This window comes from Micromonospora sp. NPDC018662 (assembly GCF_044391475.1).
Lineage (GTDB): Bacteria > Actinomycetota > Actinomycetes > Mycobacteriales > Micromonosporaceae > Micromonospora.
Genome location: NZ_JBISAC010000008.1, coordinates 210,507 through 266,658 on the forward strand (window position 1 = coordinate 210,507; position 56,152 = coordinate 266,658).

The following is a 56,152-nucleotide window of genomic DNA, read 5'->3' on the forward strand; positions in this document are numbered from 1 at the left end:
CGTAATCCGGCGTGGGGGCCGGGGTGGCTGTTCGGCGTCGGCGTCGGCGTGATGCTGGTCCTCGCCGGCGTGGACGAGATCCGCCACCGACGCCGGTTCGGGACCGGCTACCGGGAGGCGGCCGGCGGGGCCGGCATCTTCCCGCACACGCCCGGCCCGGAGACCGGCGGCGGCGAGATGCCCGACTACGGCTCCGGGGACGGCGGCGGTGGCGGCGCGGACTGCGGTGGCGGCGGCGGGAACTGAGCGGCTGCGGCAGAATGCGCGGTATGCGCAGTGAGGTGATCAGCGTCCGGACCGGGTCCCGACCGACCGTCCGGGACATCACGGCCGAGGCCGAGCGGTTCGTCGCCGGGGCCGGCGACGGGCTGCTGCACGTCTTCGTGCCGCACGCCACCGCCGGGCTGGCGATCATCGAGACCGGCGCCGGGTCGGACGACGACCTGCTCCGGGCGCTCGACGACCTGCTGCCCACCGACGACCGGTGGCGGCACCGGCACGGCTCACCCGGGCACGGTCGCGACCACGTGCTCCCGGCGTTCGTGCCGCCGTACGCGACCCTGCCGGTGCTCGGCGGGCGGCTCCAGCTCGGCACCTGGCAGTCGATCTGCCTGGTCGACCCGAACGGCGACAACCCGGACCGCCAGGTCCGCTTCTCCTTCCTCCCCGCCTGACCCCCACCCCCACCCGGAGACGGCCCCGGATTCACGGAAAGAGTGGCTATCCGACGCGGAATAGCCACTCTTTCCGTGAATCAGCGCGCAGGGCGGCCGGCGGGGTGCGCGGCTCGTTGGAGGGTCCGGTCGGCTATCGCGGGCGTGGGCTGTTAGTGGAGGGAGTCAATTGTTGATCCGTCACGTAGGCTGGGTGGCATGGCGGAACGCTCGCTCCCCGGCACGCCGTCCGAGGTCGACGACCGGCTCGGCCTGGCAGGGGACACCGTGCGCCGGATCCTGCACGTCGCCGCCGCGCTGCGGCACCGGCAGGACGAGGAGATCGCCGCGCTGGGCCTGACCCCGGCGGCCGCCCGAGCGCTGCACGAGCTGGACCCGGACCACCCGTCGCCGGCCCGTGACCTGGCCGCCCGCCTCGGGTGCGACCGCTCCAACGTGACCGGGCTGGCCGACAAGCTGGAGCAGGCCGGGCTGGTCGAGCGCCGGAGCGACCCGACCGACCGGCGGCAGAAGGCGCTGGTCGTCACCGCGCGGGGCCGGCAGGTCCGGGAGCGGGTACGCCAGGTGATGTCGGACTCACGACTGCTCGACGGGCTGAGCACGGCGGAGCTGGCCATGCTGGGTGACCTGGTCTGGAAGGTTTCCGACGGCGGCTGCCCGGAGGAGTGCGGCGAGGTCTGAGCCGCGCCGGGTGGGAACGTGTCCGACTGGGCGAGGTGGGCATGAGTCGGTAATGCTGTCCGACGTGACCTCCCCGCACGATCTCGACGACCGGTTCCGAGCCGACCTGGCCGCGCTCGGCGCGCCGGACCAGCGGCGCGACCTGGGTGAACCGCTGCCCGACGGCGGGCTGCTCACCGGGGCGCAGGTGCTGGCCCTGTTCGACGCGCAGCTCACCAGTCGGCTGCTCGACCTGGCCGGGCGCTGGCTGCGCGGTTTCGGTGAGGGGTACTACACGATCGGCTCGGCCGGCCACGAGGGCAACGTCGCGGTGGCCGCCGCGCTGCGGCCGACCGACCCGGCGCTGCTGCACTACCGGTCCGGCGCGTTCTACTGCCTGCGCGCCGCCCAGGCCGCCGGCGAGTTCCCACCCGACGCACCACCACCCGCTCCCACCTCCCGGAACCAGCCGCCCGAAACGCGGGACACGGATGGATCTTGGAAGGACCGCGCCCCCATGGGGGCCGTTTCCCACCAGGATCTCGCTCCGGGTGCCCCCGAGGGCGGCGGGGACGAGCCGGCGGACGGGGGTGGCGTCGAGGCGGCGCCGCTGCCGAGCGGGGCCGGGGTGGTGGTGGACGCGGACGGCGACGCGACGGTCGGCGTACCCGGTCTGCCGTCGCCGTCGCTCGACGACGCGTTCGCCGCCGCGGCGCGCGACGTGCTGCGCGGCATGGTCGCCTCCGCCGAGGAGCCGATCGCCGGCGGCCGGCACAAGGTCTTCGGCCGGGCCGACCTCGCGGTCGTGCCGACCACCTCGACGGTCGCCTCGCACCTGCCCCGGGCGGTCGGCCTGGGGTTGGCCCTGGAACGGCTGCGCCGGGGCGGGCAGCGCGTCGACGGCGACCCGGAGGTGGCGTCCTGGCCGCCGGACGCGGTGGTGGTCTGCTCGTTCGGCGACGCCTCGGTCAACCACGCCACGGCCACCGCCGCGCTCAACACCGCCGGCTGGTACGACCACACCGGCCTGCGGATCCCGGTGCTGTTCGTCTGCGAGGACAACGGGCTGGGCATCAGCGTGCGCTCGCCCGACGGGTGGGTGGCCGCCACACTGCGGTCCCGGCCCGGCATCCGCTACTTCGCCGCCGACGGCACGGACGTGGTGGAGAGCCACCGGGTGGCGGCGGAGGCGACCGCCTGGGTGCGCCGGCACCGCCGGCCCGCCGTGCTGCACCTGAGCACGGTCCGGCTGATGGGGCACGCCGGCGCGGACGCGGAGACCGCGTACCGGAGCCCGGCGGAGATCGCCGCGGACGTGGCCCGGGATCCGCTGCTGGTCACCGCGCGGCGGCTGGCGGCGGGTGGCTACGTGAGCGGCGCGGAACTGCTCGCCCGGTACGACGAGCGGGGCTGGCAACTGCGGCGGATCGCCGAGGAGGTGCTGGACGAGCCGAAGTTGACCACCCCGGTCGACGTGGTGGCGGAGCTGGCGCCGCGCCGGCCGGTGCGGGTGTCCCGGGCGGTCGCCGACGCGGCGGCGCACGCGGCCGGTCCGGGCGCCGGGGCCCGGGCGGAGGCGTTCGGCGGGAAGCCGCCGGAGCTGACCGGGCCGCTGACGCTGGCGCAGAGCATCAACGCCGCGCTGGCCGACGGCATGCTCGACCACCCGCAGATGGCCGTCTTCGGCGAGGACGTGGCGGCCAAGGGCGGGGTGTACGGGGTGACGAAGGGGCTGCGGGACCGGTTCGGCGTGGCCCGGGTGTTCGACACGCTGCTCGACGAGACCTCGATCCTCGGGCTCGGGCTCGGCGCCGGGCTGGCCGGCATGCTGCCGGTGCCGGAGATCCAGTATCTGGCGTACCTGCACAACGCCGAGGACCAGCTCCGCGGTGAGGCGGCCACCATGCGGTTCTTCTCCCGGGGTGCGTTCCGCAATCCGATGGTGGTGCGGGTGGCCGGCCTGGCGTACCAGGAGGGCTTCGGCGGGCACTTCCACAACGACAACTCGGTGGCGGTGCTGCGGGACGTGCCGGGGCTGGTGATCGCCGTGCCGGCCCGGCCGGACGACGCGGCGTCGATGCTGCGTACCTGCCTGGCGGCGGCCCGGGTGGACGGCGCGGTCTCGGTCTTCCTGGAGCCGATCGCGCTCTACCACGCCCGCGACCTCTACGCCGAGGGTGACGGCGAGTGGCTGGCCGAGTACGCCGAACCGGGCGCCTGGGCGGACCGGCACGTGCCGATCGGCCGGGCCCGGGTCTACGGGGTCGGCTCCGCCGAGGACCTCACCATCATCACCTTCGGTAACGGGGTGCGGATGTCGCTGCGCGGGGCGGCCACGCTGGCCGACGAGGGCGTCGGCACCCGGGTGGTGGATCTCCGCTGGCTGGCGCCGCTGCCGGTGGCCGACATCATCCGGGAGGCGTCGGCGACCGGCCGGGTGCTGGTGGTGGACGAGACGCGGCGCTCGGGCGGGGTGGGCGAGGGGGTGTTGGCCGCGCTGGTCGACACCGGCTACGTCGGCGCGGCGCGGCGGGTGGCCGCGCTTGACTCGTTTGTACCATTAGGTCCGGCTGCTCATCAGGTTCTGGTGTCCGAGGAAGCCATTACCCAGGGTGCCCGTACGCTGCTGGCACGGTAAATTCCGTTCCACCCGGTGCGCCACTTGCGCAGCGAGCCGCAACTGTGTGGACTGGGCCCGACGGTGTCACCCGACGCCGCGAGCAGGGATGAGATGAGGAGGCACGCGACAGTGAGCGCGACCGCTGGTCAGGCCGCCGACGGGGTACGCAGCCTGGCGGACCGGTTCGGGATCGAACCGGGCATGGTCGTCATGGAGATGGGCTACGACGACGACGTCGATTCCGATCTCCGGGACGCCCTGACCGACCGCTGTGGAGAACTGGTCGACGAGGACACCGACGAGGTGGTCGACGCGGTTCTGGTCTGGCACCGGGACGGCGACGGTGACCTCTTCGAGCTCCTCGTCGACGCCCTCGGCCCGCTGGCGGACAACGGGGTGGTCTGGCTCCTGACGCCCAAGGCCGGCCGGGACGGCCACGTCGAGCCCAGCGAGGTCGCGGAGAGCGCCCAGACCGCCGGGCTCCAGCAGACCTCCACCATCAACGCGGGCCGCGACTGGAGCGGCGCCCGCCTCGTGCTGCGGCGCGGGTCGAAGAGCAAGAAGTAGGAGAGCACGCATGCCCATCGAGGTTGGCGCCGAGGCGCCGGACTTCCTGCTCAAGGACCAGAACAACCAGGAGGTCCGACTCTCCGACCTCCGCGGTCGCAAGACCGTGCTGCTGGTCTTCTACCCGCTCGCCTTCACCGGCGTCTGCCAGGGTGAGCTGTGCGAGGTGCGGGACAATCTCAACGAGTACGTGAACGACGACGTCCAGGTGCTGACCGTCAGCGTCGACTCGGTCTACGCCCACAAGATCTGGGCCGACCGGGAGGGCTACCAGTTCCCGCTGCTGGCCGACTTCTGGCCGCACGGCGCCGTCGCCCAGGCGTACGGCGTCTTCAACGACGTCGCCGGCATCGCCAACCGGGGCACGTTCGTCATCGACAAGGCCGGCGTGGTCCGCTTCGCCGAGATGAACATGCCCGGCGAGGCGCGCGACCAGCAGAGCTGGCGCAAGGCGCTGGCCGAGGCCGTCGCCGCCTGATCCACCCCGAGCACGTCGTTCGACCGGGCCGGAGGCCGGCAGGTAAGCTTGCCGCTCCGGCCCGCCGTACGGGCGTTCCGGGCGCGTAGCTCAGTGGGAGAGCACTCGCCTTACAAGCGAGGGGTCGCAGGTTCGAAACCTGCCGCGCCCACCACTTTCCGGACCAGCGCCGCCACGCCGCCGTGCACGAGCGGTAGGCCGCCCAGCTCGTCGATCCGGACCCAGGCCATGTCGTCGTGCTCGTCGGGCGCGTGGTTGGTCGGCGAGCCGACCCACCCGCCGACGTGCCAGACGCACAGGTGAACGGCGTCCTCGCCGTCGCCGAGGTGCAGGTCGCCCAGCCGTGCGGAGGATTCGGTGACGATGTGGACGCCGAGTTCCTCGTGCATCTCCCGCGCGAGGGCCTGGAGTTCCGACTCACCCGCCTCGACATGCCCGCCGGGGAGATCCCAGAGGTCGGGGTAGGCCCGGCGGGTCGGACTGCGGTGCACCAGTAGGACGGCGCCGTTCTCCACGAGCGCGCCGGTGACGACCATGTGCATGCCGAGATTCGAGCACAGGGGTGGGACAGCGGCGGTCGGCGGAAGCAGAGGCAGTGCCGGAGAGTGATATGACCCCTAGGCATAATTATGACTCAGGGGTATGTCGCCGAAAGGCGCACCTTCCTTGCCGGACATGACGCGGAGTGACCGAACGTCAGGGGAGTGGGTCGGTGATGCGCACGCCGTGGGCGCGCAGCACCGCCTCCACCCGCTCCCGGTCCGACGGGTCCGGCCGGCGCCACTGCCAGACGCGTCCGACCAGGACCGCGTTGTTCGGCCCCGGCACGTCCCACGGGCCGCCCTCGGGGAACACGGCGAGCGCGAGCCGGCCGAAGCCGGGGCGGGTCAGGTTGGCCTGACGGATCTGCGCCCAGCGGTAGCTGCGAGTGACGCGTCCCCGGTGCCGGATCAGCAGCCCGGTGTCGTCGGCGAGCAACGCGCCGTCGCGCTGGACCCACGCCGCGATGACGGTGGCTGCCGTCAGTCCGGTGTACACCACCAGCGAAGCGGTGCGCAGCCGGAGGCCGATCGCGATCGTCAGGGCGAGCAGCCCGAGCGGTACGAGCACCGCCGGCCACCACCGCGACGCGAACAACACAGTCGGTTCCGAGCCGGGTCCCCGTTCCTCCGCCATCCCTCGTTGCTGCCCGGATCGGTCGCGGTCGAACCGCGTGTCGTAGGCGGCGGGCATAATCGCGGAATGACCGAACGACTGGCGCCCGTCCTGCGGGTTCGCGACGCCGACGCTGCCGTGACCTGGTACGCCCGCCTGGGGTTCGCCCGGCAGTGGGAGCACCGATTCGCGCCCGACCTGCCGCGCTACGTCAGCATCGCCCGACCCGGTATGGAGATCCACCTGTCCGAGCACGCCGGCGACGCCCGGCCCGGGACGCTGGTCTACCTCTACGTCGACGACGTGGACGCGCTGGCGGCGGCCTGCGGCGGGGTCGAGGTCGGCAGCCAGGACTGGGGGCGGGACTTCGTGGTCACCGACCCGGACGGCAACCGGATCCGGGTCGGCACCGTGCCGGGGTGAGCCGCCCTACTGGCGGCGGCGGGCGTCGGCCTCGGCGTCGAGCAGGTCGTTCAGCGCCAGCGCCGAGTTGATCAGGGAGAGGTGGCTGAACGCCTGCGGGTAGTTGCCGATCTGTTCACCGGTCGCGGCGATCTCCTCGGCGTACAGGCCGAGGTGGTTGCTGAAGGTGAACATCTTCTCGAAGGTGAGCCGGGCGTCGTCCAGCCGGCCGGTGCGGGCCAGCGCCTCGACGTACCAGAACGTGCACATGTTGAACGTGCCCTCGTGGCCGGGGAGGCCGTCGGGGGAGTGCACCGGGTCGTACCGGTGGACCAGGCTGTCGGAGACCAGGTCCCGCTCGATCGACGCCAGGGTGGACTTCCACAGCGGGTCGCTCGGCGTGATGAAGCCGACCGCCGGCATGGCCAGCAGCGCGGCGTCCAGCACGTTCTCGTCGTACGCCTGCACGAAGCTGCCGCGTTCCCGGTGGTAACCGCGGGCCATGACCTGGTTGTAGATCCGGTTGCGTTGCTCGGTCCAGCAGGACATGTCCCCGGGGCGGCCGGTGCGGGTGGCCAGCCGGATGGCCCGGTCCAGCGCCACCCAGGACATCACCCGCCCGAACGTGTAGTTGCGGGGGTGGTGGCGGCTCTCCCAGATGCCGGCGTCGCGCTGGTCCCAGTTGTGGCAGAGCCAGTCGACGAGCCGGACGGTGCTCTTCCACACCTGGTGCGAGACCCGGATGCCCTGCTCGTCGGCGAGGTGCATGGCATAGAGCGCCTCGCCGTGGATGTCGAGCTGGAGCTGGTCGGCGGCGCCGTTGCCGATCCGCACCGGGCGGGAGCCGCGATAGCCCTCCAGATGGTCGAGGACCTCCTCGTGCAGGTCGGAGGAGCCGTCCACCCGATACATGATCTTCAGTGGGTCCTGGTGGTCGCCGGCCTCGCGGATCCGTTCGTCCAGCCAGTCCATGTAGCGGCTGACCTCCTCGGTGAACCCGAGGCCGAGCAGCGCGTGCACGGAGAACGACGTGTCGCGTACCCAGGTGTAGCGGTAGTCCCAGTTGCGGGTGCCGCCGACCAGCTCGGGCAGCGCGGCGGTGGGCGCGGCGATCATCGCGCCGGTCGGCGCGTACGTCATGAGCTTCAGCGTGATGGCGGAGCGTTCGACCATCTCCCGCCAGCGCCCGGTGTAGCGGGACCGCTCGACCCAGCGACGCCAGTAGTCGCGGGTCCACTCGAACATGCCCTGGACCTCTTCCGGGGAGATGATCCGGGGCTCGGCGCCCTCCGTCTCCAGGACCACTCCGCCGGTGTCGCCCTCGTTCAGCGTGCCGTGGGCGATCAGGTCGCCGTCCTCCAGTCGGACGTCGCCGCCCTGGGCGAGGAGCTGCCGCACCGGGTCGACCGGGTTGAAGGTGAGCGTCGCCGACCGGCTGCGGAAGACGTACCCGTTCTGGTGCCGTTCGAGTTCGTGTCGCTGGCGCGCGTAGTCGAACCGGGGGCGGCACTCCACCCGGAAGCGCATGCTGCCCCGGACCATGTTCACCATGCGGACCAGGCGGTGCGTGTCGGTGGCCCGCTCACCGGTGACCGGCATGAAGTCCATCACCTCGGCGACGCCGTCCGCGCTGATGAACCGCGTGATCAGGATCGGCGTGCCGGGCAGGTAGAGCTGCTTGGTGACGTACCGGACGTCGTGCGGGGCGATCCGGAAGTAGCCGCCCTTCTCCTTGTCCAGCAGCGCGGCGAAGATGCTCGGCGAGTCGAAGCGCGGCGCGCAGAACCAGTCGATCGTCCCGTCGCAGGTCACCAGCGCGGCGGTCTGCAGGTCGCCGATCAGCCCGTGATCCTCGATCGCCGGATAGCTCTCCACGTCGCCCCCCGGTGTCGACTGCCTCCTGCGCATTCCAACCTAGGGGAAGAATTGTCGGGTTAGGCAGGATTCGTCATCTGCAAGCGGGATTGCCGCCATGGCAAACTGGCGGGATGGACGACGACCTGGACCGGGCGCTCGACGCGGTCGGTCCCCGCCTGCGCGCGTTGCGCCACGAGCGGGAGACGACGCTCGCCGACCTCTCCGCCGCCACCGGCATCTCGGTGAGCACGCTCTCCCGGCTGGAGTCCGGCGGCCGGCGGCCCACCCTGGAGCTGCTGCTCCCGCTCGCCCGGGCGCACGGCGTCTCCCTGGACGAGATGGTCGGCGCGCCACCCACCGGCGACCCGCGCATCCACCTGCGGCCGGTCGCCGCGCACGGGATGACCATGCTGCCGCTCACCCGGCGGCCCGGCGGCATCCAGGCGTACAAGCTGATCATCCCGGCCGGCGGCCGGGCCGAGCCCGAACCGAAGACCCACGAGGGGTACGAGTGGGTCTACGTGCTCAACGGGCGGCTGCGACTGCTGCTCGGCGAGCACGACCTGGTGCTCGCCCCGGGCGAGGCGGCCGAGTTCGACACCCGGGTGCCGCACTGGTTCGGGCGGGCCGACGCCGAGGGCGTGGAGTTCCTCAGCCTCTTCGGCAGCCAGGGCGAGCGGGCCCACCTGCGCGCCCGCCCGCGCGGCCGGGAGTGATCCCGGGTGAGCTACGCCGATGTCCGCGGGCTGCGGATCTGGTACGAGGTGCACGGCACCGGCAAACCGCTGGTCCTGCTGCACGGCTCCTACGGGTCGACCGAGACGTTCGCCCCGATCCGGCCCGCCCTGGCGGCGCGTCGGCGGCTGGTCGCGGTCGACCTGCGGGGCCACGGCCGCACCGCCGGCGCGGACCGGCCGCTGCGGTACGAGTCGATGGCCGACGACGTGGCCGCGCTGCTGCGTCACCTCGACCTGCCCGAGGTCGACCTGCTCGGCTACTCGCTCGGTGGCGGCGTGGCCCTGCGTACCGCGATCCAGCATCCCGCGCTGGTCCGCCGCCTGGTCCTGGTCTCCACCCCGTTCCGGCGTCGGGGCTGGTACCCGGAAGCGCTGGCCGCGATGTCCGCCCACGACGAGCGCGCCGCCGAACGGATGCGCGGCACGCCGTCCCACGAGCGGTACGCGCGGGTCGCGCCCCGGCCGCAGGACTGGCCGGCGCTCTGGGCCCGCAGCGGTGACCTGCTGCGCCGCGACTACGACTGGTCGGCCGAGGTGGCCGCGCTGCCGATGCCGGTGCTGCTGGTCTTCGCGGACGCCGACGCGATCCCGATGGGTCACGTGGCCGAGTTCTTCGGCCTGCTCGGCGGCGGTCACCGGGACGCGGGCGGCGACGGACCGGACCGTCCCGCGTCCCGGCTGGCCGTGCTGCCCGGCCTGACCCACGACGAGGTGGTGGCGTCGCCCGCGCTGCCGGCGGCGGTGCTGCCGTTCCTCACGCACGTGGCGCGCGCCCCCGGCTGAGCCGGGAGGTCTCGGGGGCGGACGTCTGAGTACCGGTACTCAGACGGGACCGGGTATGCGGCGGGCTGACCGGCGGCGCCCGGGCTGGCAGGCTTGCCGCGTGATCACGTGGAGGACGTCGAGACCGGCCGCCGTCGCGTTCCAGCTCGGAGCGGTCTGGGCGGTGGGGGCGCTCGTCCTGCCGGCGACCGGACAGTCCCTGCTCCTGATGATGTTCGCCGGTGGAGTCGGCCTGGCCGCCGTCGTCGCCGTCGCGGGGCTGGCGGCGCTCCTGGCGTACCTGATCGTGGTGGTTGCGGTCACCCGCGAGGTGACGGTCCTCGGCGCGACCGGCGGGCGTCGACTGCTGTGGGCGCTGCTCATCCTGTGTGGAGGCACCGTCGGCGGCGCTCTGAGTTGGGCCGTCGCGGAGGCCGCCGGGGTCGCGGTGAGCCGTACCCCGGCGGTGACGGCCCTACTCGGCGGCGTTCCCTACGCGCTGGTGGCCGGGTTGCTCCTGACCCACCGATGGTTCCGCGCGACCGCGCTCGGGCTGAGCGTGGTGCTCGCCGGCGTCGGGGTGGCGGTGCTGCGCCACGAGTCGCCGGACGAGCTCGACGCGCGACTGGCGGCCGCCGACGTGCACCGGGAGACCGCCTTCTCGGTCGCCGTTCCCGGCTACCGGCCCACCGACGGCCGTGACTACGGCGGCGGCCGGGGTGGGGGAGGCTTCACCCCGGCGGACCCGGCCGCGGTTCCGCCCGACCGGTACGTCACGATCACCACGTACGACCGGGTGCTGCCGGGGGAACGGATGTGCGGGCAGCCGAACGCCCAGGACTCCCGCCTGACCTGGGGCTCCTGCACGGTCGAGGCGGGTGGTCTGGTCTACCGGCACAACGAGATCGAACACGGCTACCAGGTTCCGGTCGGCCGCCGGTACGTCACAGTCGTCGGCACCCCGGCGGTCGGCCACGACGTGCTGCGGGCCGCGGCGCGGACGGTGCACCTGGCCACGGTGAAGGAGCTGGGTGGGCACCAGGAGCAGACCGGCGACTACTACGTGGCGACGGTCCCCGGCTACGTCGGGCAGGTGGGCGGGATCCCCCCGAGCATGATCTACGCGCCGGCCGACCACCTCGGCAGCGGGGGGCAGAGCGTGTCCGTCACGCTCTACGTCACGTACGCGTCCGGCGACGACGTCTGCCTCGGCGCCATCGAGTGCCGGCCGGACGCCGGCCCCACGTTCGTCCGGGGTGAGGACACGCACGGGTACGTGGCCCGGCACGACGACATGAACGTGCGGGTCATGGGCGGGCTGCGGGTCGACCGGGCGCTGCTGCGACAGGCCGCCCTGGACGCCCGGCCGGCAACCGACGAGGAACTGCGCCGGGCGCTTCCCCCGCTGAAGCCGCGCAACCTCGTCGACCGCCTCCGTCAGTGGCTGCGGTTGTTCTGACCGGCGCCGCGGTCGGGGCTTCCGTCCGCCGTGGGGCCGGGGCCCAGCCGAACGCCGACCGGACGACTGCGGTCTATCCTCGGACGACAAGTCATGGGTCAGGTGCCCGCCACGGCGAGCGGACGCGCCGGGCGTCCGTCCTTCGTGGTCCGGCCGGAGTCCGAGGCCGTCCACGTCCTCGCCTTCGACATCGCGGTGGACCGGCTCGTGGCCGCCGGGGCGTCCTACTGTGGGACGCGCCCCCGGCTGACCGGGGCCGCCTCAGCCGAGGGCGCGGCGCCCGCCGTCGGGCGCGGGCGCAGCATCGCGTACGCGAGGACGGCGGCGACCGCGACGAGCCCGGCGCCGACCGCGAACGCCAGGTGGAAGCCGCTGGTCAGTGCCGTGGCCCGGTCGTCGCCGAGGGCCGTCCGGTCGGCGGTGCGGGCGGCGGCCAGGGTGGACAGCACCGCGACGCCGAGCGCCATGCCGAGCTGCTGGGTGGTGTTGAACAGCCCGGAGGCGAGGCCGGCGTCCTCGGCGCGGGCGGCGGACATGCCCAGCGTGGTCAGCGCCGGCAGCACCAGCCCGAACCCGGCGGCGAGCAGCATCACCGGCAGCACGTCCGTGACGTAGTCGCCGTCGGCCGGAACGCGGACCAGCAGCGCGAAGAGCGCGACCAGCATGGCGAGCCCGGCCAGCAGCACGGCCCGCTCGCCGAACCTGGCGTTGAGTCGGGCGGACATGCCGAGCGACACCGCGCCGATGGTCACCGCCGCCGGCAGCAGGGCCAGCCCGGTGTGGGTGGCGTCGTAGCCGAGCACCTGCTGGAGGTAGAGCGTGACCAGCACCTGGAACGCGAACGTCGCGGCGACGGTGAGCACCTGGACGAGGTTGGCCACGGCGACGCCGCGCGAGCGCAGGATCCGCAGCGGCATGAGCGGGCGGCGCGCGGTGGCCTGCCGGACGACGAAGCCGGCGAGCAGGGCGACGGCGAGGGCGCCGAGGCCGAGCGTGTGCGCGGACGTCGCGCCGTACCGTTCGATGGTGACCACGGCGTAGCTGCCGGCGACCAGGCCGGCGGTGACGAGCAGCGCGCCTGCCACATCGGCGCCGCCGGAGAGGCCGAGGCCCCGGTCGGCGGGCAGCGCCCGGACGGCGAGCACGAGCGTGGCCAGGCCGATCGGCAGGTTGATCAGGAAGATCCAGTGCCAGCCGAGCGCGTCGGTGAGCAGACCGCCGGCCACCTGGCCGATCGCCGCGCCGGCGGCCCCGGTGAAGCTGAACACCGCGATCGCGCGGGCCCGTTCGGCGGTTTCGGGGAAGAGCGTGACCAGGATGCCGAGGCTGACCGCGGTCGCCGCCGCGCTGCCGACCCCCTGGAGGAAACGGGCGGCGATCAGGACGGCCGGGGAGCCGGCCACGCCGGCCAGCACCGAGGCGGCGGTGAACAGCCCGGTGCCGGCGAGGAACAGGGTCCGGCGGCCGAGGAGGTCACCGAGTCGACCGGCGAGCAGCAGCAGACTGCCGAAGGCGATCAGGTAGGCGTTCACCACCCAGCTCAGGCCGGCCGGGCTGAAGTGGAGGTCGCGCTGGATGGCGGGCATCGCCACGGTGACGATGCTGCCGTCGAGGATGGTCATCAGAGCGCCGGTGGCGAGCACGAGGAGCGCGAGCGGGCGGGACATGAGGTCCTCCTGTCGAGAGGTGCGACAGTGGGACCGTAACGGATGGTTCCGTTAGAGACAATCTCTTTGGCGTCTACTGGCGGGCCCGGCGCGCCGGGCGGGGGCCCGGTACCGGATCGGCCAGGTGGCCGGCGGTCAGGCGCTCCAACGCGCGCAGGAAGACGCCCCGCTCGTCGTCGGGCAGGCTGGCCAGCGCCTCCGCGTGCACCCGGTCGACGATCTCCTGACTCCGCGCCGCCACCCGCGCCCCCTCCTCGGTCACCGCGATGATCCGCGCCCGCCGGTCCGTGCTCGAGGGGCGGCGCTCGGCCAGCCCGGCCCGCTCCAGCGCGTCCACCGTGACCACCATGGTGGTCTTGTCCATGTCGCCGATCTCGGCCAACTGGATCTGGGTGCGCTCCTCCGGCAGCGCGTGCACCAGCACGCAGTGCATCCGCGCGGTCAGCCCGATCTCGGCCAGCGCCGCGGCCATCCGGGTGCGCAGTACGTGACTGGTGTGGTCGAGCAGGAACGACAGGTCCGGGGTGGCGCGCGACGGGCCCAGGGCGGTCATGTCACAAGCGTACCGACGGTTCCGTGCCGGATCATCCGACACGGAACCGTCGCCCTTGCGGTCCGCGACAGCGCGGGCGGCCGCTGCGCCACTCGTAGCCCGTCTCCGACATACCACCCCGCACTGCGACGAACATCGGTCGGCCGCCATCGGGTTGAGGCGCGGCGGGTTCGGGCCGTGGCCGCGATCGATGTGGGGCACCTATCCTCGGATGACAAGCCAAGTGTCAGCTGACGGGGTGGTCGATGCTGCGGGATCTGGCTGCGGACCGGCACGCGCCGGGGGACAGTCGGCGGCGCAACCTCGGTGCGCTGCTGCGCCGGGTCCACCTGGGCGGCCCGGTCTCGCGCGTCGGGCTCGCCGAGTGGATGGGCGTCAACCGCAGCACGATCATGGCGCTCACGGCGGAACTCGCGGCGGCCGGCCTGGTCCGAGAGGTGCCCGCCACGACGAGCGGACGCGCCGGGCGTCCGTCCTTCGTGGTCCGGCCGGAGTCCGAGGCCGTCCACGTCCTCGCCTTCGACATCGCGGTGGACCGGCTCGTGGCCGCCCGTGTCGGCCTGGGCGGGGCGGTGGCGGCCCGGCTGGAGGCGACCCGGCCCCGGGCCGGGGCCGACCTCGACGCGGTGGTCTCCGTGCTCGCCGACTTCGGGCGGGCGCTGCACCACGATGCGCCGCCGTCGTCGGTGTGCGTGGGCGTCGGCGCGTCCTACTGCGGGATGATCCGGCCCGAGGACGGGATGGTGCGGTTCGGCCCGGACATGGGCTGGGTGGACCAGGCGTTCGGCGCCGAGCTGGCCCGCCGGTTGGGTCTCGGCCTGCCGGTCCTGGTCGGCAACGAGGCCCACCTGGGCGCGATGGCGGAACACCAGCGTGGGGCCGGCGTCGGCGTGCAGAACCTGATCTACCTGCACGGTGACGTCGGCGTGGGCGGCGGGATCATCGTGGGCGGGGACCTGCTCGACGGCGACGGCGGATACGGTTCCGAGGTCGGGCACATGCTGGTCAACCCGTACCAGGGGCGGCCCTGCGGCTGCGGGTCCCGGGGCTGCCTGGAGGCCGAGGTCGGTGAGCGGGCGCTGCTCGACGAGGCCGGCCGCCCGGCCGACCACTGGGGACGCGAGGCGGTCCGAGCCGTGGTCGCCGCCGCCGGTCGAGGCGACGTCGCCGCCCGGGAGGCCCTCGGGCGCATCGGTGACTGGCTGGGCATCGGGGTGGCGAACCTGGTCAACCTGTTCAACCCCGGCGTGGTGATCTTCGGCGGGACACTCCGCGAGGTGTTCCCGGCCGCCGCGCCGCAGATCCGCCGCCGGATAGCCGCCAACGTGCTCCCCGTCTCCCGGGACAAGGCCCGCCTGGCCGTCTCGGCCCTGGGCTACGACGCCACCCTGATCGGCGCCGCCGACCTGGCCTTCACCCCCCTCCTGACCAACCCCCTGGTCACCGCACCCCGCTGACCTCCGCCCCGCGCCGCCCGAGATCTTGGAAGGAAACGGCCGCCGGAGGGGCCGCCGGAGGGGCACTTTACTTCCAAGATCTCTCTGGCTCCCGGCATGCGGGAAGGCTTGACCGCCAAGTGGGAGCGGCATGGCGGGTGGGACGGCCGACGGCGGCGGCGCATGAACGGCCGCGCCCCGTGGGTCAGGTTCGCTACGACCAGGGTGTCCAGCGTGCCGACCAGCCTCGGGTCGAGGTGTGCCAGCAGCAGTTCCCGGCCCGGTTGCGCGTGCAGGTCCCGCCAGGCCGCGACGAGCGCCTCCCGGGCGGGACGGTCGTCGGCGGGGCCAACTGCCACCGCAGATCGAAGACCTGGTCGACGTCGTCGTCAGGTGTCGCCGGACGGATCGTCAGTTCAGCGGGCGCAGTGGCCGAGCCTAATCCTCCGCGTCGGCCGCCGGGCGGTCGAGCACACCCCGACGGTACGGCCCCCATCCGACGAACCGGTCGAACAGGTCACGAGGCGTCGGGCCGTCGTGCGGGTTGAGGCGGAACAGGTCGTGGGTGGCCTCGTGGTAGAGCCCGGAGAGGTAGACGGCCAGGTCGACCGGGTGATCGGCGTACTCGACCGTGAGCAGCAGGCGGGCCTGGGCGCAGGGCCACGGTGCCCCACAGGCGCGGCAGAGCCACAGTGGCCGGATCGGCAGGTGCGCCGGGTGGCCCGGCGGGTAGGGGCGCGGCCGGTCGGGATGCGGCCCGAGCCGGGGTACGGGGAGCGCGGCCACGTTCATCACGACCTTCCTCGGCGGCGGAGGGTGGGCCGCCCCGGCATCGGGGGGACATCGGGGCGGCCCGATGGCGGCCGGACGGGAGTCGGCTCGCCGGATGACAGTCTGTAGCGGACGGCACTACGCTCGGAAGGCTTCGCACCACTCCTGGTAGTGGCCGGGCGGGCTCGGGACCTGGTCCGGGAGGGCGTGGGAATCCGTCGAGGGAGTTGGGGAGATCGTGGGTGAGTCGTGGTGGGACTTCATCGCCGGTGAGCTGCGGCAGGCTCGCGCGCGGGCCGGGCTCAGCCAGGAGGATCTGGCGCGGCGGATCAACTACTCCGCGTCCCACGTGTCCGGGGTGGAGACCGGCCAGCGTCCGCCGAAGGCGGACTACCTCACCGCGATGGACCAGGCGCTGGAGACGGGCGGCCTGTTCCTCCGGATGCTGCGCCGCGCCTCGCTGACCGACGGGGCGCCGGCATGGATGCGTGCCTGGGTCGACGACGAGCGCGCGGCCAGCATGCTCCGCTGGTACGAGCCGGCCTACGTGCCGGGCATCCTCCAGACCGAGGCATACGCGCGGATGACGTTGGCGGAGAGCCTGATGAGCGCCGAGGAGGTCGACCAGCGTGTCACCTCCCGGCTGGGACGACAGACGATCATCACTCGGGAGCATCCCTGCCGTCTCGTGGCCGTCATCGACGTGATGGTGCTCCGTCGTCCGCTCGCCGGCCACGCGGCTCTGATGGGCCAACAGTTGGCGCACCTGGTGAAGATGGCCGTGCTGCCGCACGTGCAGATCCTGGTGGTGCCCGAGGAGGCCGGCCTTTACCCCTCCCTTCAGGGCGGCTTCATCCTGGCGAGCCTGACCGATGGATCGGTGGCCGCATACCTCGACAATCAGATCCGGGCGCAGATGATGCACCAGGTCGAGGACATCGCTGCCCTGGAAGCATGCTGGGAGGCGGTGCGCGGGGAGGCGCTGTCCCGCAGGCAGTCCCTCGACCTGATCAAGGAGGCGGCAAGCTCATGGATCTGACCGGTGCGCGGTGGCGCAAGTCTTCCCGTTCGGGCTCCAACGGTGGTGCCTGCGTCGAGGTGGCGGACGACCTGACCGGGGTCGTGGGCGTGCGGGACAGCAAGGACCCGTCCGGCCCGACCCTCGCCTTCGCGCCCGCCTCCTGGCGCGCTTTCGTCGCGTACGCGAAGCGGGTTTGACTCACCCGGCCAGCCGGCGGGCCAGCCAGGGCAGCAGCGCGTCGGCCTGGAGTCGCTGGAACGCCCGCACGGTGGGGATGCCGGGCGGCGGTGGCTGACGGGCGCTGTCGAGGAAGAAGCCGGTGAGGCCGGCCAGCACCCCGGTCAGGTCGGCCGGGTCGACGTGCGCGGTCAGCGGCCGGGCGGCCAGCAGTGCGTCCGGGTCGTGGCCGCCGTACACCTGCACGTTGACGACGGTCAGCAGCGTGTCCAGCCAGGCCGGCCCGCGACAGGCCCAGGGCCAGTCGACCACGGTGACCGTACCGTCCGGGCCGACCAGCAGGTTGTCGGCGCGGACGTCGAGGTGGCAGAGCGTGTCACCGGTCAGCGCGGCGAGGCCGCGGTCGGCGGCGGCGCGCAGCTCGCTCAGGTGGGCGCGCGCCCACGGGTCGAGGTCGGCGGGCGGATCGACGGCGATCCGCCGCCAGCCGCCGAAGTCGTGCCCGAGCGCCTCGGCGGCGGTGGTGGTCGCGACCGTGGGGGCCGGGGTGAGCGTCGCGGCCATCGTCTCCAGCGTGGACAGCACGGCGGTCAGCTCGCCGGCGTCCCACGGGGTGACCGGGTGCCGGCCCTCGACGTCGGCGTAGACCAGCGTGATCCAGTCGCCGTCGTCGTGGCTGCCGAGCAGCCGCGGGGTCGGCGCGGTCGCGGGCAGGGCGGCGGCGATCCGGGCCTCGGCGCGGTGCATGGCCGGGGTATGGCTGTTCAACGCGGGGCTGACCGCCTTGACGAAGGCCCGTCCGCCGCGCGCGGTGCGGACCCGGTCGGCGGTGCCGGGGGAGAAGCCGCCCGGCTGCGACTCGGCGGCCACCACCCGGTCGTCGAGGATGGCCTCGACCGCGGTACGGACGTGGGGCGGCAGCTCGTGCCAGTGGAGTCGGGTCACCGCCCCACGGTGGCCTGCCGCCGCTCATCGGGGCAACCGGGTTAGCGAGGGCTGCCGCCTGTTAAGCGGGGCCCCCGCCTCTACCGAATGCGTTAACAGGGGGCCCCGCCTTACCGCGCGTAGCGCAGCACGACCACGCCGCTGTCGAACGGGCGCGCGGAGGTGAGCGTGAACCGCCTCGGGTCGAAGCCGCGGTCGACCAGCGGAATGCCACTGCCGACCACCACCGGGTTGAGCTTGACCACCAGCTCGTCGATCTCGTCGAGGAGCTGCCCGGCGAGCTGGCCGCCGCCGCAGAGCCAGATGTCGCCGCCCGGCTGGGCCTTCAGGTCGCGGACGAACGCCGCCGGCTCGCCGGTCACCACCGAGACGTCCGAATGGTCGGCCGGGGCCAGGGAGCGGCTGAAGACGTACTGCTCGAGGTGGGCGTAGGGGCTGGTGACGCCGGCCTTCAGCGCCGGGTCGTAGGTGGCGCGGCCCATCAGCACGGTGTCGAAGCGGCCGGCGGGCGGGGATTCGACGCCCAGTTGGGCGTGGGCGAACGTGGGCAGCGTCTGCGGCCACTCGGACACCAGGTAGGGGGCCACGTCCGGTTCCAGCGGGAGGAAGTCGAACGACCCGTCCGGCGCGGCGATGAAGCCGTCGAGCGTGCTGGCGACGAAGTAGACGAGCTGGCGCAAACCGACTCCCGGGTCCGGCAAAACCACGACAGGTGTCGTGGTGGACCGAATGTACAACACCTGTCGTGGTCGTTGCTACTGTGAGCGGCGTGGCCAGGAACCCGGAACGCCGTACCCTGCTCGCCGACGCCGGCCTGCGGATCCTCGCCGCCGCCGGCGCGCGCGGGCTGACCCACCGGGCGGTCGACGCCGAGGCCGGCGTGCCCACCGGCACGACCTCCAACTACTTCCCGTCCCGAGCGGCGCTGCTCGCCGGCCTGGCCGAACGGATCTTCGACCGGATCGCCCCCGACCCGGCGGTGCTGGCCGACCTGGGCCGCCGGGAGCCGTCGCTCGCGCTGTTCACCGACTACCTGCGCGACATCGTCACCCGCACCACCCGCGAACCCGACCTCACCCGGGCGCTGTGGGAGCTGCGGCTGGAGGCCGGCCGCCGCCCCGAGCTGCGGGCCGCGCTCGGCGACGTGCTCCGCCGGGGGTACGCCGACGACGTCGCCTTCCACGTCGCCGCCGGCCTGCCCGGCGGGGCGTACGAGATCGCGCTGCTGCACTACGCGGTCGACGGGCTCCTGCTCGACCTGCTCACCACCTCGATCGACGCCGGGTTCGACCCCGATCAGGTGGTCTCCACCCTGGTCTCCCGTCTGGTCGGCGGTGCGGACCCCGCCCGCTGAGCCGGCCCCGACCGGGTTACCCCACCGGGCACAGCGGGAACGCCGGCCGGGACGCCCCTGGGAAGGAGCATCGGATGACCGAAGGCGCCGGACTGACCATCGGCGTGCTCGGCTCGTACGGCGGGCGCAACCTCGGCGACGAGGCGATCCTCACGGGTCTCCTGGCCGACCTGCGCCAGCACGAGCCGAACGCGCGGATCATCGTGTTCTCCCGGAACCCGACGCACACCGCGCTGGCCCACCCCGACGTCGAGGCGGTGCCGTGGGAGGGCGTCAGCCGGGTCGACTCGTCCCAGGTGCTCAACCAGCTCGACCTGCTCATCCTGGGCGGCGGCGGGATCCTCTACGACAAGGAGGCCCGGCGTTACCTGCGGGTGGTCCGGGTCGCCCAGGAGCGGGGCCTGCCGCTGCTCACGTACGCGGTCGGCGTCGGCCCGCTCACCGACGGGGTGGACACCGGCATGGTCCGCGAGACGCTGGCGCAGGCCGTCGAGGTGACCGTCCGGGACCAGGAGTCGCGGATGGTGCTGGAGGAGGCCGGCCTGGTCAACCCGATCACCGTCACCGGTGACCCGGCGTTCCTGCTCACCCCCGAGGAGTTCCCCGCGCAGTGGCTGCGCGAGGAGGGCGTGCCGGCCGGTTCGCGGCTCGTCGGGTTGAGCGTGCGCGAGCCGGGCCGGGCCGCGGAACGCCTCGACGTGGACGGCTACCACCGGCTGCTCGCCCAGATCGGCGACTTCCTGGTGCACCGGATCGACGCGCACGTGCTCTTCGTACCGATGGAACGCGACGACATCCGGCACTCGCACGGGGTGCTGTCGCACATGATCGCCGCGGACCGGGGCCGGATCCTGCACGGCGACTACCGCCCGGCGCAGATCCTCGGCCTGATGCGCCACTTCGACCTGGCGGTCGGCATGCGGCTGCACTTCCTGATCTTCGCGGCCATGATGAACACGCCGTTCCTGCCGCTGCCGTACGCCGGCAAGGTCTTCGACCTCGCCCAGCGGCTCGGCGTGCCGGCGCTGCGCGGCATGGAGCGGGAGGTGGAGGGCCCGCTGCTGGCCGAGGTGGACCGGCTGTGGGACGAGCGGGCGGCCCGCGCCGACGAGACCGCCCGCCGGGTGGCCGAGGTCTGCGAGCAGGCGCGGGGCACTTCGCAGGTGACCCGCAGCGTGCTGGAGAGCATCCGGGCCCGGGCGCTGACCCCGGTGGCCTGAGCCGGCGCGGTCAGACCGCCGGGCCGCGCCAGGTGTAGATCCATTCGTGGTCCGGCCGGTCGCCCGACTCCAGCTCGTAGATCTGCGCCTCCGCCAGCCCGCCCGCCCCGAGGTGGTGGTGGGTCAGCGGCGGGCGACCGTTGCTGTCCAGCTCGACCGTGACGGTCTCGCCGTCGGCCGCGCCGCCCACCAGGGGAATGTGCACCGTGGTAGCCATGCGCCCATCCTGCCCCGGCCGGAGCGCACGCGCAGCGGATAGCGGGGCAGCGGGCCGACCGGTCCGGCGACTAGGGTCCGGTAATGGCGACCCCGACTATCGACCCGACCCTCGGTCCGGTCCTCGCCCGCACGGGCGACGAACGGGCGATCCTCGACGCGTTCCTCGACTTCCACCGCGCCACCGTGCTGCGCAAGGCGCGCGGCCTCACCGACGCCGACGCCGGCCGACGGCTGGTGCCCTCGCAGACCACGCTGGCCGGGCTGCTCAAGCACCTCGCCATGGTCGAGGGGAACTGGTTCGCCCGGCTGTTCGCGCCGGAGCCGGGCGACGTCTACCTCACCTCCCAGGCCGACGCCGACGCCAGCTTCACGCTCGGCCCCGACGACACGGTCGAGGCGCTCACCGCGGCCTACGAGGCGGCCTGCGCCCGGTCCCGCGCCGTCGCCGCCCGGTTCGACCTCGACCACGTGGTGCCGCACCCGCAGCTCGGCGAGGTGTCGCTGCGCTGGGTGCTGGTGCACCTGATCGAGGAGACCGCCCGACACGCCGGGCACGCCGACATCCTGCGCGAGCTGACCGACGGCGAGACCGGCGCGATCTGAGCGTCGAGTGGCCGGCCCGCGGGCGTCACCCGCGGGGCAGCAGCCCGTCCGGATACTCCATCCCGTCGTGGGTGCACGCGGCGGCGGCGACCCGGGCGGCGTAGCGGGCCGCGTCGATCGGGTCGGCCCCGCGCAACCGGGCCGCGATCAGGCCGGCGGCGAAGGCGTCCCCGGCGCCGTTGGTGTCCACCACCGGGGCCGGTGGGGTGGCGGCGGGCACGTGCGCCGGCGGCGCGTCCGGGGTGTGGAGCGTCGCGCCGGCCGCCCCGCCGGTGACCAGCACCGTGCGCGGCGACAGCCCGGCCGCCGCCTTGCCGGCCCGCTCACCCAGCTTCACGTCGCTGACGAACACCAGGTCGGCGGCCTCGGCGAACGGCCGGTGGTAGTCGTTCTCGCCGTCCCAGTCGTGCAGGTCGGTGGAGAGCGCCGCGGCGCCACGCAACGTCGGCAACGCGTCCCGTGCCCAATCCACGATCGACAGGTGGGTGTGGGCCGCGTCGGCGACCAGCGCGGCCAGCTCCGCCTCGGCGAACGGCGCCGGGCCGGACCAGGGGCGCGGGTCGTAGAGCGACATCCGCCGACCGGCCGGGTCGACCAGGTTCACCGACCGGCGGGTGCCGGCGGGCGCGTCCACCAGCACGGTCCGCACCGAGGTGCGCGCCAGCGCCGCCCGCACCACGTCGCCGGCCGGGTCGGCGCCCAGCACGTCGACGAGCGTCACCCGCAGGCCGAGCGCGTGCGCGGCCAGCGCCACCCCGGCCCCGGTGTTGCCGATCCGCAGCTCGACCGGGGGCACGGTCAGCGAGTCGGCGGCGGGCAGCGGCAGCACGGGCACCCGGGCGCGTACGTCCACGCCCAGCCCGCCGATCACGAGGAGGTCGACCATGGCGCCGACGATATCCCCGTCGCGCCGCCTATCCTGGCCCCGGGCGTCGTCGAGGGGGAGAGCACGTGCTGGTCATCCACGGGCTGTGGCTGCCCGGCGCCGGGCTCGCCCTGTGGGCGGAGGACGGCACGCTGCCGGCCGCCGCGCCACGCCGGCCCGGCCGCGCGCCCCGGGAACGGCCGCACCCGTTCGCCGCCGACCACGCCGCGCTCGCCGCCGCGCTCGATCCGATGCCGGGTGAGCCGATCTCCGTGCTGCTCGGCCTGCCCACCCGCGCCGGCTCGCCGCTGGACTCGCCGGAGCTGGTCCGGGCCGCCGTCGGGGACCCGGTCCGCGGCCCGGTCACCCGCGCCGGTTGGCGGGTCCCCGCCCTGGCGTACGCCCCGGACGACGCGTACGCGCTGCTGCGCGCGCCCCGGCCGGACCCGGTCGGGGCGAGTCTGCGACACCTCGCCGAGCTGGCCGACTTCGCCGCCGACCTGGTGGCGCGCGGCCGACTCCTCCCCGGCGTGCTGGGGGGTAAGGAGGGGCCCCCGCTTAACGCCTCCGGTAGAGGAGGGGCCCCCTCTTATCACCCGGGCAAATCCCGGCGGCTGCGGGCGGTCGACGAGGCGGACGTGGCCACCGCGTTGGCGCTCTGGCGGCCGTTGCTCACCGGCACCGACGCGGCCTGGGCCCGCGACCTGGCGTCGGCGCTGCCCCCGGCGGCCCGCGCCGCCCGCGAGTGGCAGCCGGCACCGTCGGGTGCAGTTGTCGTCGCCCAGGCAACGACAACTGCACCCACACTGCCGGTCGCCGCCGCCGCGCGCCCGCCCGGGGCGGCCGGGCGGGCGGAGGGCGTGGGGCCGGGCGAACTGGTCGCGGACGCGTTGGACGCGCTGGTCGACGCCGCCGCCCGGGCGGCCCTGGCCGACACCCGGCTGCACCGGGGCATGCGCCCTGGCGGGCCGGTGCCGCGCTGGCTGGCCGCGCTCACCGGACCGGAGCGCGCCTTCACCGTCGAGCCGGCCGCGTTGGCGACACTGCGCCGCGAGCTGGACGCCTGGCAGCGCGACGCCGCCGGCGGCGCGGCACGGGCCACGTTCCGCCTGGTCGAGCCGGCCGCCGACCCGGTCGCCGAACTGGTCGAGGGCGGCGCGTGGCGGGTCGAGTTCGGCCTGCACCCGGCCGACGAGCCGGGGCTGGTGGTCGACGCCGGGCACATCTGGCAGCGGCCCGCGCCCGCGCTCACCGCGCGCGGCATCGAACCGCAGGAGACGCTGCTGGCGGAGCTGGGCCGGGCCAGCCGGCTCTGGCCGGAGGTGGACGCGGCACTGCGTACCGCCGCGCCGGAGGGGATGGAGCTGGACGCCGAGGGCGCGCACCGGTTCCTGCGCGAGGGCGCGCCGGTGCTGCACGCGGCCGGCTTCGGGGTGCTGCTGCCGTCCTGGTGGCGGCGTTCCTCGTCCCGCCTCGGCGCCCGGCTGCGGGCGCGCAGCCGCACCGCGCCGGGCATGGTCGCCACCACCGCCGGCAAGCTGGGCCTGGACGCGGTGGTCGACTACCGCTGGGAGCTGGCGCTCGGCGACCAGCCGCTGACCGCCGAGGAGTTGGCCTCGCTGGCCGACCTGAAGTCGCCGCTGGTCCGGCTGCGCGGTCGCTGGGTCGAGTTGGACCCGCAGCGGCTGGAGGCCGGGCTGCGGCTGCTCCGTTCCTCCGGCGAGCTGACCGTGGCCGACCTGCTGCGGATGGGGCTCGCCGGCGAGGAGGGCGGCGGGGAGTTGCCGGTGCTGGACGTGGTCGCCGACGGGGCGCTCGGTGAGCTGCTGGCCGGCGAGGCGGAGCGGCGGCTCACCCCGGCCGACCCGCCGCCGGGCTTCGTCGGGACGCTGCGGCCCTACCAGCGGCGCGGGCTGGCCTGGTTGGCCTTCCTCCAGTCGCTGGGGCTGGGCGGGATCCTCGCCGACGACATGGGGCTGGGCAAGACCGTGCAACTGCTCGCGCTGCTCGCCGGTGACCCGCCGGAGGCCGGGCCCACGCTGCTGGTCTGCCCGATGTCGCTGGTCGGCAACTGGCAGCGGGAGGCAGCGACGTTCGCGCCCGACCTTCGGGTGCACGTGCACCACGGCGCCGAGCGGGCCCGGGGCGGCGAGTTCACCACCGCCGTGCAGGAGGCGGACCTGGTGCTCACCACCTACTCGGTGGCCGCCCGGGACGCGTTCGACCTGGCCGGCGTCGACTGGCACCGGGTGGTGGTGGACGAGGCGCAGGCGATCAAGAACGCCGCGACCCGGCAGGCCGAGGCGGTCCGGTCGCTGCCCGCGCGGCACCGGGTCGCGGTCACCGGTACGCCGGTGGAGAACCGCCTCGCCGACCTCTGGTCGATCATGCAGTTCGCCAACCCCGGGCTGCTCGGCCCGGCCGCGACGTTCCGCAAGCGGTTCGCCGAGCCGATCGAGCGGCACGCCGACGCCGAGGTGGCCGAGCGGCTGCGCCGGATCACCGGCCCGTTCGTGCTGCGCCGGCTCAAGACCGACCCGTCGATCATCACCGACCTGCCGGAGAAGCTGGAGATGGAGGTGCTCTGCAACCTCACCGCCGAGCAGGCCGCGCTCTACCGGGCCGTGGTCGACGACATGATGGCGAAGATCGAGTCCAGTGACGGGATCGAACGTCGGGGACTGGTGCTGGCCACCATGACCCGGCTCAAGCAGGTCTGCAACCACCCCGCCCAGTTGCTGCACGACGGCTCCGCGCTGGCTGGCCGGTCCGGCAAGCTGGAACGTCTCGACGAGATCGTCGACGAGGTGCTCGCGGCGGGGGAGAAGGCGCTGCTGTTCACCCAGTACGCCGAGTTCGGCGGGATGCTGCGCGGGCACCTGTCCGCCCGTACCGGCCGGGAGGTGCTGTTCCTGCACGGCGGCGTCGGCAAGGCCGAGCGGGACGCCATGGTGACGCGGTTCCAGTCGCCGGACGGCCCGCCGCTGTTCGTGCTCTCGCTGAAGGCCGGCGGCACCGGGCTCACGCTGACCGCCGCCAACCACGTGGTGCACGTCGACCGCTGGTGGAACCCGGCGGTCGAGGACCAGGCCACCGACCGGGCGTTCCGCATCGGCCAGCGTCGCCGGGTGCAGGTACGCAAGTTCGTCTGCGCCGGCACCGTGGAGGAGAAGGTGGCCGCGATGATCGCCGACAAGCGGAACCTGGCCCGGTCGGTGGTGGGCAGCGGGGAGCAGTGGGTCACCGAGCTGTCCACCGAGACGCTGCGGGAGCTGTTCACACTGGAGTCCGGGGCGGTGGTCGAGTGAGCACGAGCTTCGACGACTACGGGCCGCCGCGTCGCGTCGAGGGCGGGCTGCGGGCGCGCAGCACCCGGGGCGCGATCGGGCGTTCCTGGTGGTCGCGGCGGTTCCTGGAGGTGCTGGAGTCGTTCGCGCTCGGCTCCCGGCTCACCAGGGGCCGGGCGTACGCGCGCCGGGGGCAGGTGCTCCGGCTGGACGTCGCACCCGGACTCGTCACCGCCGAGGTGCAGGGGTCGCGGCCGAAGCCGTACCCGGTGCGGATCGGGCTGTCCGCGTACCCGGAGGAGGTCTGGCGGCGGATCGAGGCGGAGCTGGCCGGGCAGGCGTTCTTCAGCGCCCGGCTGCTCGCCGGTGACCTGCCGGCGGAGCTGGAGGAGTTGTTCGCGGCGGCGGGCGCGCCGCTGTTCCCGGCCGAGGTGGGCGAGCTGGCGCAGCGCTGTGGCTGCCCCGACTTCGCGGTGCCGTGCAAGCACCTGGCGGCCACGTTCTACCTGCTCGCCGAGGCGTTCGACGCCGACCCGTTCCGGCTGCTGCACTGGCGCGGCCGGTCCCGGGCCGACCTGCTGGACCGGCTGCGGACGCTGCGCGGCGTCCGGCCCGGCGGGGTGGCCGCGCCGAGCGGCGCGGCGGCGGATCCGGCCACGGCGGCCGGTCCGGTGGCAGTCGGCGCGGCGGCTGCTCCGGCGGAAGCGGGCGCTACGGCTGCGGCGGCCGGGCCGGCGGACCTGCCGGTCGGGACGACGGCGTCGCCGGTGACCGGCGCCGGACGGGTGCTGGCCGGGTTGCCGCCGATCGAGCCGGCGGCGGAGCTGGACCGGTTCTGGCTCTCGCCGGTGGCGCTGCCCGACCGTCCACCCACCCTGGACACCGGTCCGGAGCTGCTGCTGCGGCAGCTCGGCCCACCCGGCGCCGAGATCGGCGGGCCCGGCCTGGTCGAGCGGCTGCGCCGCGCGTACCGGGAGTTCCACGGGCCGCCCGGTTAGGCGGGGGCCCCGCCTCTACCGAATGCGTTAAGCGGGGGCCCTTCCTTGCGCTCACAGCAGGCGGCGGCGGAAGCGCCACATCAGGGCGGCGTTGGCGACCAGCACCGTGGCGCAGATCGCCCCGGCCAACCGTCCGGCCAGCACGGTCATCGCCGGCAGCGAGGCCCACAGCACGATCGTCAACAGCATCAGGTACCGGCCCCGGCGTCCCTTGACGCGGTTGTCCAACCGGGCGAAGAATCGCGGATCGCTCTCCCGTAGCTGGCGGGTGATCTGTTCGAACCTGCGCTGATCCTCTTGGCTGAGCATGGCGATGCCTTCCCCTCACGGCTTCAGCGGTTCGGCGGCTTACCCGATTTCCCCGCCCATCACGCCCCCCTGCCGCTGCTCGTTTCCCTCCCCCCGCCGCCGTGCGCCCTCTTTCCCGGAAAGAGTGGCCATCCAGGCTCGGATGACCACTCTTTCCGGGAATCTGCGCGACGGGGGTGGGGGTGGAGGGTGAGGGGAGAGGGTGAGGGAGGGGTAGGGGAGGCTTAGCGGTGCCTTAAGTTTGCCTGTGGGGGTGAACGGGGGGTGTGGGCCCGATGGCGGGCGAAACCTCGCGTCGAGGCGGTTGGTGGGCGAGTCGGCCCTGCTCCCGGGGGTGCCGGGGTGGGGGGTCGGCGTCGGGTGCCCCGCGCCGGGCCTGAGCACCGTCTTAAGTGCGCCCGCGAGCCCGTCCGGGCCGCCTTGAGCAGCCGCTCCCGCCTGGCTACTTTCCCGTAGCAACTCTCCGGCAACCGTCGCCGCCCCTCCCACCCAACCCCCGGGTGGCAGGCGTGCCGGCGCTCGAAGAAAACGGGATAGCTACATGGCCGACCTGAACGTGCCACCGCGTCGACCTCGGGACGACCGCGGCTGGGACGGATACCAGCACCCCCATCCGGACGGGTACCGCGATCTGGGCTCCACCGCCCCGTACGCCGGCGGTCACCCCGCCCCGGCGCCGCAGCCCGCCCCGGGCCCCCAGTGGGTCGGACCGAACGGCTTCGCCCCGGCCGGCCACGCGCCCGGCGCGGGCCACCCCCAGCAGCACCCCGGCTACGCCCAGCCCGCCGGCGGGTACCCGCCGCCGGCCGGCCCGGGACTGCCCAACCTGGACGACGACTCCGACGACGCCCCGCGGCGTGGTCGGCGTCGCGCCCTCGCCACGCTCGGCGGCGCGGCGGTGGTCGCCGGCGGCGCGGCCTTCGCGCTCTCCCCGCAGCTCCGGGGCATCTTCTCGGACGGCCCGGAGGCCGGTGACGCCACCGGCACGGTGACCACCGACGGCACCCAGGCCCGGCCCAGCGGCCAGCAGCCCAGTACGGTGCGGACCTACACCGAGCAGAACGAGAGCTACATGGGCTCCCGGGCGGGCGCGGCGCTCAAGCGCAACGCCCCGACCGGCGGCCGGATCTTCGGCAGCCCGGCCGCCGCTGCGGCGGCGACCCAGGTGACCGTGAAGACGGTCCTCGCCAAGGACCCGATCCGTCACCTGGCCAGCCGGGCCACGTTCGGCGCGACGCCGAAGGTGATCGCCGACATCAAGAAGCTCGGCATCGACGACTGGCTGCGCCGCCAGCTCGAGCCGGAGAAGATCGCCCCGACCAAGGCCGAGCTGAAGCTGGCCGAGCTGCCCTCGCTCAAGCTCAGCCCGACCCAGCTCCGCGACCAGCGTGAGCAGCTCAACGAGCGCGGCGTCGACCCGGCCCGGGAGACGGTGGACGCCACCATCGCCCGGCAGATCTGGTCCGACCGCCAGCTCTTCGAGGTGATGGTCGACTTCTGGAACGACTTCCTGCACGTGGCCGCCGACTTCGACGGCGGCGAGACGTACCGCAACTCGTTCGACAAGGACGTCGTCCGCAAGTACGCGCTGGGCAGCTACCCGGACATGCTGGTCGCCGCGAACAAGCACCCGGCGCTGCTGCTCTACCTGAACCAGGTCGACTCGCGCAAGGACGCGATCAACGAGAACCTGGCCCGGGAGAACCTGGAGCTGTACTCGGTCGGCGTGGACGGCGGCTACACCGAGAAGGACGTCCGGCAGGCCGCCATGCTCCAGACCGGGCGGGGCGTCGCCGACGGCAAGTACATGTTCTTCGGCGACCGGCACTACGTCGGCAAGGTGAAGATCCTCGGGTTCACCCACGCCAACAACTCGAACGACCCGAAGGTCGCCGACAAGGTGATCGACTCGTACATCAGGTACATCGCGCTGCACCCGTCGACCGCGAAGTACGTGGCCCAGAACCTGGCCACCCGGTTCGTCTCCGACACGCCGCCGAAGTCGATCGTGGACCGGCTGGCGAAGGCGTACACCACCAACAAGGGTCAGATCCGGCCGGTGCTGGCGACGCTGTTCAGCTCCTCCGAGTTCTGGGCCGCTGTCGGCCAGAAGGTGCGCCGCCCGATGGAGTACCTGGTCGCCACGTACCGGTCGCTGGGCGTGGGCCCGGACGCGACCGCCGGGTTCGAGGGCGACCAGCGCCGTACGCCGTTCGCCCAGGGGCTGCGGCAGATCCAGGACAAGATGCGCGAGCTGGGCCAGTACCCGATGGGCAAGCCCACGCCGGACGGCTACGCCGACGTCTACCTCGCCTGGACCTCGGCCGGCACCATGGTCGACGGCTGGAACGAGGCCGGTGACCTGCTCGGCGGCTGGCGCAAGCAGTTCACCTACGTCAAGCCGGAGAAGCTGGTGGCGAAGCCGCCGGCGACCGCCGGGGCGTACGTGGACGCGCTGGCGGTGAAGCTGGTGCACCAGAAGCTCAGCGCCAAGGAGAAGAAGCTCGTGCTCGCCGTGGCCGGGGTGTCCGAGGGCGCCAAGGTCGACGCCACCTTCAACGGGGCCATCGCCGCGGTCGCGCGGACGATCCTCGCGTCCCCCCAGCACCACCTCCGGTGAGGCATTCGATGGAGATGACCGTGAACCCGTACCCCCTGCACCCCGAATGCCCCGACGTGCGGCGGCTGGCCGACAACCCGACCGAGGCGCTGCTGCGAGCCGAGGCGGACATCGTGGCGGCCGAGAACGCCGCTGAGACCGACCGGTACCGCCGGCTGGAGGAGGTCGAGGAGGCCCAGCAGGACGGCCGGGGCGTCACCCGGCGTACCTTCGTGGCCGGCGCCGCGGCCACCGCGACCGCGCTGGCGACCGCGCAGTTCGTCACCACCTCGGCGTCGTTCGCGGCGACCAAGACCGGCACCCTGATCCACGTCTTCCTCTACGGCGGGCTGGACGGGCTGAGCCTGGTCGCCCCGGCGAACGACCCGGTGCTCAGCAAGGCCCGCCCCGACCTGCTGCTCGGCAACGACTCGCTGGCCCTGGCCCGCGGCTTCAAGCTGACCAGCGCGTTCGCCCCGCTGGAGAAGTGGCTCAAGGCCGGTCAGCTCGGCTTCGTGCCGGCGGTGTCCGACCCGCGGCTGTCGCGCAGCCACTTCCAGGCCGCCGACGCCTGCAACCTGGGCGGCCTGCCCGGCGAGACCGGCGGCCGGGGCTGGCTGGACAGCCTCGTCGACACGCTCGGCAAGGGCACCGCGTTCCGCAGCGTCGGCATCGGCAGCACGCTGCCCCGCTCGCTGGTCGGCGTGAACGGCGCGATCTCCCTCAACAACGTCGGTGAGCTGCGGCTCAACGGCGACGACAAGTACCGCGCGGCCACCGAGAAGGCGATCCGCGGCCTGTTCACCGGCATCAACCACCCGGTGGAGGACGCGGTCATCGAGGGCATGGGCGCGCTGGCCACCGCCCAGAAGCTCGCCGCCAAGCCGTACGCGACGGCGGCCGGCGTCAAGTACGAGGGCGTCGGGTCGGCGTTCCAGCAGCTCGCCCAGCTCATCAAGGGCGGGGCGAACGTGCGGGTGGCGACCGTCGGCATGGGCGGCTACGACACCCACGAGAACCAGGGCACCAGCGAGGGCGGGCAGCTCTGGCGGCGGCTCAACGAGCTGGCCACCGCGATGGCGGCGTTCTTCACCGACCTGGGCGACCGGGCGGCGGACGTGACGATCATGGTGTCCAGCGAGTTCGGCCGGCGGGTCGGCTCCAACGGCGGCGGCACCGACCACGGGCACGGCGGCGTGGTCACCGTGCTGTCCGGGCGCAAGCTGGCCGGCTCGCTGCTCGGCACCTGGAACGGCCTGGACAAGTTGGACAGCGGCGACGTGCCGGAGTACAACAACATGTTCAACGTCTACGGGTCGGTGGCGCAGGGCCGGTTCGGTCTCACCACCGCCCAGGTGGACAAGGTCTTCCCCCGACAGAAGTTCACCCCGATCAAGATGTACGCGTGACGTATCAGGACACCTCCGCCGCCGGCCGTCGTACCGGGCACTCCGCCCCGTACGGCGGCCGTCCGGCTGCTCCCGTACCACCCGGCCGGCCGCGCCGCGGGCCCGGCGGCCGGCGTGCGCTCGCGGCGGTGTTCTGGCTCGGTCTGGTCGTCGCGGTCCTGCCGTGGTGGCTGGACACCCCGGCCGGCTCGCTGGCCGACACCGCCGACCTGCTCACCGCCGGCGGTCGGATCACCGGCCTGATCGCCGGCTACCTGCTGCTGGTGCAGGTGCTGGCGATGAGCCGGCTCGGCGTGCTGGAACGCGTGCTGGGCGGCGAGCGGATCTCCCGGCTGCACCGGGACCTCGGCGCGACGCTGCTGGTGGCGGTGCTCACCCACATGTCGCTGCTGGTGGTCGGCTACGCGCGGCAGGAGCGCAACTCGGTGTTCGGCGAGGTCGGCGCGCTGCTCACCGACTACGAGGACATGCTCTCCGCGTTCCTGGCCGCCGGCGTGCTGGTGGTGGTCGGCTGCACCGCCGTGCGTGGCGTCCGCCGCCGGCTGCCCTACGAACTCTGGTACGCGCTGCACCTGACCAGCTACCTCACGCTGCTGCTCGGCTACGCGCACCAGTTCAGCAACGGCGCCCAGCTCTACGAGCCCGGTCCGGTGCGCACCGGTTGGATCGCCGCGTACCTGCTGGTGGTGGCCGCGTTGATCTGGGGCCGGGGGATCGCGCCGCTGGTGTTCAACCTGCGGCACCGGCTGCGGGTGGCCGACGTGGTGGCGGAGAGCCCGGACACCGTCTCGGTCTACCTGACCGGGGACCGGCTCAACCAGATCGACCTGCTCGGCGGCCAGTACTTCCGCTGGCGATTCCTCAACCCCGGCGGCTGGTGGCAGTCGCACCCGTTCTCGGTCTCTGCGGCCGGCAACGGCCGCTGGCTGCGGCTCACCGTGAAGGTGGTCGGCGGGCACACCGCCGACCTGCGCGACCTCACCCCGGGCACCCGGGTCTGGGCCGAAGGCCCGTCCGGCACGTTCACCGCCGCGCACCGCACCCGGGAGCGGGCGCTGCTCATCGCCGGCGGCAGCGGCATCGCGCCGCTGCGGGCGATGCTGGAGGAGTTGCCGCCCGGCGCGGCGCTGATCTACCGCGCGCGTACCCCGGCCGACGTGCTGCTGCACCGCGAGCTGGACTGGCTCGCGCAGGCCCGGCAGACCTCGGTCTGGTACGTCATCGGCCGCCGCGACGACCCCGGCCCGCGTCAGGTGATGAACCCGGAGGGGCTGCGCCGGCTGGTGCCGGACCTGACCCGCCGCGACGTCTACCTGTGCGGGCCCGGTGGCATGGTCGACGAGACCGTGAAGGCGCTGCGCGCGGCCGGCGTGCCGCGCCGCCAGATCCACCTCACCGCGTTCGAGCTGTAGGAAGGCACCCACCATGCGTCGCGCGCTGATCGCGATCACCGGACTGGCCGCCGGCACCACCGCGCTGGTGGTGCTCAAGGGCGGTCCCGGCGCCGGCCAGGCCACCGCCGGTGACCTGCCGGCCGCGCTGGCCCCGGTCGCGCCGGGCGGCACACCGGCACCCGGCGGTGTCACGCCCTCGGCCGCGCCGAGCGCCCCGGTCTCGACGAAGCCGAAGGCCTCGACGAAGCCGAGCGCCACGCCGTCCGCCGACCGGAAGCCGGCCAGCCGGGGCAGCACCCGCACCAGCACCGCGCCGGCCGCGCCGAGGACCACCACGAAGGCGCCGAAGCCCACCACCCGCACCGTCACCGGGTCGTCGGTGCGCTACGAGTACGGCTCGCTCCAGGTCCGGATCACGCTCAGTGGCAGCCGGATCGTCGACGCCACCGCGATCGGCCTGCCGCTCGGCGGGCAGTCCGGGCAGCGCAGCGACGACGTGCAGGCCCGCTACAGCGGCAGCTCGGGCGAGGTGGTGGCCAAGCAGAGCGCCAACCTGAGCACCGTCTCCGGGGCCACGTACACCAGCACCGCGTACAAGCAGTCGTTGCAGTCCGCCCTCGACAAGGCGTGACGGCTTGGCCGCCGCCGGCCGGCCCGGCCTGCGTCGGGTCGAGCAGATCATGGGTACGGCGATCAGCCTCGACCTGGCCGACGACCTGCCCGCCGCCACGTTGCACGAGCTGGCCGAGCGTACGTTCGACTGGCTGCGCGAGGTGGATGCCCGGTTCAGCACGTACCGGGACGACAGCGAGGTGTGCCGGCTGGACCGGGGCGAGCTGCGGGCGGCCGACGCCTCCGGCGACCTGCGGGCGGTGCTGGCGCGCTGCGCCGACCTGTGGACGTCCACCGACGGGTTCTTCGACGCGTACGCCACCGGCCAGCTGGACCCGTCCGGCTACGTGAAGGGCTGGGCGGCGCAGGTCGCGTCGGACCGGCTGCTGGCGGCCGGCGCCCCGAACCACTGCGTGAACGCCGGTGGCGACGTGCGGGTGCGGGGCTGCACCGCCACCGGCGGACCGTGGCGGATCGGGGTGCGGCATCCCTGGGACCCGGCGGCCACCTGCCTGGTGCTGACCGGCACCGACCTGGCGGTCGCCACCAGCGGCGTGTACGAGCGTGGCCACCACGTCGTCGACCCGCGTCGTGGGGTGCCGGCCGCCGGCCTGCGCTCGGTCACCGTGGTGGGTCCGGACCTGGGCGTGGCGGACGCGTACGCGACGGCCGCGGTGGCCATGGGCGAGCCCGGCATCGCCTGGCTGGACCGCCTCCCCACTCCCTGGCAGCACGCCGTGGTGACCGACGACGCCCGCCTCCTCCACTCCCGCACCCTCCCCACAACCCCCTGACCCCACCCTCACCCCCACCCTCACCCCCACCCACCCCGCGCTGTTTCACGGAAAGAGCTCTTATCCGAGCGCTCATAAGCGCTCTTTCCGTGAAACAGCGCGAGGGAAGGGGGCGCGAGGGAGGGGGGCGGTCAGCGGAGGGGGGCGGTCAGCGGAGGGGGCGGTGGAGGATGGCGGGGCGGGAGCCTGGGGGGCGGGCGCCCGGGGGGCGGGAGCCTCGGGGGCGGGTGAAGGACCACGGGTGCGGACGGCGGCGGTGCCGCGGTGGTTCGGTGCCGCCGGTGTGGCGGGCTGCGTCGTCCCTGGACATCGTCAAACCCCCGCTCTGGCGCGTACGCGCTCTCGGCAGGCACAACGAGGCCGAGGCCGGGGAGGTCGCTGTCGGGCACCCGTCCCGCCGGCGACGGTCGGGTCAGCGACCCCGCCGGGGCAGCGGAAGGTGGCCGGGGAGCAGCTCCGGGGTGAGCGTGACGCCGGCCGCCCGTAACGCCGCGATCAGCGCGTTCTGCACCAGGTAGGAGTCGGGCAACTGCCACCGGGCCTGCTCCGGGGCGACCGCCCAGCGCACGGTGCCCTCGGGCAGCCGGGTCGGCGGGGCCGGGATCCACGAGCCGGGGCCGTGCCGCACCACGTGGAAGCAGTGTTCCAGCTCGGGTCGCAGCGGGTCGCCGGGCCGGACCAGGAACATCCAGCGGCCGGTCGGGGTGACCAGCACCGGCCCGCGTACGCCGAAGCCGGCCGGGTGGGCGGCGACCGTGTCCAGCACCTGCCGGCCCAGGTGGGCGGCGACCTCCAGCACGTCGAACGCGTGCCCGGTGGGCAGCAGCACCCCGTGCGGGCGGTTGCGCCACCAGGTGGCCACCCGGGCCGGGTCGGCGCTGGCGGCGTGTTCCCACTCCTCCAGCGCCGGGTGGCAGCCCACCGTGGGGCAGCCGGCCCGGCCGCACACGAAGCGACTGTTGGCCAGGCAGGCGCCGGGCGTGACCGGCCAGCCGTGCAGCGCGTACCGGATCGCGACCCGCCGCAGCCGCACCCGCTCCAGCGGCGACAGGTGAGCGACGCGCGGTCGGACGTTCCCCCACATGTGTGCCATCCCCTCTCGCCCACGGAACCCACCGGACCCACCGAATCGTCCACCGTCACGCGTCGAGGACCGTCACTGCCGTAACCCGGGATCGTTGACCTGACGAACGGCCGGTGCAACTTGCACGAAAACTACGAGAACTGGCTGGACGGCTGACGTACAACCTGTGCGACCAGGGCAAATTGGTGGACGTGCGGGGACCGGCCGGCGCCGACAGGGGGAGGAGTGGGGATGGACGAACTACCCATAGGCCGGCGGGTGGCGTACTGGCGGAGCCGTCGCAAGATGTCCCAGCAGGTCTTCGCCGACCGGCTCGGCAAGTCGAAGAGCTGGGTGGACAAGGTGGAGCGCGGCGTCCGCCGGTTGGACAAGTTCTCCGTGCTCTACGAGATCGCCGACATCCTCCAGATCGACGTGCAACTGCTGCACGGCAAGGACCCCGAGCGGCGCAGCGACGCGCTCAACTGCATCGACCAGGTCGAGGTGGAGGAGATCCGCACCGCCCTGGAGCGGTACGACTCGATGAGCGCCTACTTCGACGCGGCGCCGTACCCGCCGGCGCTGGCCGACATGCGCAAGGCGGTCAACCACGCCTGGCTCACCTACCAGTACGGCCGCTACGGCATGCTCACCCGGGCGCTGCCCAAGCTGCTGCGCGACGCCCAGGCGGCGGACGCCGTCTACGGCGGCGGCGACGACCAGGGCCGGGAGGCCGCGCACCTGCTCGGGCAGGTCTACCAGATCGCCTCCTCGGTGCTGCGCAAGCTGGGCGAGTGCAACCTGTCCTGGCTGGCCGCCGACCGGTCGATGGCGGTGGCCCAGCGGGCCGACGACCCGCTGCTCGCCGGCATCGCCACCACCCGGGTCTGCAATGCGCTCGTCGCGATGGGCCGCCCCCGCCCCGCGCTCGAACTCAACGTGCGGATCGCCGACCGGCTCGCCCCCGGCAGCGAGAACGACGCCCGGCCCGAGCGCCTCTCGGTCTACGGCTCGCTGCTGCTCCAGGGCGCGATGGCCGCCGCCCGGATCGGTGACTCGGCGACCGTGGACGACCTGCTCAGCGGCGCCGCCGAGGCGGCCGTCCTGCTCGGCGGCGACCACAACCACTACTGGACGTCGTTCGGCCCGACCAACCTGGAGCTGCACCGCGCCGCCGCGGCGGTCGAGCTGGGTGACGGCGGCCGGGCGGTGGAGACCCACCAGGGGCTCTCTCCGTCGGCGTTCAACGCGCTGCTGCCCGAGCGGCGCGCGCACCACCTGCTCGACCTGGCCCGCGGGTACGCCCAGATCGGCGACGTCGCCAACGCCGGCGACATGCTGTTGCAGGGCGACCGGCTCGCGCCCTCCGAGATCCGGTGCCGGCCCATCGCGCACGAATTGATGTCGGACGTGCTCCGTCGCACACGGGGTGCGCCGCCTCCGCCGATTGCGGAGTTGGCTGAGCACATGGGAGTCGGAGTATGAGCGTGGGCCGGGCCGAATGAGCGGTCCGCACACCAGCGCCGGGCACCGTGGGGTGCTCTACGTCATCGCCTGCGGTTCGCCGCTGGCCCGTCACGTCGGCCGGCTGGTCGACCTCGCCCGGTCCGACGGCTGGACGGCCTGCGTGGTCACCACGCCGGACGGCGCGAAGTTCGTCGACCGGGCGGCGTTGGCCCGGCAGACCGGTCACCCGGTCCGTACGCACTACAAGAACCCGGGTGACCGGGACCTGCTGCCCCCGGCGGACGCCATGCTGGTCTGCCCGGCGACGGTCAACACGGTAAACAAGTGGGCGGCGGGCATCACCGACACGCTCGCGCTCGGCCTGCTGATCGAGGCGCAGGGGCTCGGCGTGCCGATCGCGGCGGTCCCGTTCACCAACGCGGCGATGGCCGGGCACCCGGCGTTCCGGGCGAGCCTGGCCCGGCTCGCCGAGTGGGGCGTCCGGGTGGTCTTCGGCGACCACGTCGTCCGCCTGCACCCGCCCGGGACCGGCGAGCAGCACCTGGACGCCTTCCCCTGGGAGGTCGGCCTGGCCGCCCTGCGCGGCGCGGCCCGGCCGGTGGCCGCCTGAGGTGTAAGCGCGGGCCCCTTGTTAACGCATTCGGTAGTACAGGGGGCCCCGCTTAACGCCGTGGACGTGGAAACCGCCGGTCGGCCGGTAAGCTGGCCGGCCGTGAGCACAACCGGATCGCCGCCCACGGTCGCCGACGTGGTGGCCGCCCTGGACCGCCGTTATCCGCCCGCCTGGGCGGAGGAGTGGGACCGGGTCGGCCTGGTGCTGGGCGAGCCCGACCACCCGGTCCGCCGGGTCGCCTGCGTGGTCGACGTGGTCCCGGAGACGGTGGACGAGGCGCTCGCCGCCGGCGCCGACATGATCGTCGCGCACCACCCGCTGCTGCTGCGCGGCGTCTCCTCGGTGGCCGCCACCACGTACAAGGGCCGGATCGTGCACCGGCTGATCAAGGCCGACGTCGCCCTGTACGTGGCGCACACCAACGCCGACGTGGCCGACCCGGGGGTGTCCGACGCGCTCGCCGCCCGGTTCGGGCTGACCGGGCTGCGCCCGCTGCACCGGCCCCGCCCCGGGTCACCGGCGGACGGGCCGGGCCGGGGCATCGGCCGAGTCGGCGAGCTGCCCGTCCCGATGACCCTCGCCGAGCTGACCCGACGAGCCGCCGACGTGCTCCCGGTCACCGCCTGGGGCGTTCGCGCCGCGGGGGATCCCGGGCGTATGGTTCGTACCCTCGCCGTCAGCGGCGGCTCGGGGGACGGCTTCCTGGCCGAGGCGGCGGCGGCCGGGGTGGACGCGTTCCTCACCGCGGACCTACGCCACCATCCGGCCGGCGAGCACCTGGCCGCCGGCGGCCCGGCCTTGCTGGACGCCGCCCACTGGGCGACCGAACGGCCCTGGCTGGACGACCTGGCCGCCCACCTGGCCGCCGACCTGGGCGTCGAGACCGAGGTGTCCGACCTGGACACCGACCCCTGGACCGTGCACGCCGCCGCGCCCCGACCGGACGACAAGGAGCCCCGACCGTGAAGGCTGACCCGAAGGTGCAGCGTCGCCTGCTCGATCTCCAGGCGATCGACACCACGCTCGCCCAGCTGGCGCACCGCCGCCGGAGCCTGCCGGAACGGGCCGAGCTGGAGGCGCTCGCGCGCGAGCTGTCGGCGCTGGAGGACGAGCGGGTCCGCGCCCAGGTGGCCGTCGACGACCTGGACCGGGACATCGCCCGGTTGGAGAAGGACGTCGACCAGGTGCGGGCGCGCAAGAGCAAGGACGAGGCCCGGCTGGCCTCGGGCAGCGGCCCGGCCCGGGAGCTGGAGGCGCTCCAGCACGAACTGGTCTCGCTGAACCGCCGGCAGAGCGACCTGGAGGACGCCGAGCTGGAGCTGATGGAGCAGCGGGAGACCGCGCAGGGCGTGCTCGACGGCATCGAGAGCCGCATCGCCGAGGCCCGGGAGCGGCGGGCCGCGACCGAGCAGCGCCGCGACGACGCGCTCGCCGAGATCGCCAAGGAGGAGGAGTTCAAGCGCACCTCCCGCCAGCCGCTCGCCGGTGACCTGCCGACGGACCTGGTCACGCTCTACGACAAGATCCGCGAGGACACCGGGATGGGCGCCGCGCTGCTCACCGGCGGTCGCTGCGGGGGCTGCCGGCTGGAGCTGTCCGGCGCCGACCTGGCCCGGATCCGCAAGTCCGACCCGGACGACGTGGTCCGCTGCGAGGAGTGCCGCCGGATCATGGTCCGGACCAACGAGTCGGGGCTGTAGCCGTCGTGGCGGTGCGTGCGGTGGTGATCGAGGCCGACGGCGGCTCCCGGGGCAACCCCGGCCCGGCCGGTTACGGCGCGGTGGTCCGGGACCCGGAGACCGGTGAGGTGCTGGCCGAGCGTTCGGCCGGGATCGGCACGGCGACCAACAACGTGGCGGAGTACCGCGGCCTGATCGCCGGGCTGGAGGCCGCCGCCGAGCTGGGCGCGGCCGAGGTCGAGGCGCGGATGGACTCCAAGCTGGTGGTCGAGCAGATGTGCGGCCGCTGGCAGATCAAGCACCCGGGGTTGCGCCCGCTCGCCGCCCAGGCCGCCGGGCTGGTCGGCCGGTTCACCGCCGTCCGCTTCACCTGGATTCCCCGGGAGCGCAACAAGCACGCCGACGCGCTGGCCAACGCCGCGATGGACGCCGCCGCCGGCCGTGCCCCGGCGGTGGCGTCGCCGCGCGCCGCGGAGCCGCCGCGCGAGGTCGCCGGGCCCGACTCGGCCGCCCGGGCCGCCGCCCGCGAGGTGGCCGCCCGCGCCGCCACCGCGAAGGCCACCGGCACCGACCCGGCCACCACCCCGGCCTCCTGGGAGCCGCGCCCGACCGAGGAGGGCACCCGGCTGATCCTGGTGCGGCACGGGGAGACCGAACGCACCGTGCAGAAGCAGTACTCCGGTCGGGGCGACGTGCCGCTGACCGCGCGGGGCCGGGCCCAGGCCCGGGCCACCGCCGCCCGGGTGGCCGCGCTGGCGCCGTCCGTCGCGGCCGTGGTCAGCTCGCCGCTGTCCCGGTGTACGGCCACCGCCAGGGCGATCGCCGCGCTGGTCGGCAACCCACCGGTACGCCCCGACGACGACCTGATCGAGTGCGACTTCGGGATCTGGGAGGGGCGCACGTTCGCCGAGGTGCGGGACGGCTGGGCGGGCGAGTTGGACGCCTGGCTCGCCTCCACCCGGATCGCGCCGCCGGAGGGGGAGTCGTTCGTGGCGGTCGCGGAACGCACCGGCCGGGCGGTGGACCGGCTGCGGTCGGCGTACCCCGGGGAGACCGTGGTGGTGGTCTCGCACGTCTCGCCGATCAAGCTGGTGCTGCGCGACGCGCTCGCCGCCGGCGACGCGTTCCTGCACCGGCTTTACCTGGACACCGCGGGCGTCTCGGTGCTCGACCTCTACCCGGACGGCGGCGTCGCGGTCCGCCTGGTCAACGACACCGCGCACCTGACTGACATCTGACCGGGAGCCGGCCGTTCGGCGCAGCCGGGCGGCCGCTCGGCGCATTGACGTCCGCCTGTCGAACGTGACCCCGGTCACCGGGTCGTAGCCTCCGGCCGTCACCTGGCCCGCTACGACTTCCCGGAGGTTGTCAATGGCCACACCGGAACCGGAGGCGCTGGACACGGCGCGTTCCCGGGCGAAGGACAAGAGCCCCTGGAACTGGCTGCTCTTCATCCCGATCGTGGTGCCGCTGATCCCGGCCTTCTTCAACGCCGACTCGCCCCGGCTGTTCGGGTTCCCGCGCTTCTACTGGCTGCAACTGGCCTGGATCCTGCTGGGCGTCGGCACCACCACGCTGGTCTACCAGATGACGAAGAAGAAGCGGGGTGACCGCTGATGTGGCGCGACCACCTCACCGAGATCATCGTCTTCTCCGTGCTGTTCCTGCTGGTCAGCGCCATGGGTTTCGTGGCGGCCCGGTGGCGCCGGCCGCAGGACATGGCCCACCTGGACGAGTGGGGGCTGGGCGGGCGCAGCTTCGGCGGCTGGATCACCTGGTTCCTGGTCGGCGGTGACCTCTACACCGCGTACACGTTCGTGGCGGTGCCGGCGCTGATCTTCGGGGCCGGCGCGGCCGGTTTCTTCGCGGTGCCCTACACGATCGTGATCTATCCGTTGGTGTTCCTGGTGTTGTGCCGGCTCTGGTCGGTGTCGCACCGGCACGGCTTCGTCACCCCGGCCGACTTCGTCCGCAACCGGTTCGGCTCGCCGATCCTGGCGCTGCTGGTCGCCATCACCGGCATCGTCGCCACCATGCCGTACATCGCGTTGCAGCTCGTCGGCATCGAGGCGGTGCTGAAGACGATGGGCGTCACCGGGGACAGCGCGCTGGCCCGGCACCTGCCGATCATCATCGCGTTCGCGATCCTGGCGGCCTACACCTACCAGTCCGGGCTGCGCGCACCGGCGCTGATCGCGTTCGTCAAGGACTCGCTGATCTACATCGTGATCCTGGTGGCGGTGATCTACCTGCCCTACAAGCTGGGCGGCTGGGGCAGCATCTTCGACGCGGCCGACGCGAAGTTCCAGGCGAGCCCGGCGCCCGGCGACGGCATCCTGCTCAACGCCAACAACCAGCTCCAGTACGTGACGCTGGCGTTCGGTTCGGCGCTGGCGCTGTTCCTCTACCCGCACAGCATCACCGGCGTGCTGGCCAGCCGGAACCGGGACGTGATCAAGCGGAACATGTCCGCGCTGCCGGCGTACAGCCTGCTGCTGGGGTTGATCGCGCTGCTCGGCTACATGGCCATCGCGGCGAACGTGAAGCCGCTGCCCGGTGCCAAGGCCGGCAGCGTGGACGGCAACACGGTGGTGCCGCTGCTGTTCGACCAGCAGTTCCCGGACTGGTTCGCCGGCGTGGCGTACGCGGCCATCGGCATCGGCGCGCTGGTGCCAGCGGCGATCATGTCGATCGCGGCGGCGAACCTGTTCACCCGCAACATCTACAAGGAGTACCTGAAGCGGGACGCGACGCCGGCGCAGGAGGCGAACGTCTCGAAGATCACCTCGCTGGTGGTGAAGGTCGGCGCGGTGGCCTGCATCGTCTTCCTCGACCCGCAGTTCTCCATCGACCTCCAGCTCATCGGCGGCGTGATCATCCTGCAGACGTTGCCGGCGGTGGCGCTGGGCCTCTACACCCGCTGGTTCCACCGGGGCGCGCTGATCGCCGGCTGGGTGGCCGGCATGGGCCTGGGCATGTGGATGCTCTACCAGATCGGCAACCCGGCGACCGGGAAGAAGCACTTCGCCGGCTCGGCGTTCCCGCTCTCCGAGTTCGGCTTCGACACCAAGAAGACGATCTACGTCGGGGTCGTGGCGGTGCTGGTCAACCTGGTGGTGGCGGCGCTGGCCACGCTGGTGCTGCGGGCGGCGAAGGTGGCCGACGGCCCGGACAGCACCACGCCTGACGACTACTTCGCCGACGAGGGCACGCCCCGCGCCTCCGCCGACCGTGCCGACTCCGCGCCCGAACCAGTGGCGTGAAAGGCGGGGCCCCCGCTTAACGCATTCTGCATAAGAAGGGGCCCCTCCTAACACCTCAGCGGCGACGGTTGCGGGCGTCGAGCGCCTCGTTGAGGCGGTGCAGCAACTCTGCGAGGGTGTCCCGATCGGTGTCGGACCAGGCGGACAGCATCTCGCCGTAGAGCCGGGTGCGGGCGGCCCGTACGGCCGCCATCCGCTGGAGTCCGGCCGGCGTCGCGGAGATCACCGTGCCGCGCCCGTCGGCCGGGTCGGGGGTACGCGCGATCAGCCCGTCGCGCTGGAGCGCGGAGACCTGCCGGGTGACCGTGGAGCCGTCCAGGTTGAGCCGGGCGGCGAGCGCGGAGACGTTCTGCGGGCCGGCCGTGTCGAGGTGCCGCAGGATCACGTACGCGGCGCGGTCGAGCAGCCGGTGCTCCATGGTGCCGGTGCCGCGCCGGGTGGCCTCGCCCAGCCGCATCAGCAACGCGACCTCGGTCTCGATGCGGCCGAGTGTGACTTCCTTCGCGTGGGCGTCGTCGCTCATAGCTGTATGATACAAGGAAATTACCTGTACGATACAGCTATCTCGGGAGGTTGCGGAGTGGATCGGCGATCCGAGCCCAACCGCAGTGCCATCTACGCCACCACGCTCGTGGCGTTCCTCGCCATCGCCGGCATCGCGGTGGTGGACCCCATCCTGCCCGCCATCGGCGAGGCCATCGGCGTCACCGCCTGGCAGGTCGAACTGCTCTTCACCGCGTACATCGCGGTGATGGCCGTCGGCATGATCCCGGCCACCCTGGCCAGCGGGCGGTTCGGCTTCAAACCGGTGCTCGTCACCGGCGTCTCGGTGGTCGGCCTGGCCGCCATCCTCGCGTCGTTCAGCAACGACATCGTCCAGCTCTCCGTGCTGCGCGGTGTCTGGGGGCTGGGCAACGCGATGTTCTTCGCCACCGCCATGGTGGTGCTGGTCAACCTGGCCAACGACCGGGAATGGGTGGTCGGCCTCTTCGAGACCGCGCTCGGCCTCGGCTTCGCCGTCGGCCCGCTCATCGGCGGCCTGCTCGGCGAGGTGAGCTGGCGGCTGCCGTTCTTCGTCTGCGGCATCTTCATGGTGCTGGCGCTCGGCGTCGCCGCCCGCAAGCTCCGCGAACCCACGACCAAACAGTCACCGGTACGCGTCGGCCAGATCTTCGCCACCTACCGCAAGCCGGCGTTCATCACGCTCTGCGTGGTCACCGCCGCCTACAACTTCGTGTTCTTCGTGGTGCTCGGCTACACGCCGCTGTTCCTGCGCCTCGACGTCATCCCGCTCGGCCTGGCGTTCACCGGCTGGGGCCTCGGCCTGGCCACCGGCATCCTGCTGCTCGGGCACCGGCTCGCGCACCGCATCGGCGCGGTGCAGACCGTCGGCGTGGCGCTGCTCGGTCTGCTGGTCTGCATGGTCCTGTTCGCCACCTCCACCGGCACCGCCATGTCGCTGGTCGTGCTGGTCGTCGCCGGCCTGTTCATGGGCCTGGCCAACGCCAACCTGACCGACCTGGCGCTCGGCCTCGGCTCCGCCGACCGCCGCATCGCCACCGGCGCGTTCAACCTGGTCCGCTGGGGTGCCGCCGCGCCCGCGCCGATCATCTCCGGCAAGCTCGCCGAACACGGCCTGGCGCTGCCGTTCTGGGTCGGCTTCGGGGTCCTCGCCGTCGGCGTGGTGGTCTACCTCGGCTTCGGTCACCTGATGGCCGCCGGCTACGGCGAGCGGGTGAGGTGGAACCGGGCCGCCCGCGCCGCCGAGCACGCCCCGGAGGAGCCGGTGGGGGAGGCGTACTGAGCGGACGTCAGGTCAGCGCCCGCCACAGCAGATAGAGGCCGATCGTGGTGCCGAAGATCACGATGACCGTCTTCAACACCACCGCCGGCAGCCGGCGGGCCAGCCGGGCGCCCGCGTACCCCCCGACCACGGTGGCCGGCGCGACCACCGCGACGGCCACCCACTGCACCGGGCCGAACAACGCGAACACCACCAGCGTGGTCAACCCCACCACGGCCGAGAGCAGGTTCTTCACCGCCGTGACCCGGGCCAGCGTGGCGTCCAGCACCAGGGCCAGCCCGGCCACCAGCATCACCCCGAGCGCCGCGCCGAAGTAGCCGCCGTACACCGTGCCGACCAGGACCATGGTCTGCACGGTGACGGTACGGCGGCGCGGGCTCAACCGCGACGGATGGCCGACCAGCCGGCGCAGCGGGTCCTGGAACGCGAGGATCGCTGTCGCGCCGAGCACCAGGAACGGCACCACCAGCTCGAACGCGCGCGCCGGCGTGGCCAGCAGCAGCACGCAGCCCAGCACCGTGCCGACCGCCGCGGTGGGCAGCAGCGACCACAGCGCCCGCCCGCGCGGTAGATCCGCCCGGCTGCCCGCCACGCTGGCCGCGTACCCCGGGAAGACCGCCACCGAGTTCGACACGTTGGCCGCCACCGGCGGCAGCCCGGTCGCGATCAGCGCCGGGAACGTGATCAGCGAGCCGCCGCCGGCGACCGCGTTCACCGTGCCCGCGGCCAGCCCGGCGACCAGCAGCAGCGCGACGTCGGAGAGATCCATGATCCCCCGAGGCTAGTACGCCGCCGCCCGACCCGCGTGCTTCGCTCGCGCCGTGCTTCGCCAGTTCGGGGAAGTGGCGGTATCCGGCGGCCCGGGATACCGCCACTTCCCCGAACTGGCGGCGGCCCGGGGTGGAAATGGGGGCGGCGGGGGCGTCGTTAGGATGAGGGCGCGACGGACGAGTCGACCGGGCGGTCGCGTCGGCGGGCTCCGGCCCGCCGCCGAGGAACGTCCGGACTCCACAGGGCAGGGTGGTTGCTAACGGCAACCCGGGGTGACCCGCGGGACAGTGCCACAGAAAACAGACCGCCGGCCCGATACGGGACGGTAAGGGTGAAACGGTGGGGTAAGAGCCCACCAGCACCCCGGGTGACCGGGGTGGCTCGGTAAACCCCACCCGGAGCAAGGCCAAGAAAGGGCCGTCACCGCTAGATGACGACCCGCGCAGACGCTTGAGGGCGGCCCGCCCGATGTCTGCGGGTAGGCCGCTGGAGCCTGCCGGCGACGGCAGGCCGAGATGGATGGCCGCCGCCGGCGCGCCTTCGGGCGTGCCGGGCACAAAATCCGGCGTACAGGTCGACTCGTCCGTCGCCCACCAGCTCAGAGCCGTGATCATGGCTCTGAGCTGGCTTTTTACCTGGTGCCGTTGGTTGACCTTGGTCAGCGTTGGGTGGCGTTTGACGGCCTGGCCACGGCCTGAGACGGCCTGGAGACGGCCTGAGTGCTGGCTCAGCCAACCTGGGATCCGGCCGACGCCCTGCCTCGCCCTGAGGGTCTGCCGGCCGGCGTCGGGCCTCTGCCGCTGTGCCGCCGGCTGGTCGCGGATGCGGGCACGTCCTGGCGGTGGAGCTGGTGCCGGCGACCCGGTGATCCGGTGGCAAGCCAGTCCCGGGGTTGGACTGGCGCGGCAGACGGAAGCCCCGACATCCGACCAGAGCGGCCCCGCTGGCTTCCGTCACGGCCTCGCTGAGGCTGGTTCCTCTTCCCGTGGGGGCGGTGTCCCGGCGGCTTTCGGTGGCTCACCGCCCCGGCGCCGTAGGCGGCCGGGGCGGCTTGCCGCCGGCCGGGCTTGCCGCCCTGCACCGCGCGGAGCGCGGTGCCTTGATCTTTCATAGAGGGAATCGGCAATATGTGTCGGATCGCAGCGTCTGGCTATAACGAGCTGACGGACTGGGGCCGCCAGTCGACCCGCTGCCGTCTATGCCTGCATGGAGCCAGTGTCTATACCCTACATGCCGCTCGCGGAGGGCTTTGTCGAGACGATCGACTGCAATGCTCTCACCAGGCCAACTGCAAGCTGTGGCCGCTCATGACAGAGGAGCATCGAGAGACGAGCAGCGAAGGCGTGATTCCGCTCGTTTGACCCACGGTTGGCCATCCAGCTGATGAAGTGGTCGAGGTCGAGGCTGTCGCGGTCCCTCCTCCAATAGGCATGGCCTAAGAATTCGCCATCATCCCACCGACTTGTAAGCTCGGCAAGGTTTGCGCGAAGCCATTCTGTATCCGACGCTCCATTTCCATGAGCACTTTGCCGCAATGCGTCAGTCAAGAGACGCACATTGGCTTTAAGGGGACCCTCATCAATCATGTCTACTTCTGGAAAGTTGCAGTCCGGTGCAGGGTTCATGTGTAATCTGAACCGCCCCAAGCGCCAATTGCTAGGATCTGATCTCCAGATCTTAACGTAATCGCATTCGACTCCGTTGAAGGGATTGTACAAGCTGAGGTTCAGATGAGTGCGCCCACCAAGACGAGATATGTCGTCCAGGAATTCCAATACTGTGGGCTCTGGCAAATCTTGGAACCACGCTGACAGGGCGCCTATTTCATCCCCAGCGAGCTGGATTAGTTGGAATACCTCCGTCGGGGACAAGCCCGCAAATTGATTGAAGGGTGACTGTCCAGTTTCTTTAGGCTTAGGCCTGCCAGCAGAGCCAAAAATCCGACGGTCACCACCACGCTGAACGGCGTTGCCGATAAATAGAATGGCAGAGGCCAGGTTCACCCGCTGCTCCGAGTGCGGCATAGCTTGCACAACAGGCAAAGCCTGCTTGAGCCACTCTTTAGTGACTTCTGCTTCGACATCTACCGACGGCGAACCCACTGCGAGTGATGACGCCGTGAGAACGGCACCCCGCTGTCGAATTTCTTGACTAAAAGGCAAGACAATGATCGCACCATTGACTTCTTTGGTCGGAACGAAGCTAAGGTCTGAACTCGCCCAAGGCTGCTCGAGCCAACGACCTTCTGCAGCCACCCAATCATCTATATCACCCAAGACGCCTTGACGGGCGAAAGACGCGAGTTCCAAGAGTCTCTCAGACTTGGCGTTGGGGGATATTCTTAAATCAACTCCGATGATTCCATCAGTGGTATCTGGTTGGCCGTCAAACGCTTCCACGAGGCAGGCAGCAAGGGGCCACGGGAATAGGCGGCCGACTGTATGCGACTCTTCCGGGTGATCCGCCATTGCATCAAGCGCGTCGGCCAAAGAATCTGCATTGGGGGCTGCGCAGAATCGGGCACAACGCCTTAAGGCGGGCCAAGAACCGCGCGTCGAAGATGTTGATTCGAGAACTTTCCATGGATTCGAGTCGCTTGTCGGAATAGCAACTACCCTTAGCGATACTCCGTCCGCGTTAAATCCCAAACCGCAGATCTCGGTATCCCCTTCGCCGAGGAAGCTTTCTGCGATACTTACTAGTGCCTGCGCGTCAGGGTGGAGGGACGAATAGGGAGAGCCTTCGTCATCTTCGTCAAATACGCGAAGCCTTGCTTGAAGAGCAACCAGCTTGCTTGGCTCGTCCGCAGACATCTCCTCCCTCAGCAATTCTGCCAAAGTGGGGGAAGTATAGGGGTAGGAATCTAGAAGAATAGAGTCTCTAAGATGGGATCCGACTCCGTCGAGCACTTCTAGGAGTCGGAGCCGCGCATCTTCTTCTCCTGAGTCGGCGAGCGACGCCAATATGGCTACGGCGGACATGATCTGAGAATTAGACCCACGAGTTGCAATATCGATTGCGCCCATTAGCTGGGATTTTGCGCCCAGTCCGATAAGGCTCTCCAAGCCGGAGCTTCTAACGATTTCAGGGGGTAGCCGTAGTAGCTGACACGCATGATCGGCGAGAATCCTAGTATATGCAGGCTGAGAGCTAGTGACTCGATCTCGCAGGATATCTAGTGCCAGGCTGCTACCGGGCAAGGTGGCCTGGTGAAGCTCTGTGTCCAAGTTTAGGTCTACACACATTGTCGTTACTTCGGATCGCAGATGCTCTTTGTCGGCGAATACTCGTCCAGCTGCAAAAAGGAAGACGTTTCGCCAATAGGAAGACGTTGCGATTGATCGTAAGCCGTCAACTGCTACTTGGTCCGGTCCGGTCAGAATCGATTCCGCCGCCATGAATTCCTGAAGGCTCCGGATTTCAAAACCGATTTCATCTCCACGTAGCACTGCCAGAAAGACGAGACGGTCGGTCGCTAGTGTTACAAACCGGTTTGCTAGATTCCTTGCCTCTGCAGGCTCGTTGCCCTGAGACTGCAACCTTTCAGCGATTATGTTCACGAACTCGGCTTTAGATAGAGCCCCCCTTGTGTCACCGGACCGTTCTCCGCGCTGCTGAAGTAGGAGGCCGATTTTGTAGTGCACCATATTAACGTCAGACTCATGAGTATGCAGCAAATCGGCGAGGTCGCCGCCCTTCTCTTGCTCTCTCTGATAAATGACCCGATAGTATTGTGAGAAAAGGCGCCAGCGATCTCTTGGAGCGTGACCAAGCCTCTCGAGGAGGAGAGCCAGAATCGTTACTTGAAGCGGAGTCGTGAGAAGGCGAGAGGTGGCAGCTTCCTTAGAAGCTCTGACTAGCCGTTGCCCGACCTGTCGCGCGCGATCACTTCCAGCACCCGTCCGAACATCGATCAGTCTGCGAGCATAGGAAAGCGCCAGTGGTGCTGGTAGCTGAGCAAGTCTATAGTGGCGGCATTCTTCGCGGCCGAAATCGTCGTTATATCCCTGAGGTCGGGATGTAGCGACTGCATGGACGTCGGCACCGATGCTCCGAGCATCAATGAAGAAGTCACTAATCGATGTGAGTACTTGGGAGCGATTACTTGTTTCTGGCACTTCATCAAGGCCATCAAATACCACAAACCAAGGGTACTCTCGAAGCCAAGCGCGGACCTGTTGCAGGTTAATGCAGCATCCTGAACGGTTTGCCAACTGCTGGGTGATATATTCTAGAACAGAACGGCAGTTGTCTTCCGAAAGCTTGTCGGCCAAGTCGTTCAATACAATCCTAATAGGCCACCGCCGCGCACCGGGATGCTCTAGTCCGATTTCCGTTGCATGATTGAGGATAGCCCCCCGAATTGCTCGGACTTGCGGTTCATTGAGCACGGGGCTACCTTCAAGGAAGGCGGCGCGATACATCTGGCAGAGGTATTGACCGACAGTGCTCTTGCCCTGTCCCGGTCCGCCGATCAATACAGATCTACTTGCTCGTGCGACCGTGGGGTCAGCACTGATCGCTCCGTCATCAAGGCGTCGGTTTCCAACCGCCAGTAATTCCGCCACGATCCCGGGCAGTGCTGGGCGACCGATGTCTTCGAAGTTTGTTAGGGTCGTATCAGAGTCATGACGAGTCGGCGGGAAGGCGGGCAGATCTATGAAGACGTCAGCGATGCCTACCTCGGCGTCGCTGACGCTTCCTGCCTGCGTCAGGTTGAGGCGGCGCTCATCGACCAGAATTTTGGCCGCGTGCGCGCGAAGCGCATCTGAGAGGTCCCGAGCAGCCTCACTTTGTGCTTGTACTAGCCCTGCTAAGACATCCCCTGGCGTAGTCCAGGCTGCATAAGTTTTGTGTATTTCAGTAGCATCATCCAGTAACACACGAATCTGATCATAATGCCAGACAGCGACGTCTTTGAATTTTAGACCTTTATTCAGCGCTGCTTCTTTAAGTGTGGTGACGATGGCATCGATGCCAGCTTGGGGTACGGCAGATAGAGTAACGTTGGTTATTACGAGGTAATACTCAGGCTTTTTGCGCCTACGCGTTGTTGGTTTAGCCCACTCCTTGAACTCATGTAAAATCTGCCCCTTAAGCCAGGCAAAATTCTGGCGAGGATTTCCGGGCTTGTGCATGTACTTGGCTTGCGCAACACCGTAGCCGTTCCAGCCGTTGGGCAGACGGGGGTCGGCAACCGGACCGTCCCATGACGCCTCGCGGCCGCCGTCGGGCCCGGCTCCGAACACCTGAACCTGTGGTCCTAGATGTTTTGCGAGTAGCGCTTGTGCGAGATGCTCGAACTGCTTATCACCCAAGCGCGTCATGTCGTAGTCCATGTTGGACAATCTACAGGCTGCCGGACTTTTGCGGTACCGGCAAAGGCGCCTATTTACGAGCTTATCTTTTTAGGGCACGGGTGGGGTCGCTCGATCCGTCAGGTCTCTCTAATATCAAGGCCTATTGCGCTGCAAGCGGAATCCGGTAGACTCTGGTAACCTCTTGTACGGTTCCTCTTGCGCGAGTAATGCGCTGCTCTTCGATTAAGATTGCACCGACATCGATGGCAAAGATCGCTGCAAGATCTGAGTCAGCTGGTATCTGGCGTTTTCCTCGATCAGCTTTTCCGTCGGCGACGGACTCGTGTCTCTGCTGTATAGCGCAAGTGCCGCGGCCGTGCTCGGTGACGACAAGGTCTTCGCTCTGCAGCGCAGCGATTGCCTTGCGGATCGTTCCGCGACTTGCCTGAAACTCCGCAGTGAGTGCCCGTTCGGTCGGCAAGAGGGTCCCGGGCGCGATCTCACCGCTTTCGATTCGCCGTCGCAGCTCGTCAGCGATCGTGCGGTACCGAGGTTGTCCATAGTGCGGGGTGGGCACCTGCTCACCGTACCTGGCGCTTGTCTTATCAAGTGTCAACCAGACGGGCTGTTTTGGTATATGGACAACTCGTCTACTTGTAGGTACGTTTCGTGGTGTGCGGCCAGGGTGACGGCTCGTGTCAGGGGTGGTCTCGTGCTGGCCCTGGTCGCACCTGACGCGCGGCGTCCTGTTGGACCGGTTGCGGTAGCCGCGCGGACAAGTTGGCTCGGCGATACCCGACCCGTCCCCGTCGGGCGGTGCGCCGTGCCTTCATTCGAGCCGGTGGCCGGCTGCATTTCCCCCGTGGTCGGCCGCCGGCTCTCTTCTACCTGTGGAGGTACGATGTCCAGCCGTCCTCGTCGACGCCGCCGGCTCTCCCTGTGGTGGCCCCGAAAGCGGTACCTGACGCGGTCAGCCAAGGGCGATGTCCCACCGGGTACGTGCCCGGCGGTCCCGCTGTCGGCGCGATGGTCGGTCAAGCAGGCACGGGAGTCGTCCGCGTTGCCGCCCATCCCGCTGATCACGCGAGTCCAGGTCTACCGGGACGGCGCCGGGCGGTGGCCGCGGTGACGCCTACGAACAAGCGTCCCGACGTTACGAGCCACCCGGACTGGTGTGCCCCCGATCGCTGCGGTCACCTCGTGCCGCCGCTGATGACGGAGATGACTCGCAACCATCGCGGTCCGATGCACCGGATCGGCAACGCTCGCGCCGGCGGCATGGTGGTCGCGTACCTCATCGGCGTCGACGTCCGGACACCCCTGATCGCGGTGCATGCGACGTGCCGGGCCGGTATCGGGTGGGCTGAGCTGTCCCTGACACAGGCCGTTCGGCTGACCGAGTGCCTGCGCGGCCTGGTGATCGAGGCGGGCGGAGATCTCGGGAGCGATGATGACTGAGGCAGGGAGCATGCCGGAGTACGCCCTGGGGTCGGTGACCGACGTCGTGGGATGCCCTGCTTGGTGCCAAGGGTGCGGACCGAACGACCCGATGCACCGAGGCTTCCTCGCCACCGTCGGCCAGGAGCGGACGGGCTGGGTCAGGGTTCAGATGCTGCTCGACCGGTTCGGGCGGCGGGACCTGGTCGTGAAACTCGACGCCACCCGCGACGGCGTGATCCAGCCCGTCCTGCTCGATCAGGTCCGTCTGGACCGGCTCATCTACGAACTGACCTACGTCCGCTTGGTGATGATGACTAAGGGCCTACATCTGGAAGAGCATGATGAGCACCCCTGAGCGTCGGCACAGTCGGACTCCCTCACCGGTCGGGCGGCAGGCCAGGCGGCCTGCGCCTCCGGTCGCCCCGGTCCCTGAACGTCCGGCCAGGGGGACCACCTGGCAGACGTTGGAACGTCTTGGGGGTACGGTGTCCGGTATGCAAGGCCGGGACTGGCGCCCTCGCTACCTGCAACTCGCGGAAGAGTTGCGGGCAAAGATCATGGGCGGCGAACTGGCTCCCGGCACCCTGATGCCGAGTGAAACCGAGCTAGCCGACTCGTCCGGCCTGTCCCGTACCAGCGTGCGCAACGCGATCCGGCAGCTCCGTGAGTGGGGCTTGGTCCGCGCCGAGCAGGGACGCGGCACCTACGTGCGTGCACCCCGTCAACGGGTCCGCCGGCGCAACGCCGAGCGCTACCAGTGGGAGAAGGATCGGGTCCTGCTCGACGAGGACGAGCGGTTGAAGACCGGCGCCACCGAGCACGACACCGGCCTGACCGTCGACGACCTCAAGTTCCACGCCGAGTACGCGCGGGTGGAAGCGGATGCGGAGATGGCGGCGGCCTTGCAGGTCGAGCCGGGTACGCCGCTGCTGCGCCGGGTCTACTGGACCTCCTCGCGGCATGAGAACGCGCCGCTGACGGTGTCGTACTCGTACCTTCCGTACGACCTGGTGGCCGCGAACCCGGACCTACTCGACGAGGGCAAAGAGCCGTGGCCGGGCGGCACGCAGCACCAGCTTCATACCATCGGCATCGAGCTGGACCGGATCGACGACGAGATCCGCGCACGTCCACCGTCGCCGGACGAGGCCGAGCTCCTGGACATCGACCCGGGCGTCTCCGTCCTCACCGTGCGCAAGACCTCCATCGACACCACCGGCCGGGTCGTCGAGGTCGCGGACGTCGTGATGCCCGGTGATCGCACCGAGCTTGTCTACTCCCACAAACTCCAGCGGTGGAAAACGTGACGCAACTCGTCTCGGTCGTCACTCCGGTCCACGTGCCAAGCATCGAGTACCTTGCTGGCGCCTACGAGTCGTTGGCCAAGCAGGATATGCCCCCCGGGTGGGACTGGCAATGGCTCGTCCAGGAGGACGGACAGGCCGGCGCCCTGGTCGACGTGCTGCCTGACGATCCGCGGATCAGTCTCGGCGTCGGCCGCCCCGGTGGGCCGGGTGTTGCCCGCACCCTTGCGCTTTCCCGGGTTGCCGGGCAACTCATCAAGGTTTTGGACGCCGACGACCAGTTGACACCCGGGGCTCTTGCCCGGGACATCGCCGCGTTCGACGCGCATCCGCAGATCGGTTGGACCACCTCGCGAGTGCTCGATCTGCTGCCCGACGGTTCTACCGCCGGCTGGGACAAGGACCCGGCCGGCGGGGTCGTCGACCGCGGTTCAGTCCTGTCCTTCTGGCGAGCCAACGGCTACCGGGCATCGGTGCACCCGGCGACGCTGTGCCTGCGGCGGGATCTCGTCTTCGCCCTGGGCGGCTGGATGGCGCTTCCCGCCTCCGAGGACACGGGCCTGCTGCTAGCCGCCAACGCTGTCAGCGCCGGCTACTTCACACGGGAGTACGGGCTGCTCTACCGCAAGTGGCCCGGCCAGGTCACCAGCCAGGCAGCGCACCGGGAGCCCATGGAGTACCAGGGGCGCATGAAAATCATCGAAGCCAGAGCTAACGCCCTGGCTTCGATGCTGCCGAACGGTCTACCGCTTACTCCTCTGGCGTAGCCTCGTGCCCCGGCATGCCGTGGGTACGACGTCGCTCCTTCATCTCCGCCTCGTAGATGTGCCGCCGGCCGCCGGCTAGCTTCTCCCGCGCGTCCCGCTCGATCTCCTGGAACGCCGCGTAATAGCCATCGTCGAACTCCTCCATGATCTGGAACGTCCAACGGCCGGGTAGCAGGTTGCGCCCCAACAGCTCATGCTCGACCCGGTCGGCCGCCTCAACGTGCCCGGCCTCGCGGAGCAACTTCACCACCCGATCGAGGGTGAGATCGGCGCCGCCAACGAGCTGGTGCGCCGAGTACAGGTGCCCCCGTACCCGGTGGATCGTCTCCAGCGCCTTGCTCAGTTCGCCCAGGGCCTCAACGGTCTTGTCGTCGAGTCCGCGCGGACGGACATGCTCATCGTCAACGCACGCAACGTGCTTCCCTTTCGGCATGTCGTGCTCTTACCCAGGGAAGCCGTAGGTTCACCAACCTGGCGGTGTCAGGGCTGTGATCGGGCGATATTGAGCTACGAGAACAATTGAAGCGCAACTAAGAGGATCATCGAAATGCAGGCAAAAATAGCCCTCGGGACTTTCAGGGACACGGTCAATGAAAGCATGGCTCTTCTCCGGTAAATAGGTGAGTTCGTCCTCTGCGCAGCTTGCGAAAAGGTACCCCAGGTGTGCGGAGCGTGCAAGACTGCTGCGACCATAGATAATGGCGAAATGCATTGTTGCGCCATTCTTTTTAAGCGTATTACGGGTGCCCGACAAATCCTCCTTTTCCCTCGAAAGCCACAGGTTCAATTCCTCCTGAGTGGACGGAGAAACTTGTTGACTTGTCTGCCAAGTGCCGTCTACCTTGGAGTCTCAACTTGGCAGACATGCCAACGACCTGGAGGTTGAGCGATGGCTCTGCGTGGCGGTACGAGGTTCGCCGTGCGTTGTGAGGACGTGTTCCCGGCTGGGTGCGCGTTGGTGCCCGAGTCGATGGGTGAGGTCGAGGACTTCGACGAGAAGACGGGTCGGCGTAGCCCGGCGAAGGACAAGCTGACCGGCCAGCGGGTGTGGCAGGTGCGGGTGATGGACCTGGACCCGGAGCTTGGCAAGCGCTCCCGGGAGACGACGGTGAAGATTTCCGCCGACTACCAGCCGGTGCCGCCGACGGGTGCTCCGTTCGAGGCGGTGGAGTTCGAGGGCATGACGGTGACGCCGTACGTGGCGAACAACGGCCGGATGGCGTACTCGCTGCGGGCGACCGGCATGCGTGCCCCGGCGGGCGTGGCCAAGAAGGCGGCGGCGTAGCCGCATCTGGTGGGGGCGGGGCTGTCAGGTCTTGGCGGACGGCAGCCCCGCCCCTGTGTCTCTTCCCCCTGCTCTGTCGAGAGAGGTAGTGACGTGTCCAAGCGTAGGCGTTCGGCTGCCCCGGCCCAGCCTCGGTGCGGCGTGTGTCAGTCCAGGTTCGATCCGACTACCGGGGCGGACGGTCGGTGCGCCGGCTGCGTGGGGCAGCTCGTGCTTCCGTTCCCTGCGGTCCGGGATGCGTCGGGTCGGTTCGTGTCGCTGCGGGGTGCCCAGTGATTGGGCGGCCTCGCGGTGAGGTGGTGACGACCTCGGCCGGTGACCTGCTGGTGTTCCGTCCGAAGCGGTTCGAGCTGCCGATGTGGCTGGTGGTGCTCGGCCTGGTGCTGCGCTGGTCGGGGCGGCTGCTGTGGTGGTGCCTGCGTCACCCGGTGGCAACCGCCTCGGTGGTCCTCGCGCTGTGGCTCTACGTCGAGTTCGACTGGCCCGGCTTGGTGGTGCCGCTGGTGGTGGCATCGACGGTTTCGGCGGTGTGGCGCTGGCGGCATGAGTCGTCATGGTGGGCGTGGCTGGCGGGTCCGCTGCTGGGTTCGTTCCGGCGGGTGTTCGTCTACCGGCGGGTGTGGCGTGAGGCCATGACGCTGTGCGGGCTCGCCGAGACGTTCGACCGGCGGCACGTTCTTCCTGACCTGCTGCGGGTCCGCTCGGATCAGGCCCTTGACGTGTTGACGGTGCGGATGGTCCGGGGGCAGACGCCGGAGCAGTTCCAGCGGGTGGGCGCGAACCTGGCGTACGCCTTCGGCCGGCGGCACGCCCGGGTCTACGCGGAACGGCCCGGTGACCCGCCGACGCGTGCCGGTCGATGGGGCTGGGTGCTGCGGCTGGTGGATCGGGTGCGGTCTCGGGATCGGCCGACGGTGGTCTACGTGGCGTTGGTGCGTACCGATGCGCTGCGCACGGTGGTGCCGCCGTTCCCGGTGCCGGCGGTGCCGGACTTCACCGCGCTGCCGTTGGCCCGGCGGGAGGACCTGCGTCCCTGGTCGCTGCATCTTCTCGCGACTCACGTCCTGGTGGGCGGCGCCACCCGGTCGGGGAAGGGCTCGGTGCTGTGGTCGCTGGTCCGGGTCCTCGGCGGCGGTGTCGCCTCCGGTTTGGTGCGGCTGTGGGTGGTCGACCCGAAGGGCGGGATGGAGTTCGCGCTCGGCCGGCCGATGTTCGCCCGGTTCGCGTGCAAGTCGTTCGAGGCGATGGCGGACCTGCTCGACGAGGCCGTGACCGTGCTGCGGGAGCGTCAGACCCGCCTGGCGGGAACGGTGCGGGTGCACACGCCGACCGAGGTGGACCCCCTGGTCGTGGTCGTCGTCGACGAGATGGCGGCGCTGACCGCGTATTTGCAGGATGTCGAGCTGCGTAAGCGCATCGCGTCGTCGCTGGGGTTGCTGCTGTCGCAGGGCGCGGGCGTCGGTGTGCTGGTGGTGGCGGCGTTGCAGGACCCGCGTAAGGAGGTGCTGCCGTTTAGGGACCTGTTCCCGACCCGCATCGCGCTCGGCCTGACCGAGGCGTCGCAGGTTGACATGGTTCTTGGTGACGGTGCCCGTAACCGGGGTGCGCTGGCGGATCAGATGCCTAGGTGGGCCAAGGGCGTCGGGTACGTGATCCTCGACGGCACCCCCGACCCGATGCGGGTCCGGTTCTCGTACGTCAGCGACGACGACATCCGCGACATGGCCCAGCGGTTCCCGGCGCCGGCTGACGCCTCGGACATCCTCGCCCAGGTCGGCCGGGAAACCGCCAC

General features: G+C 71.3%; 54 protein-coding genes, 1 tRNA gene and 1 other RNA gene (2 of these 56 only partly in view). 39 read left to right on the forward strand and 17 right to left on the reverse strand.

Going from position 1 to position 56,152, the window contains the following annotated elements; all coding sequences use genetic code 11:
* The 7 genes from ACH495_RS22940 to ACH495_RS22970 form a co-directional block, all read left to right on the forward strand.
* On the forward strand, positions 1-246 hold the 3' portion of the coding sequence (locus ACH495_RS22940) for a hypothetical protein (protein WP_396859749.1). It extends 87 nt beyond the left edge of the window; the window shows 246 of its 333 coding nt (coding positions 88-333); its start codon lies off the left edge, out of view; its stop codon occupies positions 244-246.
* Between the two features lie 23 nt (positions 247-269).
* Positions 270-674, forward strand: a complete 405-nt coding sequence (locus tag ACH495_RS22945) for a YjbQ family protein (RefSeq protein ID WP_396859750.1) — start codon at positions 270-272, stop codon at positions 672-674.
* 198 nt (positions 675-872) lie between these two features.
* Positions 873-1,355 (forward strand): MarR family winged helix-turn-helix transcriptional regulator, encoded by a 483-nt coding sequence (locus ACH495_RS22950; protein WP_396859751.1) that lies wholly within the window; start codon positions 873-875, stop codon positions 1,353-1,355.
* A gap of 52 nt (positions 1,356-1,407) precedes the next feature.
* Entirely contained in the window at positions 1,408-3,972 is a 2,565-nt protein-coding gene (locus ACH495_RS22955) for a thiamine pyrophosphate-dependent enzyme (protein WP_396859752.1), read from the forward strand.
* 111 nt (positions 3,973-4,083) lie between these two features.
* The gene (locus tag ACH495_RS22960; protein WP_107155847.1) at positions 4,084-4,521 is read left to right on the forward strand and encodes a DUF3052 domain-containing protein; all 438 of its coding nucleotides are present in this window, start codon (positions 4,084-4,086) and stop codon (positions 4,519-4,521) included.
* Positions 4,522-4,531: 10 nt separating this feature from the next.
* The gene (locus tag ACH495_RS22965; RefSeq protein ID WP_396859753.1) at positions 4,532-4,999 is read left to right on the forward strand and encodes a peroxiredoxin; all 468 of its coding nucleotides are present in this window, start codon (positions 4,532-4,534) and stop codon (positions 4,997-4,999) included.
* 79 nt (positions 5,000-5,078) lie between these two features.
* Positions 5,079-5,153: transfer RNA gene (locus tag ACH495_RS22970), tRNA-Val, on the forward strand.
* On the opposite strand, the gene ACH495_RS22975 is transcribed toward ACH495_RS22970, so the two are convergent.
* Together ACH495_RS22975 and ACH495_RS22980 are read right to left on the reverse strand one after the other, a co-directional pair.
* Entirely contained in the window at positions 5,110-5,541 is a 432-nt protein-coding gene (locus ACH495_RS22975) for an NUDIX domain-containing protein (RefSeq protein ID WP_396859842.1), read from the reverse strand. The two genes, ACH495_RS22970 and ACH495_RS22975, sit on opposite strands and share 44 nt — an antisense overlap.
* 154 nt (positions 5,542-5,695) lie before the next feature.
* Positions 5,696-6,109: a hypothetical protein gene (locus tag ACH495_RS22980; protein WP_396859754.1), complete on the reverse strand. Its 414-nt coding sequence runs from the start codon at positions 6,107-6,109 to the stop codon at positions 5,696-5,698.
* Between the two features lie 132 nt (positions 6,110-6,241).
* Between ACH495_RS22980 and ACH495_RS22985 the strand changes: the two genes are divergently transcribed.
* A complete protein-coding gene (locus ACH495_RS22985) occupies positions 6,242-6,577 on the forward strand; it encodes a glyoxalase superfamily protein (RefSeq protein ID WP_396859755.1) in 336 nt (111 codons plus the stop codon).
* A gap of 6 nt (positions 6,578-6,583) precedes the next feature.
* On the opposite strand, the gene ACH495_RS22990 is transcribed toward ACH495_RS22985, so the two are convergent.
* Entirely contained in the window at positions 6,584-8,431 is a 1,848-nt protein-coding gene (locus ACH495_RS22990; RefSeq protein ID WP_396859843.1) for a glycoside hydrolase family 15 protein, read from the reverse strand.
* Between the two features lie 113 nt (positions 8,432-8,544).
* Here ACH495_RS22990 and ACH495_RS22995 point away from each other — a divergent pair, with 113 nt between their 5' ends.
* From ACH495_RS22995 to ACH495_RS23005, 3 genes are all read left to right on the forward strand, one after another.
* Complete coding sequence (locus ACH495_RS22995) at positions 8,545-9,129, forward strand: helix-turn-helix domain-containing protein (protein WP_396859756.1); 585 nt, start codon at positions 8,545-8,547, stop codon at positions 9,127-9,129.
* Positions 9,130-9,135: 6 nt separating this feature from the next.
* Entirely contained in the window at positions 9,136-9,933 is a 798-nt protein-coding gene (locus ACH495_RS23000) for an alpha/beta fold hydrolase (protein WP_396859757.1), read from the forward strand.
* A gap of 100 nt (positions 9,934-10,033) precedes the next feature.
* Positions 10,034-11,371, forward strand: a complete 1,338-nt coding sequence (locus ACH495_RS23005; RefSeq protein WP_396859758.1) for a hypothetical protein — start codon at positions 10,034-10,036, stop codon at positions 11,369-11,371.
* 224 nt (positions 11,372-11,595) lie between these two features.
* Here the strand turns inward: ACH495_RS23005 and ACH495_RS23010 are convergent, their stop codons facing one another.
* Complete coding sequence (locus ACH495_RS23010; RefSeq protein ID WP_396859759.1) at positions 11,596-13,038, reverse strand: MFS transporter; 1,443 nt, start codon at positions 13,036-13,038, stop codon at positions 11,596-11,598.
* Between the two features lie 73 nt (positions 13,039-13,111).
* On the reverse strand, positions 13,112-13,591 hold the full coding sequence (locus ACH495_RS23015; RefSeq protein WP_396859760.1) for a MarR family winged helix-turn-helix transcriptional regulator: 480 nt from the start codon (positions 13,589-13,591) through the stop codon (positions 13,112-13,114).
* 245 nt (positions 13,592-13,836) lie between these two features.
* On the opposite strand from ACH495_RS23015, the gene ACH495_RS23020 reads away from it, so the two are divergent.
* Positions 13,837-15,048 carry an ROK family protein gene (locus ACH495_RS23020; RefSeq protein ID WP_396859761.1) on the forward strand — a complete coding sequence of 404 codons (1,212 nt, stop codon included), beginning with the start codon at positions 13,837-13,839 and terminating at the stop codon, positions 15,046-15,048.
* 417 nt (positions 15,049-15,465) lie between these two features.
* Here the strand turns inward: ACH495_RS23020 and ACH495_RS23025 are convergent, their stop codons facing one another.
* Entirely contained in the window at positions 15,466-15,819 is a 354-nt protein-coding gene (locus tag ACH495_RS23025; protein ID WP_396859762.1) for a hypothetical protein, read from the reverse strand.
* 217 nt (positions 15,820-16,036) lie between these two features.
* Between ACH495_RS23025 and ACH495_RS23030 the strand changes: the two genes are divergently transcribed.
* Together ACH495_RS23030 and ACH495_RS23035 are read left to right on the forward strand one after the other, a co-directional pair.
* Positions 16,037-16,837 carry a Scr1 family TA system antitoxin-like transcriptional regulator gene (locus ACH495_RS23030; RefSeq protein WP_396859763.1) on the forward strand — a complete coding sequence of 267 codons (801 nt, stop codon included), beginning with the start codon at positions 16,037-16,039 and terminating at the stop codon, positions 16,835-16,837.
* Positions 16,828-17,016, forward strand: coding sequence for a DUF397 domain-containing protein (locus tag ACH495_RS23035; protein ID WP_396859764.1), 189 nt, complete (start codon positions 16,828-16,830; stop codon positions 17,014-17,016). The genes ACH495_RS23030 and ACH495_RS23035 overlap by 10 nt, the downstream gene beginning before the upstream one ends.
* Position 17,017: 1 nt before the next feature.
* Here ACH495_RS23035 and ACH495_RS23040 read toward each other — a convergent pair whose 3' ends face one another.
* Positions 17,018-17,941, reverse strand: coding sequence for a phosphotransferase family protein (locus tag ACH495_RS23040; protein WP_396859765.1), 924 nt, complete (start codon positions 17,939-17,941; stop codon positions 17,018-17,020).
* A gap of 110 nt (positions 17,942-18,051) precedes the next feature.
* Positions 18,052-18,621 carry a dihydrofolate reductase family protein gene (locus ACH495_RS23045; protein WP_396859766.1) on the reverse strand — a complete coding sequence of 190 codons (570 nt, stop codon included), beginning with the start codon at positions 18,619-18,621 and terminating at the stop codon, positions 18,052-18,054.
* 89 nt (positions 18,622-18,710) lie between these two features.
* Between ACH495_RS23045 and ACH495_RS23050 the strand changes: the two genes are divergently transcribed.
* Positions 18,711-19,295, forward strand: a complete 585-nt coding sequence (locus ACH495_RS23050) for a TetR/AcrR family transcriptional regulator (protein WP_396859767.1) — start codon at positions 18,711-18,713, stop codon at positions 19,293-19,295.
* A gap of 74 nt (positions 19,296-19,369) precedes the next feature.
* The gene (locus ACH495_RS23055) at positions 19,370-20,515 is read left to right on the forward strand and encodes a polysaccharide pyruvyl transferase family protein (RefSeq protein ID WP_396859768.1); all 1,146 of its coding nucleotides are present in this window, start codon (positions 19,370-19,372) and stop codon (positions 20,513-20,515) included.
* Between the two features lie 10 nt (positions 20,516-20,525).
* Here the strand turns inward: ACH495_RS23055 and ACH495_RS23060 are convergent, their stop codons facing one another.
* The gene (locus ACH495_RS23060; RefSeq protein WP_396859769.1) at positions 20,526-20,732 is read right to left on the reverse strand and encodes a hypothetical protein; all 207 of its coding nucleotides are present in this window, start codon (positions 20,730-20,732) and stop codon (positions 20,526-20,528) included.
* 83 nt (positions 20,733-20,815) lie between these two features.
* Between ACH495_RS23060 and ACH495_RS23065 the strand changes: the two genes are divergently transcribed.
* Positions 20,816-21,337: a DinB family protein gene (locus tag ACH495_RS23065; protein ID WP_396859770.1), complete on the forward strand. Its 522-nt coding sequence runs from the start codon at positions 20,816-20,818 to the stop codon at positions 21,335-21,337.
* Positions 21,338-21,362: 25 nt separating this feature from the next.
* Here the strand turns inward: ACH495_RS23065 and ACH495_RS23070 are convergent, their stop codons facing one another.
* A complete protein-coding gene (locus ACH495_RS23070; RefSeq protein ID WP_396859771.1) occupies positions 21,363-22,223 on the reverse strand; it encodes a carbohydrate kinase family protein in 861 nt (286 codons plus the stop codon).
* A 65-nt stretch (positions 22,224-22,288) separates the two neighbouring features.
* Here ACH495_RS23070 and ACH495_RS23075 point away from each other — a divergent pair, with 65 nt between their 5' ends.
* Positions 22,289-25,510: an SNF2-related protein gene (locus ACH495_RS23075; RefSeq protein WP_396859772.1), complete on the forward strand. Its 3,222-nt coding sequence runs from the start codon at positions 22,289-22,291 to the stop codon at positions 25,508-25,510.
* Positions 25,507-26,487 (forward strand): hypothetical protein, encoded by a 981-nt coding sequence (locus ACH495_RS23080; protein ID WP_396859773.1) that lies wholly within the window; start codon positions 25,507-25,509, stop codon positions 26,485-26,487. The genes ACH495_RS23075 and ACH495_RS23080 overlap by 4 nt, the downstream gene beginning before the upstream one ends.
* A gap of 51 nt (positions 26,488-26,538) precedes the next feature.
* Here the strand turns inward: ACH495_RS23080 and ACH495_RS23085 are convergent, their stop codons facing one another.
* Entirely contained in the window at positions 26,539-26,796 is a 258-nt protein-coding gene (locus ACH495_RS23085) for a DUF3040 domain-containing protein (RefSeq protein ID WP_396859774.1), read from the reverse strand.
* Between the two features lie 541 nt (positions 26,797-27,337).
* Here ACH495_RS23085 and ACH495_RS23090 point away from each other — a divergent pair.
* The 5 genes from ACH495_RS23090 to ACH495_RS23110 are packed head-to-tail and all read left to right on the forward strand — an operon-like array spanning position 27,338 to position 33,604.
* The gene (locus ACH495_RS23090) at positions 27,338-29,416 is read left to right on the forward strand and encodes a DUF1800 domain-containing protein (protein WP_396859775.1); all 2,079 of its coding nucleotides are present in this window, start codon (positions 27,338-27,340) and stop codon (positions 29,414-29,416) included.
* A 14-nt stretch (positions 29,417-29,430) separates the two neighbouring features.
* On the forward strand, positions 29,431-30,804 hold the full coding sequence (locus ACH495_RS23095; RefSeq protein WP_396859844.1) for a DUF1501 domain-containing protein: 1,374 nt from the start codon (positions 29,431-29,433) through the stop codon (positions 30,802-30,804).
* A complete protein-coding gene (locus tag ACH495_RS23100; protein ID WP_396859776.1) occupies positions 30,801-32,216 on the forward strand; it encodes a ferric reductase-like transmembrane domain-containing protein in 1,416 nt (471 codons plus the stop codon). Before ACH495_RS23095 ends, ACH495_RS23100 begins: the two co-directional genes overlap by 4 nt.
* 13 nt (positions 32,217-32,229) lie before the next feature.
* Positions 32,230-32,829 (forward strand): FMN-binding protein, encoded by a 600-nt coding sequence (locus ACH495_RS23105; RefSeq protein WP_396859777.1) that lies wholly within the window; start codon positions 32,230-32,232, stop codon positions 32,827-32,829.
* A gap of 49 nt (positions 32,830-32,878) precedes the next feature.
* Positions 32,879-33,604, forward strand: a complete 726-nt coding sequence (locus ACH495_RS23110; protein ID WP_396859845.1) for an FAD:protein FMN transferase — start codon at positions 32,879-32,881, stop codon at positions 33,602-33,604.
* A 412-nt stretch (positions 33,605-34,016) separates the two neighbouring features.
* On the opposite strand, the gene ACH495_RS23115 is transcribed toward ACH495_RS23110, so the two are convergent.
* Positions 34,017-34,688, reverse strand: a complete 672-nt coding sequence (locus ACH495_RS23115) for a bifunctional DNA primase/polymerase (RefSeq protein WP_396859778.1) — start codon at positions 34,686-34,688, stop codon at positions 34,017-34,019.
* Between the two features lie 231 nt (positions 34,689-34,919).
* Between ACH495_RS23115 and ACH495_RS23120 the strand changes: the two genes are divergently transcribed.
* The 7 genes from ACH495_RS23120 (at position 34,920) to mctP (ending at position 41,689) form a co-directional block, all read left to right on the forward strand.
* Positions 34,920-36,152 carry a helix-turn-helix domain-containing protein gene (locus tag ACH495_RS23120; RefSeq protein ID WP_396859779.1) on the forward strand — a complete coding sequence of 411 codons (1,233 nt, stop codon included), beginning with the start codon at positions 34,920-34,922 and terminating at the stop codon, positions 36,150-36,152.
* A 16-nt stretch (positions 36,153-36,168) separates the two neighbouring features.
* Complete coding sequence (locus tag ACH495_RS23125) at positions 36,169-36,744, forward strand: flavoprotein (RefSeq protein WP_396859780.1); 576 nt, start codon at positions 36,169-36,171, stop codon at positions 36,742-36,744.
* Positions 36,745-36,846: 102 nt separating this feature from the next.
* Positions 36,847-37,713: a Nif3-like dinuclear metal center hexameric protein gene (locus ACH495_RS23130; RefSeq protein ID WP_396859781.1), complete on the forward strand. Its 867-nt coding sequence runs from the start codon at positions 36,847-36,849 to the stop codon at positions 37,711-37,713.
* On the forward strand, positions 37,710-38,447 hold the full coding sequence (locus ACH495_RS23135; protein WP_396859782.1) for a zinc ribbon domain-containing protein: 738 nt from the start codon (positions 37,710-37,712) through the stop codon (positions 38,445-38,447). Before ACH495_RS23130 ends, ACH495_RS23135 begins: the two co-directional genes overlap by 4 nt.
* Before the next feature lie 5 nt (positions 38,448-38,452).
* On the forward strand, positions 38,453-39,664 hold the full coding sequence (locus ACH495_RS23140) for a bifunctional RNase H/acid phosphatase (RefSeq protein WP_396859783.1): 1,212 nt from the start codon (positions 38,453-38,455) through the stop codon (positions 39,662-39,664).
* A gap of 133 nt (positions 39,665-39,797) precedes the next feature.
* Positions 39,798-40,043, forward strand: a complete 246-nt coding sequence (locus tag ACH495_RS23145) for a DUF3311 domain-containing protein (RefSeq protein ID WP_091572757.1) — start codon at positions 39,798-39,800, stop codon at positions 40,041-40,043.
* Positions 40,043-41,689, forward strand: a complete 1,647-nt coding sequence (mctP, locus tag ACH495_RS23150; RefSeq protein ID WP_396859784.1) for a monocarboxylate uptake permease MctP — start codon at positions 40,043-40,045, stop codon at positions 41,687-41,689. Before ACH495_RS23145 ends, mctP begins: the two co-directional genes overlap by 1 nt.
* 55 nt (positions 41,690-41,744) lie before the next feature.
* On the opposite strand, the gene ACH495_RS23155 is transcribed toward mctP, so the two are convergent.
* Positions 41,745-42,212, reverse strand: coding sequence for a MarR family winged helix-turn-helix transcriptional regulator (locus tag ACH495_RS23155; RefSeq protein ID WP_396859785.1), 468 nt, complete (start codon positions 42,210-42,212; stop codon positions 41,745-41,747).
* A 57-nt stretch (positions 42,213-42,269) separates the two neighbouring features.
* On the opposite strand from ACH495_RS23155, the gene ACH495_RS23160 reads away from it, so the two are divergent.
* On the forward strand, positions 42,270-43,493 hold the full coding sequence (locus tag ACH495_RS23160) for an MFS transporter (protein WP_396859786.1): 1,224 nt from the start codon (positions 42,270-42,272) through the stop codon (positions 43,491-43,493).
* Between the two features lie 7 nt (positions 43,494-43,500).
* Here ACH495_RS23160 and ACH495_RS23165 read toward each other — a convergent pair whose 3' ends face one another.
* Positions 43,501-44,262 carry a sulfite exporter TauE/SafE family protein gene (locus ACH495_RS23165; protein WP_396859787.1) on the reverse strand — a complete coding sequence of 254 codons (762 nt, stop codon included), beginning with the start codon at positions 44,260-44,262 and terminating at the stop codon, positions 43,501-43,503.
* Positions 44,263-44,441: 179 nt separating this feature from the next.
* Between ACH495_RS23165 and rnpB the strand changes: the two genes are divergently transcribed.
* Positions 44,442-44,850, forward strand: an RNA gene (rnpB, locus tag ACH495_RS23170) — RNase P RNA component class A.
* Positions 44,851-45,490: 640 nt separating this feature from the next.
* Here the strand turns inward: rnpB and ACH495_RS23175 are convergent.
* On the reverse strand, positions 45,491-49,603 hold the full coding sequence (locus ACH495_RS23175) for an NACHT domain-containing protein (RefSeq protein ID WP_396859788.1): 4,113 nt from the start codon (positions 49,601-49,603) through the stop codon (positions 45,491-45,493).
* 121 nt (positions 49,604-49,724) lie between these two features.
* Positions 49,725-50,141 (reverse strand): GntR family transcriptional regulator, encoded by a 417-nt coding sequence (locus ACH495_RS23180; RefSeq protein WP_396859789.1) that lies wholly within the window; start codon positions 50,139-50,141, stop codon positions 49,725-49,727.
* A gap of 623 nt (positions 50,142-50,764) precedes the next feature.
* Between ACH495_RS23180 and ACH495_RS23185 the strand changes: the two genes are divergently transcribed.
* The 4 genes from ACH495_RS23185 (at position 50,765) to ACH495_RS23200 (ending at position 53,075) form a co-directional block, all read left to right on the forward strand.
* A complete protein-coding gene (locus ACH495_RS23185; RefSeq protein ID WP_396859790.1) occupies positions 50,765-51,022 on the forward strand; it encodes a hypothetical protein in 258 nt (85 codons plus the stop codon).
* Positions 51,023-51,032: 10 nt separating this feature from the next.
* Positions 51,033-51,359, forward strand: a complete 327-nt coding sequence (locus ACH495_RS23190) for a hypothetical protein (protein ID WP_396859791.1) — start codon at positions 51,033-51,035, stop codon at positions 51,357-51,359.
* Between the two features lie 139 nt (positions 51,360-51,498).
* On the forward strand, positions 51,499-52,311 hold the full coding sequence (locus ACH495_RS23195) for a GntR family transcriptional regulator (protein ID WP_396859792.1): 813 nt from the start codon (positions 51,499-51,501) through the stop codon (positions 52,309-52,311).
* On the forward strand, positions 52,299-53,075 hold the full coding sequence (locus ACH495_RS23200) for a glycosyltransferase (RefSeq protein WP_396859793.1): 777 nt from the start codon (positions 52,299-52,301) through the stop codon (positions 53,073-53,075). Before ACH495_RS23195 ends, ACH495_RS23200 begins: the two co-directional genes overlap by 13 nt.
* On the opposite strand, the gene ACH495_RS23205 is transcribed toward ACH495_RS23200, so the two are convergent.
* Positions 53,059-53,508, reverse strand: a complete 450-nt coding sequence (locus ACH495_RS23205; protein WP_396859794.1) for a hypothetical protein — start codon at positions 53,506-53,508, stop codon at positions 53,059-53,061. The two genes, ACH495_RS23200 and ACH495_RS23205, sit on opposite strands and share 17 nt — an antisense overlap.
* A 456-nt stretch (positions 53,509-53,964) precedes the next feature.
* Between ACH495_RS23205 and ACH495_RS23210 the strand changes: the two genes are divergently transcribed.
* On the forward strand, positions 53,965-54,360 hold the full coding sequence (locus ACH495_RS23210; RefSeq protein WP_396859795.1) for a transcriptional regulator: 396 nt from the start codon (positions 53,965-53,967) through the stop codon (positions 54,358-54,360).
* Between the two features lie 356 nt (positions 54,361-54,716).
* Positions 54,717-56,152, forward strand: the 5' portion of a protein-coding gene (locus tag ACH495_RS23215) for a cell division protein FtsK (protein ID WP_396859846.1). Its footprint extends 94 nt past the window's final position; 1,436 of the gene's 1,530 nt are visible here — the first part of the coding sequence; its start codon is at positions 54,717-54,719; the stop codon falls past the right edge of the window.

Coding starts and splice junctions, on each gene's coding strand:
- ACH495_RS22945 (WP_396859750.1), top strand. CDS start 270: ATGCGCAGTGAGGTGATCAGCGTCCGGACCGGGTCCCGACCGACCGTC.
- ACH495_RS22950 (WP_396859751.1), top strand. CDS start 873: ATGGCGGAACGCTCGCTCCCCGGCACGCCGTCCGAGGTCGACGACCGG.
- ACH495_RS22955 (WP_396859752.1), top strand. CDS start 1,408: ATGCTGTCCGACGTGACCTCCCCGCACGATCTCGACGACCGGTTCCGA.
- ACH495_RS22965 (WP_396859753.1), top strand. CDS start 4,532: ATGCCCATCGAGGTTGGCGCCGAGGCGCCGGACTTCCTGCTCAAGGAC.
- ACH495_RS22975 (WP_396859842.1), bottom strand. CDS start 5,541: ATGCACATGGTCGTCACCGGCGCGCTCGTGGAGAACGGCGCCGTCCTA.
- ACH495_RS22985 (WP_396859755.1), top strand. CDS start 6,242: ATGACCGAACGACTGGCGCCCGTCCTGCGGGTTCGCGACGCCGACGCT.
- ACH495_RS22995 (WP_396859756.1), top strand. CDS start 8,545: ATGGACGACGACCTGGACCGGGCGCTCGACGCGGTCGGTCCCCGCCTG.
- ACH495_RS23010 (WP_396859759.1), bottom strand. CDS start 13,038: ATGTCCCGCCCGCTCGCGCTCCTCGTGCTCGCCACCGGCGCTCTGATG.
- ACH495_RS23015 (WP_396859760.1), bottom strand. CDS start 13,591: ATGACCGCCCTGGGCCCGTCGCGCGCCACCCCGGACCTGTCGTTCCTG.
- ACH495_RS23020 (WP_396859761.1), top strand. CDS start 13,837: ATGCTGCGGGATCTGGCTGCGGACCGGCACGCGCCGGGGGACAGTCGG.
- ACH495_RS23025 (WP_396859762.1), bottom strand. CDS start 15,819: ATGAACGTGGCCGCGCTCCCCGTACCCCGGCTCGGGCCGCATCCCGAC.
- ACH495_RS23035 (WP_396859764.1), top strand. CDS start 16,828: ATGGATCTGACCGGTGCGCGGTGGCGCAAGTCTTCCCGTTCGGGCTCC.
- ACH495_RS23055 (WP_396859768.1), top strand. CDS start 19,370: ATGACCGAAGGCGCCGGACTGACCATCGGCGTGCTCGGCTCGTACGGC.
- ACH495_RS23060 (WP_396859769.1), bottom strand. CDS start 20,732: ATGGCTACCACGGTGCACATTCCCCTGGTGGGCGGCGCGGCCGACGGC.
- ACH495_RS23065 (WP_396859770.1), top strand. CDS start 20,816: ATGGCGACCCCGACTATCGACCCGACCCTCGGTCCGGTCCTCGCCCGC.
- ACH495_RS23070 (WP_396859771.1), bottom strand. CDS start 22,223: ATGGTCGACCTCCTCGTGATCGGCGGGCTGGGCGTGGACGTACGCGCC.
- ACH495_RS23085 (WP_396859774.1), bottom strand. CDS start 26,796: ATGCTCAGCCAAGAGGATCAGCGCAGGTTCGAACAGATCACCCGCCAG.
- ACH495_RS23090 (WP_396859775.1), top strand. CDS start 27,338: ATGGCCGACCTGAACGTGCCACCGCGTCGACCTCGGGACGACCGCGGC.
- ACH495_RS23095 (WP_396859844.1), top strand. CDS start 29,431: ATGACCGTGAACCCGTACCCCCTGCACCCCGAATGCCCCGACGTGCGG.
- ACH495_RS23105 (WP_396859777.1), top strand. CDS start 32,230: ATGCGTCGCGCGCTGATCGCGATCACCGGACTGGCCGCCGGCACCACC.
- ACH495_RS23110 (WP_396859845.1), top strand. CDS start 32,879: ATGGGTACGGCGATCAGCCTCGACCTGGCCGACGACCTGCCCGCCGCC.
- ACH495_RS23115 (WP_396859778.1), bottom strand. CDS start 34,688: ATGTGGGGGAACGTCCGACCGCGCGTCGCTCACCTGTCGCCGCTGGAG.
- ACH495_RS23120 (WP_396859779.1), top strand. CDS start 34,920: ATGGACGAACTACCCATAGGCCGGCGGGTGGCGTACTGGCGGAGCCGT.
- ACH495_RS23125 (WP_396859780.1), top strand. CDS start 36,169: ATGAGCGGTCCGCACACCAGCGCCGGGCACCGTGGGGTGCTCTACGTC.
- ACH495_RS23145 (WP_091572757.1), top strand. CDS start 39,798: ATGGCCACACCGGAACCGGAGGCGCTGGACACGGCGCGTTCCCGGGCG.
- mctP (WP_396859784.1), top strand. CDS start 40,043: ATGTGGCGCGACCACCTCACCGAGATCATCGTCTTCTCCGTGCTGTTC.
- ACH495_RS23155 (WP_396859785.1), bottom strand. CDS start 42,212: ATGAGCGACGACGCCCACGCGAAGGAAGTCACACTCGGCCGCATCGAG.
- ACH495_RS23165 (WP_396859787.1), bottom strand. CDS start 44,262: ATGGATCTCTCCGACGTCGCGCTGCTGCTGGTCGCCGGGCTGGCCGCG.
- ACH495_RS23175 (WP_396859788.1), bottom strand. CDS start 49,603: ATGGACTACGACATGACGCGCTTGGGTGATAAGCAGTTCGAGCATCTC.
- ACH495_RS23190 (WP_396859791.1), top strand. CDS start 51,033: ATGCCGGAGTACGCCCTGGGGTCGGTGACCGACGTCGTGGGATGCCCT.
- ACH495_RS23195 (WP_396859792.1), top strand. CDS start 51,499: ATGCAAGGCCGGGACTGGCGCCCTCGCTACCTGCAACTCGCGGAAGAG.
- ACH495_RS23205 (WP_396859794.1), bottom strand. CDS start 53,508: ATGCCGAAAGGGAAGCACGTTGCGTGCGTTGACGATGAGCATGTCCGT.
- ACH495_RS23210 (WP_396859795.1), top strand. CDS start 53,965: ATGGCTCTGCGTGGCGGTACGAGGTTCGCCGTGCGTTGTGAGGACGTG.